This is a genomic window from Arthrobacter sp. NPDC080086 (genome assembly GCF_040702285.1).
Genome location: NZ_JBFBKP010000033.1, coordinates 1 through 44,873, shown reverse-complemented (window position 1 = coordinate 44,873; position 44,873 = coordinate 1). Strand labels below are relative to the sequence as shown.

Genomic DNA, 44,873 nt, shown 5'->3' with positions numbered 1-44,873 from the left:
CCGCACGGGCGGACAGGTCGGCGGCGGCGGCGTCGGCGTCCCGGGCGGCGGCGCGGCGGGCAGCGCCGGCCGCTTCCGCCTCGCGGCCGTACCAGTCCAGCAGCGCGGCGGGGTCGTCCTGCGAAACGTCTTCCGAACCGCCGTCGGGGTCGATCCCCAGCCCGGCGGCTTCGGTGCCGGCCCGGGCGACGAGCAGCGCCAGCTCGCCGTTGAGGGTCTCTACCTCGGCCCGGGCGGCTGCCGCCTTCCGGCCGAGCTCCTGTTCGACGGCCTCAAACCGCTGGGTCCCGAACAGGCTCTGCAGGAGGGCCAGGCGGTCCGCGGCCTTGGACCGCAGGAACGCGGCGAAGTCCCCCTGCGGAAGCATGACCACCCGGGTGAACTGGTCCCGGTCCATGCCCAAGAGGGCCGTGATCTCGGCCCCGGCCTCGTCGTTGCGGCCCGACTTTTCCACCCAGGTGCCGTCCACCCGCTCCCGGAGCAGGGTGTTCGCCTTTTGCTCGGTGAAGCCGTTCTTGCCCCGGGCGCTGGGCTTGTTCCAGGCCGGGGTGCGGGAGACCTCGAAGTGCCGCCCCTTGGCCGAGAATTCGCAGGTGACCCGCGGTTCGGCTCCCGCCTCGGCGTGGTCGCTTCGGAGCCGCTTGCCCTCCTGCCGGGCCCCGGGAACGGAGCCGTAGAGGGCGAAGCAGATGGCGTCGAGGACGCTGGTTTTACCGGCACCGGTGGCACCGTTGAGCAGGAACAGACCATGGGCGCTGAGCCGGTCGAAGTCGATTTCTTCCGTGCCGGCGAAGGGGCCGAACGCGGAGATTTCCAGGCGGTGGATCCTCATCGGGATACCCCTTCCAGCCGGACCGCTTCGAGTGCCTCGGCAAGGACGGCCGCCTCGGCCTCGGCCGCGCTCCGGCCGCGGACGTGTTCCAGGAAGCCGCAGCAGACGGAGAGGTCGTCGACGGCGGAGGCGAGCCGGCTGCTGTAGCTGGTCTTGGGCGCGTCCTTGGCACCCTCGGGGTCGAAGCCGAGCACGAGGGTATCCGGGAAGCGGGCGCGCAGCCGTTCCATGGCCTGGGCGGGGCGTTGGGCGTCCGTCAGCGTCACCTGGCAGTACGCCGCCTCGGCCCACACCAGCCCGTCGTCGGCGAGCAGCTCCTCGAGCGTCCCGCGGAGCACCGCCAGTTCTCGCGGGGCTTCCCAGTGCACCTCCGTGACGCTGTCCACACCATCGGCCGTGATGTCCACCAGCCAGCCGCCCTTGCGGTGACGGGCCTCGGAGAAGGAGTAGGCCAGGGGCGATCCGGAGTAGCGGACCGCCGGGGACAGTTCCTGCCGGCCGTGCAGGTGGCCGAGTGCCACGTAGGAGAACCCGTCGAACAGATCCAGCGGCACCGCACCGACGCCGCCGATGCTCAGGTCGCGCTCACTGTCGGAGCTGATCCCGCCGCTGGCGAAGGTGTGGGCCAGCACAACGGAGTGGACCGTGCGCCCGGCGGACCGGGCGGCGAGGTCGGCGCGGACCAGGGTCGTGGCGGCACGGGTGACCTCGAAGTGGCTGGCCGTGTCCACGCCGAGGGCGCCGGCGACCAGCCGGGGTTCCAGCCAGGGGATGCCGTAGATCGCAAGCTGCGGGCCGGCGTCGTCGCCGTTGAGGGGCAGCAGCAGGGGCGTGGCGAGGTCGTCGAGCCTGGTCCGCAGGTGCACGCCGCCGCGTTCCAGCAGCCGGGAAGCGAAGCCGAGCCGGATGGCGGAGTCGTGGTTGCCGCTGGTCAGCACCACCGCGGCGCCGGCGTCGGTCAGCCGCACCAGGGCGTCGTCCAGGAGACCGACGACGTCGACGCCGGGCAGCGCACGGTCGTATACGTCGCCCGCGATGAGGACGACGTCGACCTTTTCGTCGCGGACGAAGGCGACCAGCTGGTCGACAAAGGACCGCTGCGCTTCAAGCATTCCGACGCCGTGGAACGACCGGCCCAGATGCCAGTCCGAGGTGTGCAATAACCGCATATAACTACGCTAACGGCTGGCACTGACACTCAAGCGCAGGCCCGGCGTCGAGGCCATGTATCGGTGTGTGAGAACGCTTACGGGGTGCGCTTGTCGAAGAAGTCGCGGGCCTCGTCGGCGAGGGCAGGGGCAGCCTTCGCCGGGGCTGTGGGTGCGGTCTCCACGACGTCGACGTCGCTACCCTCGGCTTCCGGATCGGCGGCATCCACGCCCGCTACCTGCCGATCCTCAACCTCCGGGTCCACGATGTTTGGGTCCCCGGCCACGGCAGTGGAATCGGCGGCCACGGCGTCGGGGGCGACGACGGCAGCCTGGGAGAATCCGCGGAAGACCAGGCCGGCAACGGCCGCGCCCACCAGCGGGGCCACCCAGAAGAGCCAGAGCTGGCCCAGGGCATCCGGGCTGCTAAAGATCGCGGAGGCGGTGGCACGGGCCGGGTTGAAGGGGGTGTTGCCGATGCTTTGTCCCAGCTGCAGCAGGCCGGCGTAGCTCAAGCCCACGGCGTAGGGCGCAGCGGTGCGGGCGGGGTTGCGGCCGGCGCTGGTGCCGAGGAAGACCGCCACCAGCAGGGCCGCGCCGAGCACCTCCACCAGGAGGACGCCGGGCATCGGGGCCTGGATGATCGAGCGTGAGTCGAAGCCGGCGGCAACCGTGTCGAAGGCGCTTTGGGTGCCGTTGAGCTTGGGCAACGTGCGCAGCACGCCGAAGAGGGCCAGGGCACCGAGCAGGGCACCCACCAACTGCGCCGCCACGTACGCGGCACCCTCAACCAGCCGGGTCCGGCCGGCAATTATGTGGCCCACCGTGACGGCGGGGTTGAAGTGGCCGCCACTGAGGTACCCGAAGGCAAGCATGGCGGCGGTAAGGCCCAGGCCGGCGGCCAGCGGGGCCGGAAGCGGGTTGTACTGCGGCACCGCGAACATCGGGACGCCGAGTCCGATCACGACCGCCAGCAGCGTCCCCAGGCCCTCGGCGGACAACCGGGCCAGCAGCCCGGGCCGTCCGACGGCGGGCTGAACAGCAGCCGGTGCCTGGTCGGAGGGCGGAACGGCGGCGGGCCGGGCATCGGGCGCGGGGTGTGTCATCTCGTGGGGTTTCCTTCGCTTCGGGTCGGGTGCCGCCAGCAGTCTTCCAGCGAAGTCTGGACGTTCGCTGGATCCGGGCCGCACGACCGGCCTCGTTCGACGGCCACGGCAAACGCGGCAACCGCGTCAGGCCCGTGGGTCCGGGACGGTAAATTTGAAACCATGAACGAGCAGCCCCCGGTCCCGTCGCACGAATCCCGCATCCACGGCTGCCTGCTGGGCGGTGCCCTCGGTGACGCGCTGGGCGCCTCCGGCGGCAGCGCCGCCGGAACGGACGGAACCGGCGTCCTCTCCGGCCGCACCCGGATGACCCTCTATACGGTGGACGGCCTGCTGGAGGCACTGGAGTGGGCCAATTCGGGGATGGCAGCGGACGCGAACGCCTGCCTCTGGTTGGCCTACCTGCGCTGGCTGGGCACCCAGGGGGTGTCGCTGCCGGAGGCGGCCCCGTTCCAGCCGCCGCGTTGGATTGACGGTCACGGCCTGCCGCGGGAGTCCCGCTCCCCCGACCCGGATTCCGTCGCCGCCCTGGTCACCGGCGAGATGGGGACGGTGCAGCGGCCGCTGAACCCGGACTCACGCGGCGGCGGCGCCCTGCTCCGCTCGGCGCCTTTCGGCCTAGTGCCCCACCTGGACGCCGCTGCCGTCTACAAGCTCAGCGCTGACGCGGCGGCACTCACGCACGGGCACCCCTCCGCCCGGCAGAGCGCCGGGGTCCTGAGCCTCACCATCCGGGCCCTGGCCCTGGGCGCGGGCCTGGCGGAGGCCGCCGGCGAGGCGGTCACCCATCTGGCAGGGGCCCCGCTCCCCCGCGGCGAGGACGCCGACACCGGCGTGCTGGAAACGCTCACCGCGGTACTCCGGGCACCGGAAATCTATGCCGCCTCCGCCGGCGGCGCGGACGCCGCGGGCCTCCTCGCCGTCGCACTGTCGGCGGTTTTGAAGACGGAGCCGGACGCCACGCACGACGGCAACGACCCGGAGACGGGCCGGACCCACTTCCGGGCGGCCGTCACCGCGGCGGCTGAGCGGGCGGACGATGCCGCCGGCGCGGCCGCCCTCGCCGGTTACCTCCTGGGCGCCCACTACGGAGCGGCGGCCCTCCCGGCGGACTGGCTGGCGGAACTGGAAGCCCCGGAACCGGAGGCCGTGGCACTGGTGAAGGGCATGGCCGAGCGGCTGGCGGCGGTTACCGGCGCCTGAACGAGACGTTGTTGCAGGCCTCGCAGACGTCGGCCGGGATGAGTCCCCGGCGCTGTAGCAGGCCGAAGATGGCGCAGCCCAGGCAGAAGCCGGCCAACGCCTCGAGCGAGGCCGCCACGATCAGCAGGCCCAGGAGGACCCAGGCGGCGGGCGCCACGCCCGTGGCGAAGAGAATGGCCGCCGTCGTCGAGAGGGCGGCGCCGATGCCCTGGGCGAAGCGCTTGGGCGGCCCAGGGACCAGCCGCTTCCGGCCAAGCGCCGGCGTGAGCACCTTGACCGAGAGGATGCCGAAGGGCGAGATCCGCGGCCCGAAGAGCACCCGCAGCCAGAAGCCGACGGCGATGACGGCCAGGCCCCAGCCGGAGCCCGTGAGCAGGGTCGCCACGGACAGCAGCACCACGAGCGCCGCCGTGATGCGGGCGGAGTATTCGTTCACCGGATTGGGGAAGGCGAAGACCCTGCCCCAATCCACTCCGCCGCGGGCGGGCGGCACGGTGACGAGGTTGGCCTGAGCAGTGTCGAAGCTGACCGGGCCCCGGGAGGCCGGGCGGGCAGGTGAAGAGATCAGTTTGCTCATCATTTAAAGCTAAAAGCCCCGGGCGCGGGGCCGAAATGAATGTTGCGTCATGTGAAGCCGGCCGAAACCGTCGGCCTCAGACCGCCCGGGCCGCGGGGGCGGAGTGGCCGCCCACCATCTGCAGGAATTCACCCTCTGACAGGACCTCGATGCGCTGCCCGCGCTGATGCAGCTCCAGCACGCGCCGGGCCTTGCCCGTCAGCCGGCCGGAACGCAGGTCCGCCGCGACGAAGCCGTCGCCCACCACCAGGACCGTGGTCCGCCCGGTCACCCGGCTCTCCGGCGCTGCGCCCAGCTCGGCCGAGCGCACCTTGGCCTCCTGCCTAGGGATGGCCAGTTCGCCGGTGAAGACCACCGTCTGGCCGAAGAGCGGGTGCCCCGGTTCGGCCAGCGGGTTGGGCGGCGGGTTTTCACCCTCCTCCGGCCAACCGGCGCGGTACGGGCGGATCACCGCCGGGCCCTGTCCGGCGGCGAGCGCCTCCAGCGCCGACTGGCTGGCCTTGGACAGCGGGTCGCGCCGCGGGTCGAAGGCCGGCTGACGGGACACGGTGATCCCCAGTGACAGGTAGAGTTCGGCGATGCTGGCGGCGCCGTTGCGGGCCGCGATATCGATCAGGATCCCGGCGCAGGCACGGGCATCCTCGGCTGCGTCGTGGTGGTTGACCAGCGGCACGCCCGCCTCTTCCGCCGCGTAGGGCAGGGAGTTGGAGACCAGCGAATAGCAGCGGCGGGAGAGCATCACGGTGCAGACGTAGTCGTAGGCCGGCCCCGGCAGGCCGGAGACCTCGAGGCCGGACCGGATGACGCCCAGGTCGAAGGCCGCGTTGTGGGCGGCCAGGATGTCCTCGCCGATGAATGCGCCGATCTCCGGGAAGAGCTCACCGAAGCGGGGCCGGCCGGCGACGTGCTCGGGCCGGATGCCGTGGATGCGCACGTTGTGGTGGTCGAAGATGTCGTGGCCGGCGGGAGGACGCATCAGCCAGGACGCCTCCTCCACCACGACGCCGTTGCGGACCTTGCTCAGGCCGACCGAGCATGCGGAGCCCCGGAACCCGTTCGCCGTCTCGAAGTCGATCGCCGTAAAGTCCAAAGCCACGCCCCATACTTTACCGCCGGAACCGGCAGGCCCTTCTCCAGTACGCTTGGAGGGTGAACCCAAATACCCTGCACGACCTCGCCGTGTCCACCCTCGGCGGCGCCGGCCCGGTCCAGCCGCACATGGCCTCGTTCCTGCCCGATTGGCTCAACCCCCAAGTCTTCCTGGCCGATCCCGCCCTGGCCCCCTGGGTCGTCCTGCTGGTCTGCGGCATCATCTTCGCCGAGACCGGCCTGCTGGTCGGTTTCTTCCTGCCGGGTGATTCCATGCTGTTCACCGCGGGCCTGCTGGTCGCCACGGGCACCATCCAGTTCAACATCTGGGCGTTCGCCGCCCTGATCGTGGTCTCCGCGATCATCGGCAACCAGGCCGGCTACCTGATCGGCTCCAAGGCCGGCCCCGCGATCTTCAACAAGCCCGACTCCAAGCTCTTCAAGCGCGAGAACGTCGAGAGCGCCCACGCGTTCTTCGAGAAGCACGGCGGCAAAGCCCTGATCCTGGCCCGCTTCGTCCCGATTATCCGCACCTTCGTGCCGGTGATCGTAGGCGTCGCGCAGATGAGCAAGCGCAAGTTCTTCCTCTACAACGTCATCGGCGCGGCGCTGTGGGGCGGCGGCGTGACGCTGCTGGGCTACCTGCTGGGCGACACCGTGCCGTGGGTCCGCGACAACCTGGACATCATCTTCATCGTGATCGTCCTGGTCTCCGTGGTGCCGATCGCCATTGAGGTCATCCGCGGCATGATCGCCAAGCGCCAGGCCGCGAAGTACGGCACCGACGTCGTCGATGAATTCATCGAGGAACACGAGCCCGAAGAAGAGCGCAAGACGCCCTGACCCCCGCCGCGGCCTGAACCGTCACAACGCACAAAGGATGGCGTCCCACCGAGGTGGGGCGCCATCCTTTTTTGCAGTGCTAAACGCGGTTACCGTCCGGCCAGTGCCTCCACGATCGCCGGCAGCAGCGCGCGGAAGGCGTGCCCGCGGTGGCTGATGGCGTTCTTCTCCTCCGGGCTGAGCTCGGCGCAGCTGCGGTCCAGCCCGCTCGGCTGCAGCACCGGATCGTAGCCGAAGCCGCCGGCGCCGCGCGGCTCGCGCAGCAGGGTGCCCTCCAGCTGGCCGTACTCCACTACCTCACGTCCCTCCCCCGCCGCCGACGCGGGAACGGCCAGCGCGGCGGCGCAGACGAACGCGGCGCCGCGGAAGCCGTCCGGGACGTCGGAGAGCTGGTTCAGCAGCAGTTCGAGGTTCGCGGCGTCGTCGCCGTGCCGGCCGGCCCAGCGGGCGGAGAAGATCCCCGGCGCCCCGCCGAGCACGTCCACGGCCAGGCCGGAGTCGTCCGCAATCGACACCAGCCCGGTGGCCTCCGCCACGGCGCGGGCCTTCAGCAGCGAGTTCTCGGCGAAAGTCACGCCGGATTCGACGACGTCGGGAGCCCCCACGGCGCCGGCGTCCACCACCTGCGTGTCCACGTCCAGGCCCGGGATCTGCCCCCGGAGCAGCTCCCGGAGCTCCCGGAGCTTACCCTGGTTGTGGGTGGCGAGAACGAGGACAGGTGCGGCTGCCTCGCCGCTCACGGGGCCTCGGCCAGGGTCTCGCGCTGGATCGCGGCGAGCTGTTCGGTGCCCAGCAGGGCCAGGTCCAGCAGCTTGTTCAGCTCGTCCCGGTCGAACGGGGCGCCCTCGGCGGTGCCCTGGACCTCGACGAACTTGCCGGAGCCGGTCACCACCACGTTCATGTCGGTCTCGGCGCGGACGTCCTCGACGTAGGGCAGATCCAGCATCGGAATGCCGTCGATGATGCCCACCGAGACGGCGGCGATGGTGTCAGTCAGCGGCTCGGCGTTGCGGGCGATCAGCTTGTTCTCCCGGGCGTAGCGGATCGCCTCGGCGAGGGCGACGTAGGCGCCGGTGATCGCCGCGGTGCGGGTACCGCCGTCGGCCTGGAGCACGTCGCAGTCCAGCACGATGGTGTTCTCGCCCAGGGCCTTGGTGTCGATGATGGAGCGGAGGGAGCGGCCGATCAGGCGGGAGATCTCGTGGGTGCGGCCGCCGATCTTGCCCTTGACGGATTCGCGGGCGGAGCGGGTGTTCGTGGCCCGGGGCAGCATGGCGTACTCGGCGGTGACCCAGCCGCGGCCCTCGCCTTTGAGCCAGCGGGGCACGCCCTCGGTCAGCGAGGCGGTGCACAGCACCCGGGTGTTGCCGAATTCGATCAGCGCGGAGCCTTCGGCCTGGTTGGACCAGCCGCGGGTGATGCTGATGGGGCGGAGCTGGTCCGGGGTCCGGCCGTCGGCGCGGAGAACGGGGGCAGTGGGAGCTTCGGAAGTCATGCCCCCTAGCTTATCGACAGCCGGGCGGCCCGGTCAGACGGTGTAGTGCACCCCGGCGACGGCGACGGCGACGTGCGGTCCGAAGACCTCCTTCGCCTCCGCCATCACGGTCGTGTGCGAGGTCCAGACCGGGATGTGCGTGAGCAGCAGCCGGCGGGCGCCGGCGGCGACGGCGGCCTCGCCGGCGCGCCTGCCGGTCAGGTGCACGTCCTTGATGCCGTCGTCGCGGCCCTCCTCGAAGGCCGCCTCGCAGAGGAACAGGTCCGCGTCCCGTGCGGCATCCTCAAGCCCGGTGCAGGAGTCGGTGTCACCGGAGTAGCTGAGCACCCGGGTCACCGGGTTGCCGTCCTTGTCCGGCTCGGTGACCTCCACACGCAGGGCGTAGGCCTCCTCGACGGGGTGGTTAACCGCGTACGGGGTGATGGTAAAGGGCCCCATCGTCACCGGGCTCCGTTCGGCCCAGTTGCTGAAGTCGAATTCCTCGTGCATCCCCGGGTCGAGGTCCAGCCCGTAGGCCGTGGCCATCCGGTCCGCCGTCGCGGCCGGCCCCCAGACGGGGATCCGCCCGCGGCCCCAACCGCCCGGCTTCCAGCGCACCGCCACGTGCAGGCCGCAGAGGTCCATGCAGTGGTCCGGGTGGAGGTGGGTGAGGAAGATGCCGTCGATGTCCTCGAGGTCGGTGTAACGCTGGATCGCTCCGAGCGCCCCGCTGCCGAGGTCCAGCACCACCTTCCAGCGCCGCTCGCCGTCGTCGGCGGTCAGCAGGTAGCACGACGCCGGCGAGCCGGGGCCGGGGAACGAGCCGGTGCACCCGACGATGGTGAGCTTCACAGGCCGCTGGTCCGCGGCGGGGAGATCTGCGCGGCGGAGGAGACGAAGTTGGAGATCCGGGGCCGGCCGACGGCGGCCTGGGCGGCGGCGATCATCTCCGGGGTGATGCGGGCCAGGCTGCCGGTGGGGTACTGCGCCGCGACGTGGTCCACGTGCCGGACGCTGAGCACCTCCGGGCCCAGGAAGCGGCGCGCCAGGTGTTCGAACTGCGCGGCGTCCCCGGTGGCGATGAAGTTGTGTTCCGGGGCGGTGCTGCCGGCGCGTTCCAGCCCGCGGGAGGCCAGGGCCCGGTAGACGTCCTTGGCGGTTTCCTCGGCGCTGGAGACGAGCGTGACGTCCTCGCCCATGACGAAGGAGATCACGCCGGTCAGCAGCGGGTAGTGCGTACAGCCGAGCACCACGGTGTCCACCTTGGCGGCGATCAGCGGGGCGAGGTATTCGCGGGCCACGGCCAGCAGCTCGGGGCCGGTGGTGATGCCGGCCTCGACGTAGGGCACGAAGGCCGGGCACGCCGCGGAGGTGATCTGCAGGTCCGGCGCCGCGGCGAAGGTGTCCTCGTAGGCGCGGGAGCCGACCGTAGCGGAGGTGCCGATGACGCCGACGCGGCCGGTGCGGGTGGCGGAGACGGCCCGGCGGACCGCGGGCTGGATGACCTCGATGACGGGGATGCCGTAGCGGGCGGTGTAGCGTTCGCGGGCGTCGCGGAGCACGGCGGCGGAGGCGGAGTTGCAGGCGATGGTCAGGAGCTTGACCCCGGAGTCGACCAGTTCGTCCATGACGCCAAGGGCGTTGGCGCGGACCTCGGCGATCGGCAACGGGCCGTAGGGGCCGTGCGCGGTGTCGCCGACGTACAGGATGGACTCGTTGGGCAGCTGGTCGATGATGGAGCGTGCCACCGTGAGGCCGCCGACGCCGGAGTCGAAAACGCCGATGGGGCGTTCGGCCAGTGCCGAGGTCTCGGGGTCCGTGCTCGATGCTGAAGTCATGGTTCTACGAGAATAGGGCTTCGCCCCGGGCGGGACCATGACATTGTGTCGAGCAACTCGTGTGCAATGGATCACACGGCGGCGGCGGAACGGCGGGCGGTGCCGCGGTTCAACGCCAGGTGGCCGCCGAGGAATCCCGCGGCCGCGGCCACCGCATTACCGGCCAGGCCCAGCCGGACCCCGGCCGCGTGCCGGCCGCGCAGCCGGGCGATCAGCGAGCCCAGGAAGAGAAAGGTTGCGGCGTCGGTGCCGAGGGCGTGGACGGCGCCGATCCGGTGCTCCTCCCCCTCCGTCTCGGACCAGTCCGCGGCACCGGCAAACGCCGTCGGAACCGCCGCCGCGAGGCCCGCAGCGGTCAGCACCGTGGCCGCAGGCCGGGAGGCAGGACCGCCGGTTATATCCAGGATCGCGGCGCTGAGCCAGCAACCCAGGGTGACGTCGGTGAGCATCGGGTGGACCGAGTGGCCGAGGGTTCCGCTGTGCAGCGGGGTGCGCCGCGCCCAGTCGATGACCGGCCCGTAGATCGCCTCCTGCGCGGCGCCGATCCGGCCGGCAGCGGCACTGCGGCCCAGGGCCCCGGTGAGGCGCTCCGGGAGGGAAAACTCGTCGCGGGAAAGTCCGTCCACGGCGGATCACGCTACGCCGCTGGCTGGGGGGTGTACAGGGCCGGGCGGCCTAGGCCTCGAGGGACGCCAGCATCGCCTGGATGAGGGATTCCTGCAGCCAGGTGGTGAAGTTGTAGACCAGGGCCAGATAGCTTTCGACGTCTTCGGCCTGGGACCAGTCCTGCATCCGGTGCACGTGTTCGGCGTCGGCGTCGTCGCGGATGTCGAGGCGCTCGGCGAGGACCAGGCGGACGTCGTTGAGCGCGGTGGACCAGTGCCGGGCGTCGGCGGGGGTCAGCACCAGTTCCTCCTTGTCGAGGCCCAGCGAGGCGGCCTTCAGGGCGCCGATCTTGCTCTCCCGCAGCGAGCGCTCCGTGTACCGGCGGAACTCCAGGGAGGCCTCGGCGTCGTTCTTGGAGACGTTGGGCAGCAGCCGGCGCAGGGCGCGGTCGGAGGGTTCACGCGCCTCCGTGTCCAACCCCACGAGGGCCGCGAGTGGATCCTCATTGGCGCGTTCGTGCGGCTCCAGCATGGAGATGACGTCGTCGAAGAGGCTGCGCAGCAGGTCGCGCTCGGCCGGTTCGAGGTAGCCGGTGATGCCCTTGAGGCCGTATTTGAATGCCTTAGCCACGTTTTCCCTTGCCCTTGCCCGATCCGTTGCCGGGGCCGCCGCTGGCCTTCTCCACGGTGGCCCAGAGGCCGTAGCCGTGCATGGCCACCGCGTGCTGTTCGACCTGTTCCTTGCTGCCGTGCGCCACGATGGAGCGGCCCTTCTTGTGGACCTCCAGCATGAGCTTGGTCGCCTTGGCCTCGGAGTAGCCGAAGTAGCTGCGGAAAACGTAGCTGACGTAGCTCATCAGGTTCACGGGATCGTTCCAGATCACGAGGTTCCAGGGGATGTCCGGGGCCGTCAGGACGTCGGTGGACGTCGCCGTTCCGGTGTGGGTGCCGGCCTCGGTATCGGGGCCAAGCGCAACGCTGAGGGTCATTGGTCCATTCTATGGCGATGAAGATGGCCTCCGCCCCGGGTCGAGTCCGCGGAGCGCGACGAGGGAGCCGGTGGGTGGGCCCCCGACGGCGAGGGCCCCGCGTCGAAGCGGAGCAAGACGAGGGAGCCGGTGGGTGGGCCCCCGACGGCGAGGGCCCCGCGTCGAAGCGGAGCAAGACGAGGGAGCCGTCGGGGACTAGAGTAAATTTCGTGAGCACCTCCGCCGGCTGGGACCACCCCCGCACGTCCTTGTACACCGACCATTACGAGCTGACCATGCTGCAGGCCGCCCTGCACTCGGGCGCGGCCCACCGCAAGTCGGTGTTCGAGGCCTTCGCCCGCCGGCTGCCCGAGGGCCGCCGCTATGGCATCGTCGCCGGTACCGGCCGCCTGCTTGAGGGCATCGCGAACTTCCGCTTCGGCCCCGGGGAAATCGACTTCCTGCGCAGCACCGGCGTGGTCAACGAACAAACCCTGGAGTACCTCGCGGACTTCTCCTTCTCCGGCGACATCTGGGGCTATGCCGAGGGCGACGCGTACTTTCCCAACTCCCCCATCCTGATCGTCGAGTCGACCTTCGCCGAGGCCTGCGTCCTGGAGACCTACATCCTCTCGATCCTCAACCACGACTCTGCCATCGCCTCCGCCGCGTCCCGGATGATCACCGCTGCCGGCACCCGGCCGTGCGTGGAGATGGGCTCCCGCCGTACCCAGGAGGAATCCGCCGTCGCCGCCGCCCGCGCCGCCGTGATCGCCGGCTTCGCCAGCACCTCCAACCTGGAGGCCGGCCGCCGCTACGGCATCAAGACCGTCGGCACCGCGGCCCACTCCTTCACCCTGCTGCACGACACCGAACGGGACGCCTTCGAGGCCCAGCTGGCCTCCATGGGCGCGGGGACGGCGCTGCTGGTGGACACCTACGACGTCGAGGCAGCCGTGCGCACCGCCGTCGACCTCGCCGGGGACAAGCTCGGCGCGGTCCGCCTGGACTCCGGCGACCTGGTGGCCCAGGCCCAGTGGGTACGCCAGCTCCTCGATGACCTCGGCAATGTCAACACCCGCATCATCGTCACCTCCGACCTCGACGAGTTCGCCATCGCGGCCCTGCAGTCCGCCCCGGTGGATTCCTACGGCGTCGGCACCTCCCTGGTCACCGGGTCCGGCGCGCCGACGGCAAGCCTGGTCTACAAGCTCGTCAGCCGCACCAACGACGACGGCGAGTTCGTCGCGGTCGCGAAGGCGGCGAAGAACAAGGCGAGCAAGGGCGGCCGCAAATACGCGCTGCGCCGGCTCAACGACCGCGGCATCGCGACCCAGGAGATCGTCGGCATCGGCCACCGGCCCGAGGACGACGGCAACGACCGCCAGCTGCTGCAGCAGTTCATCAAGAACGGCGAGCTGCTTCCCGGCTGGACCGGCCCCGAGGGGGTGGTGCGCGCCCGCGACCGGCACGCCGCCTCCATGGCCGAACTGCCGCCCGTGGTCAACCGGCTGCAGCGCGGCGAACCGGCCATCCCCACCGTCTACGAGGAGGACTGAATGTCCCGCGCCCTGATCATTGTCGACGTACAAAACGACTTCTGCGAGGGCGGTTCCCTGGCCGTTGAAGGCGGGGCGGCACTGGCCGCGGAGATCAGCGAATACGTCGACGCCCACCACGGGCAGTTCGACCACGTCGTGGCCACCCAGGACTGGCATGTCGATCCGGGCGCGCACTTCTCGGACACGCCCGACTTTGTTGAGAGCTGGCCGCGGCACTGCGTCGCCGGCACCCGCGGGGCGGAGCTGCACCCGGACCTGGACACCGAATACATCCAGGCGTATTTCCGCAAGGGCCAGTACACGGCCGCCTACTCCGGCTTCGAGGGCCTGCTGGCCCCGGACGACGCCGTACCCACCGGAGACCGGACGCCCGGCGCGCTGCCGGTGGCCGGCCCAGCCGGCGGCCAGGAGGCGGACGAGGACGCGATCGGGCTGGACGACTGGCTGCAAAGCCACGACGTCGAAGAAGTTGTGGTCGTGGGGATCGCCGCCGACTACTGCGTCAAGGCCACGGCCCTGGACGCGGTCCAGGCCGGCTACACCGTCACCGTCCCGCGCAGCCTGACCGTGGGCATCGCCGACGACCTCGAGGACGCCTTCGCCGAGATGGAACTCGGCGGCGTCGAGCTGGACTGAGATCGCGGCCCCGGCGCCGCGCACAGTAGACTCGGAATCCTTGCCAGTAACGTCGGAACAGTAAATCCCGGAGTACATCATCATGAAGAAGACCCTGACCGTCCTGCTCGCTGCCGGGACCATCCTCGGAGCGGCCGCTTGCTCGGCCCCGAAGATGACCACCGCCGAGACCTGCGACCGGATCAAGACGATCACCAGCTCCCCGTCCTCCAGCTCGGACAAGTTCGGCATGACCCGCCTGGCAAACCAGATCCGCCCGATCCAGGCCACCGCCTCCGAGGAACTGCAGGCACCGCTGCAGTCGATCGTTGATTACCTGGACGAGGCCGCCGAGAAGGACCCGGACCAGGGCAAGCTCGACGAGCTCAAGGGCAAATACACCTCGGCCGGCCAGACCTTCTCCCAGGCCTGCGGCGGCGGCGCCCAGTCCGGCCAGCCGAACCAGTAGCAGCTCCCCCGAACGACACGAAAAGGGACCGGATCACTCCGGTCCCTTTTTCGTGCCGTGACTCCGGGGCGCCCGGGCGCTCGGGCGCACCGGGCGTACCGGGCCCCGCGGGGCGTCCGGCTACTTCCGGCCGATGAACCAGTCCTGCAGCTTCCGCAGCCGGCTCTGCAGCTGTTCCTCGTTGGCCTGGGCGACGGGCGGGCCGCCGCAGACCGTGCGCAGCTTGGTGTGGATGACCCCGTGCGGGGTGCCGGTCCGGGCGGACCAGGCGGCGACGTTCTTGGCCAGTTCGGTGCGCAGGTCCATCAGCATCCGGTGGTCCGGGACCGCCGGCGCCGGCTCGGAGGCCGCCGCCTGGGGGGCGCGCTTGTTCTTGCGGCTGAGCTGTTCGTGCTGGCGCTGGCGCAGCAGCGTGCCCACCTGTTCGGCGTCGAGCAGGCCGGGAATGCCGAGGAAGTCCAGCTCGTCCTCGGAGCCGACCTCGCCGCCGGTGCCGAATTCGCCGCCGTCGAACAGCACCCGGTCGAAGGACGCCTGGGAATCCAGCGCCTCGAACTTGCCCTTCATCAGCGTGTCCGAGGCCTTCTCCTCGCGGTTCGCCTCGTCCATCAGCGAATCCTCGGGGTTGAACAGCCCGTCCGCGTCTTCCTTCTCCGGCCGGTCCAGGGCGTGGTCCCGCTCGGCCTCCATCGAGTTAGCCAGCGCCATCAGCTGCGGCACCGAGGGCAGGAACACCGACGCCGTTTCGCCGCGCTTGCGGGCACGCACGAAGCGGCCCACGGCCTGGGCGAAGAACAGCGGGGTGGAGGTCGACGTCGCGTACACGCCCACCGAGAGGCGCGGCACGTCGACGCCTTCGGAGACCATCCGCACCGCGACCATCCAGCGCTTCTCCCCGGCGGAGAACTCCTCGATCTTGGAGGAGGCCTTGGCGTCGTCGGAGAGGATCACGGTGGGTGACTCCCCCGTGATCCGCTTCAGCTGCCCGGCGTAGGCCCGGGCGTCCTCGTGGTCGGTGGCGATGACCAGGCCGCCGGCGTCGGGCACCGTGCGCCGGACCTCGCTCAGGCGCTTGTCCGCCCCGGCCAGCACGGCCGGGATCCATTCGCCCGCCGGGTTCAGCGCGGTGCGCCAGGCCTGCGAGGTGATTTCCTTGGTAACGGCGGCCTCGCCCAGGGAGGCGGCCATCTCGTCGCCCGCGCTGGTGCGCCAGCGCATCTGGCCGGAGTAGGCCATGAACATCACCGGACGGACCACGTGGTCGCGCAGCGCCTTGCCGTAGCCGTAGGTGTAGTCGGCCTTGGAGCGCCGGATGCCGTCGCGGTCCTCCGCGTACTCGACGAACGGGATCGGGGAGGTGTCCGAGCGGAATGGGGTACCGGTCAGGGACAGCCGGCGCGCGGCCGGGTCGAAGGCCTCGCGGAGCCCGTCGCCCCAGGAGAGCGCCTCGCCGCCGTGGTGGATCTCATCCAGGATCACCAGGGTGCGGGCGGCCTCGGTCTTGGCCCGGTGCAGCATGGGCTTGCTGGCCACCTGCGCGTACGTGACGGCGACGCCGATGAAGCCGCGGCCGTGCTGGCCGTCGGCGTTCTTGAAGTTCGGGTCGATGGCGATGCCCACCTTCGCCGCGGCGTCGGCCCACTGGCGTTTGAGGTGGTCCGTGGGCGCCACGATGGTCACGCGGTTGACCACGCCCAAATCGATCAGCATGGAGGCCACGCGGAGGGCGAAGGTGGTCTTACCGGCCCCGGGGGTTGCGACGGCAAGGAAGTCCCGGGGGTTGGTGGCGAAGTAGTTATCCAGCGCCTCCTGCTGCCAGGCACGCAGTTTCGGCGCGGTTCCCCACGCGGCCCGCTCGGGATAGGCGGGCGGCAGCACGGGACCGCCGAACAGTGTTTCCGTCACTTAGCGGGCCTCCCGTCCATACGTGTCTGTTGGTTCGGGAAAAGCCCCACTAAGCACAAAAACACCAATCTTTTTCGGTTGAACCGGATGCCACGCCCTACTTGCCGGAGCCGCCGTCGTCACCGCCGGGGCGCAGCCCCTCGTAAACCTCTTTGCATTCGGGGCACACGGGGAACTTCTTCGGATCCCGTCCGGGGGTCCAGACCTTGCCGCAGAGGGCAATGACGGGTTCCCCGGAGAGGGCCGATTCCATGATCTTTTCCTTGCGGACGTAATGCGCGAAGCGCTCCCGGTCTCCCGGTTCCACTTCCTGGCGCAGTTCCTCACGCTCGATCGTCGCCGTCGACGTCCCGGCGCCGGAAAGCTCACGCATCGGGTCGTTGTCGAGGTCGTTGTCCAGGGCGTTCTGGGGGGCCGTCGTCAGGGGTTCCGTCATGCTGGTCATGGCTTCCATCTTAGCCGCTGGCTAGAACGTCCGCCGGGGCATGGCCCGTTCGTACTGCGGCGGCCAGGCCAGCTCGTGGCCCAGTTCGAAGGCCGCGCGCAGCCACCAGTGCGGGTCGCGCAGCGCCGCGCGGGCGATCAGCACGCCGTCGGCCTGGCCGGTCGCCACGGCGTGTTCCGCCTGGCCAGCGGAGGTGAGCAATCCCACCGTGCCGGTTTTGACGCCGGCCTCGCGTCGGATCTTGGCACTGAAGCCGGTCTGGTAGCCGGGACCCACCGGAATCGTCTGGTGCGCTACGGCGCCGCCGCTGGAGACGTCCACCAGGTCCACGCCGCGCTCGGAGGCGGCGCGGGCGAGCCGGACGGAGGCCTCGGCGTCTACGCCGCCCTCGGCCCAGTCCGAGGCGGAGATCCTCAGCAACAGCGGCATCGAGTCCGGAATGACCTCGCGCACCGCGTCCACCACGGCAAGCATGAGCCGGTTACGGCCCGCCTCGTCGCCGCCCCATTCGTCGGTGCGGTCGTTGATCAGCGGGCTCTGGAACTGGTGCAGCAGGTAGCCGTGCGCACCGTGGATTTCGATGGTATCGAAGCCCACCTCCACGGCCCGCCGGGCGGAGGCAACGAAGTCGGCGATCACGCCCTCGATCTCGGCCCCGGTCATGGCCGACGGCGGCGCGTAGCCGTCGAAGGCACCGGCGCCCGGGCCCACCGGGTCCCAGCCGCCCTCGGAGGCAGGGACGGTGCCGGTCTTGCCGGAGAACGGCCAGTAGCTGGAGGCCTTGCGGCCGGCGTGCGAGAGCTGGGTGCCGATCTTGGTCTCCGCGGTGCCGTGCCGGTGCACGAAGTCCACGATCCTGGTCCAGGATTCGGCCTGGGCGTCGTTGTAGAGGCCGGCGTCCCGCGGGCTGATCCGCCCGGCGGGGTTGACGGCGGCCGCCTCGGTGAGGATCAGGGCCGCTCCCCCGGTGGCGAACGATCCGAGGTGCATCAGGTGCCAGTCGGTGGGGACGCCCTCGGCGGTCTCGGGTTCGCAGCTGTACTGACACATCGGCGAGACCCAGCCGCGGTGCTCGAGCCGCAGGGAGCGCAGGGTCAGCGGGCTGAAGAGTGCGGACGCCATTAGAACAGCACCCGGGCCAGGTTCTGGCGGGCCTTGGCCACGCGCTCGTCGGTGGCGCCGACGACGTCGAAGAGTTCCAGCAGGCGCACCCGGGCGGTCTCCCGCTCCGGTCCGAAGTTCCGGCCGATGAAGGCCACCACCCGGCCCAGGCCGTCCTCCACGTGCCCGCCGGCGACGTCGAGATCGGCGACGGCCAGCTGTGCGTCCAGGTTGTCCGGTTCCTCCGCGGCCTTGGCACGGACGGCGTCGGCGTCCTCGGTGGACAGGGCCTGCAGGCGTCCCATCAGCTCCACCTGGGCCAGGCCCACCTTGGCGTCGGCGTCGGCGGGCATCTCGGTGAGGGCCTGGCGGTACGCGGCGGCCGCACCGTCGAAGTCACCTGCCTCGATCGCGTCGAAGGCCTTCTGGTGCAACGGGGGCAGCGGCGGGGCCTCGGCCTCCGCGGCGGCCGGACCGCCGCCGATCCGGCCGGTGACGCCGTTGGCGGCGGCCACCTTGAGGAGTTCATCGAAGAGGCTGCGGACCTGCTGCTCGTCGGCGCCGCCCTGGAAGAGCGGCACGGGCTGGCCCTTCACCACGGCGACGGCCGTGGGAACGGCCTGCACCTGGAACGCCTGGGCCAGTTGCGGGAAGGCCTCGATATCGGCGGCGCCGAGAACCAGGCGGCCCTCGTAACTGGTGACAATCTGCTCCAGGGCGTCCACCAGATCCCCGGACCCGGGTGAGTAGGAGGCCCACATGGCGATGACGACGGGCACCCGGGCGGAGAGGTCCACCAGGTCCTGGAAGTTGGCCTCGGTGACGTTGACGCGCAACGGGGCGGCGCCGCCGTCCGTTGGCTGCTGGGCGGATCCGGGCTGGGCGGCTCCGGCATGCGTGGACCCCGGTCCGGCGGGCGGTGCGGGGCGTTGCTTCAGCGAGGAAAGATCGACGGCGCCCCGCAGGTTGATCGGGTTTGCGGCTGCGGGCGGGACCGGGCGGGATGCGGGCGAAGTCATGGAACCACTCTATCGACTCCGCCCGCGGCCGGGACTACTTGAAGCTCGCCCCGACCAGGCCGCGGGTGGCGGCCACCAGCTTCATCGGATCCTTGGACCCCGCCGGCGGCACGTAGACCGCCACGGACTCGGCAAAGTTCAGGACCATGCCGGTGCTGGTCTCCTTGCCGCCGGCCAGGGCCGCGGCGTCGTCCCCGATGGTCAGCTTGTCGCCGGAGTTCTTCGGCGTGCCGTCGAAACCGAAGTTGAGCCGGCCCAGGACCAGGGCCCCGCCGTCGGCGGTGCGGAACACCACGGTGTCCTCGGGAACAGCCTTGTGGGTGAAGGCAAAGTTTCCGTTGGCACCGGACTTCACCACGTCGGCCTGGTAGGCCAGGGTGTCGGCGATGTACGGCGAGGACTGGCCCTCGGCGAGCTTGTCCTTGAAGGCCGAGTCGGCGTTGGTCAGGCGGTCGCCCAGGCCAGCGAGGGCCTCCTGGCCGCTGTAGAGCAGGCCGGACTTGTCGCCGGCGCCCAGCGTCTCCGTGCCGCCGCGGTTGATCGCGGGGAAGGTGGTTCCCGGCTGCAGCGGCGTCGCGCCGACCAGCTTGTAGTTCTCGCGCGGGGACGCCTGGACCAGCGTCAGCAGCTGCGGGACCACGTTGCCGTCGCCCTGGGTGACTGCCATGACGGAGCGGGGCCAGTCTCGCTTGGAGCTCACCACGGTGGTCAGCAGCTTGGTGGCGCGCACGGGCATCCGGGATTCGTAGCTGCCCACCTGCGAGCGGATTTTGTAGTTCTGCGTGCGGACCTCGAGTTCGGTCCCGCCGACGCGCGGGGCGAGCTTGGCCGCGTCCTTGGCGGCGTCACCGGCGTCCGTGGCCGCGGAGACCTGTTCCAGGATCCGGCGGAACTGGGCATCCAGCAGGATCGGGGTCCCGCCGGCGGAGGGGGCGGCCGTGCCGGTGCTTCCGCTCGGGGCGGGCGACGGCGACTGGCTGGCCTGGGCGGCAACGCCCGTGCCGGCGACTGCGGTGGCGGTCAGCAGGGCCACGGCCGCACCCGCGGCGCGGCGGCGCGTGGACAGGGTTGCGGCCCGGGGGGCCTGTCCGGTGTCCCCGTCGGCCGGGGTGGAGCCGGCCTCACGGGCCTTGGCCCGGTCGGCGGCGCGGGCCCGGGCCCGGCGTGCGAAGGCGCTGCCGGCGGTGGCCTCCTTGGCCTCGACATCGCCGGAGCCGGAGTTATCGGAGCCGCCACCGCCGGAACCGCCGTCGCCCGGGGTGCCGGAGCGCGGCGCGCCCTGCCTGGGCTTCAGCACCAGCAGCGCGACGCCGCCGACTACCAGCAGCCCGCCGATAACCATCAGCGGGATGGCCCACGGCGTGGAGGTGTCATTGGGGAAGGTCATCGAAATGTCCGAGGGGGCGGCCTTGGTGCCGTCGGTGGCCAGCAGCAGCGACCAGTCGCCGTCGGCCGGCGGAGTCCACGAGTAGTCCAGCTCGCCGTTGGCGTTCTCGGTGGAGACCCAGAGGTCCGAACCGGCGGGCGACGGCGCGGTGGCCTCGCCGTCGGCGTGCTCGACGGTCAGGGACTTGCGGTCCTCGGAGAGCCCGGAAATGGTGTTGTGGGCCGTCTTGCCCACCCAGGCGTTGACGTCGTCGGGGCGGCCGGAGGCCAGCAGGAAGTTGCCTTCACCCTTGACGTGGATCTTGACCGTGCCGCCGTGCAGGGTGCGCAGCTTCTGGTCGACCACCGTCAGCGGCGCGGCGGTGCCGTTGGCCGGGACGCCGGCCGTCACCGTCGCCGGCGGAGCCCAGATTGTCTTCTGCCCGATCCCCGCCAGCAGTGTCAGGAGGCCGAGCAGCACAAGTGCAACTGCAGTCTTGAAACGCAAAATATTACCTATCATCAGCGGACACGTAGTTTTAAGAGTAACCGTTTTGTTACCTCCGAGTCAGATCGGGCGGCTTGTCAAGCCCCTTTTCCGAACCGTCCCGGCCCGTCGATCCGCCCGGTAGCAAGGCTGCTGATAGTGTTTGCGGTGATCGTCACACCGGCCCCGCAGCCGCGGAATTCCGGGGAAAATTGAGAGAAAAAGGCTTGCAGCGCAGTGACTGACCCCACGGATTCGTCCCCCTCAGGACAGGCAGCTCCCCCGGAATCCGTCGCGCGGCCTGCCCAGGCTCCGGCCGGGTTCCTGGCCGCGATGGCCCGCCGCCTGCGGCAACCCCTGCCCGGCGCACAGCCCCGGCTGCGCTTCGATTTGCCGCCCGAGCAGCTGGACGACGCCGACGCCGCTCTTGAGGACACCGAGGAGACCCGCTTCGGCCGTCCCGGGCCGCGGATTTCCGCGCAGCATCCGCTCTACGTCGGGTTCATGGGGACCGTGGGCGTCGGCGTGGCCTTGCTGGTCTACTGGATCGGCTCCAACATCACCCAACTGCTGCTCTGGATCCTGACCGCGCTCTTCATCGCTCTCGGGCTCGATCCCGTGGTGCGCTGGCTGGAGAAACGCAAGGTGCCCCGGCCGGCCGGCATCCTGGTCTCGGTGGCCGTCCTGGCCCTTGCCGTCGCCGGGTTCTTCGCCACCCTGATCCCGACCATCGTGGCCCAGGTGACCCAGATCGTCCAGGAGGCCCCCAAGTGGATCCAGGACTTCATCGACTCGGACTTCTTCCGCAGCCTGGACAGCCAGTTCGGCGTCCGGGACCGGATCACGCAGGAACTCGAGAAGTTCGTCAACAACCCGGACGCGATGGGCGGCATCTTCGGCGGCGTGGTGGGCGTCGGCTCCACCATCGCCAACGGCCTCTTCGGCGCCCTGATCGTCCTGGTGCTGAGCCTGTACTTCCTCTCCGCGATGCCCTCGATGAAGCTGTGGGGCTACCGCCTGGCCCCGCGCTCCCGCCGGCCGCGCGTGGAGGCCCTGTCGGAGGAGATCACCGGCTCGGTCGGCAACTACGTCATCGGCCAAGTCTGCGTGGCACTGCTCAACGCGCTCTTCGCCTTCATCGTGATGACCATCGTGGGCGTGCCGTTCGCGGTGCTGCTCGCCTTCGTCGTGGCGCTGCTGGCCTTCATTCCCCTGGTCGGCGGCATGATCGCCGGCATCCTGGTCACCCTGATCGCCCTGACCGCCGGCTGGCAGACCGCCGTCGTCTTCGCGATCTGCTACTTCGCCTACCTGCAGTTCGAGGCCTACTTCGTCTCGCCGCGCATCATGCAGAAGGCCGTGGCGGTGCCCGGCGCGGTGGCGGTCATCTCGGTGATCGCCGGCGGCAGCCTGCTGGGTGTGCTCGGCGCGCTGATCGCGATCCCGACGGCCGCGGCCATCATGCTCCTGGTCAAGGAAATCTTCATCGTCCGCCAGGACAAGCACTAACCCGGACAAGCACTAAACCGGCAGGCACTCACCCCGGCAGGCGCTCACCTCTCAGGCGTGCGCCGTGGCCACCGGGCCGTCCCACTCCTCGGGAAGCGGCTGCGCCGTCCCCGGCAGAACCTCGGCGACGATCTCGTTCAGCACCCGTCCGGCGTACTTCTCCCCCACCCAGAGGTGCTTGGCGCCGTCGACGCCGACGACGTCGGCCTGGGGCACCAGGGCGAAGCGTTCGGCCGCGGCGGCAGGCTGCAGGTAGTCGTCGTGTTCCGGGACCAGCACCTTGAGCGGCTTGCCCGCGGCAGCCCATTCCTTGAGGTGCACGTCCGTGGCGCGGTGCAGCGGGGGCGAGAGCAGGATGGCGCCCTCTATCTCTCCGGCTACGGGTTCCACCGCGCCGTACATGAGGGCCAGTTCGGTGCCAAAGGACCAGCCCACCAGCCAGCGGTTCGGCAGGCCGCGGTCCACCGCGAACCGCACCGCCGCCTCGACGTCCATCCGTTCGCCGACGCCCTCCTCGAAGCTGCCGCCGCTGGTTCCCCGGGGCGACGATGTCCCGCGGGTGTTGAAGCGCAGCACGGCGACGCCGGCCAGGGCCGGCAGCCGGTAGGAGGCCTTGCGGTAGACGTGCGAATCCATGAAGCCGCCGTGCGTGGGCAGCGGATGCAGGGTGATCAGGGTGGCCCGGACCTCGCCGGACTCCGGCAGCGCGAGTTCGCCCACCAGCAGGTGACCGTCCGCGGTGCGCAGCTCGATGTTCTCCCGCCGTGCCGGCAGCACCGTGGCGGCCCGGATGGGGGTCGGGGCGGCGGGCTGGGTGAAGTCGTACGAGGCCGGGTCGAAAGTCATGCCCTCCAGCTTAGCGAAGCTACGGGCGGCACCCGCGGGAGCCGTGAGCGCCTAGCGGTACCGGTATGTGCGCGAGGTCCAGCAGTTGGTGTGCCAGTGGCGCCGTTCGGCCAGCCCGGCGGCGGCACCGAAGAGATGGTCCTCGGACCAGACCACCAGGTGCGCGGTTCCGGGCGGGACGGCATGCAGACATCCAGGGCAGACATAGGTCTTGCCGGCGCGGCTGGCCGAGATGGACCGGACCATCCATTCACCGTCCGGGGCGCTTTCCCGGCGGGCAATCCCGGTCCGGGCGCGTTCCAGGTCCAGCTCGGGCACCGGCCCGCTGTGCTTGCCGGGCTGCCGGGCGCCCCCGTTGCCCGGGGCGGGGCGGCGGGGGCGGTTGGAACGGGGCATGGTCCCATTCTGCCCCAGCGGGTCCCCGGACGGTGTCCAAGCCGCGGCGCCTCCCCGCTGCCGGTAGTGTTGACCGGGTGCGTTTAGTGATAGCCCGTTGCTCCGTTAATTATGTCGGCCGGCTCAAGGCCCACCTCCCCCTCGCCACCCGCCTGCTGGTGGTCAAGGCGGACGGCTCCGTGCTGGTCCATTCCGACGGCGGTTCCTACAAGCCGCTGAACTGGATGAGCCCGCCCGCCCGGCTCCGGGTGTCCACCCCGGACGAGGTCGACGTCGAGGTCGGCGTGATCGAGCAGTGGACCGTGCAGTCCACCAAGACCGACGACCGGCTGATCATCAACATCCACGAACAGCTCCATGACACCTCGCACGACCTTGGCCAGGACCCTGGACTGATCAAGGACGGCGTGGAGGCGGACCTGCAGCGCCTGCTGGCTGACCAGATCGAGACCCTGGGCGAGGGATTTTCGCTGATCCGCCGCGAGTACTTCACCGCGATCGGGCCGGTGGACATCCTGGCCCGCGACGCGAACGGCGGCACCGTCGCCATCGAGTTGAAGCGCCGGGGCGACATCGACGGCGTCGAACAGCTGACCCGCTACCTCGAACTGCTCAACCGCGACCCGCTCCTGGCTCCCGTTCGCGGTATCTTTGCCGCCCAGCAGATCAAGCCGCAGGCAAGGGTCCTCGCCACCGACCGCGGCATTGATTGCGTAACGCTGGACTATGACGCGATGCGCGGTGTGGACGACAGCGAATCCCGCCTCTTCTAAGCGCGGCAATTGCACCGCAATCACGCACCAATTGGTTCACCAGCTTGTTACATAAAATTTGTGGATTTATCAGCCGCGCCCGTTGACCTGACTGTGGGGGCATGAAATTCTTAGAACAGTCTTTGTGTAGGTGTTTTTCATGCTCGCAAGACATGTTGCGAGCGTGAAGCTCCTGACGCCGAAACCCGGAGTACCGGGCGGATGCCAAGGTTCTTCCCGCGGAGTGACTAAGCCCGGCGTAAGGTGCGCCGGACTTTCTCAAGTTCGACAATGAGGAGAATTAAATGGCTCAGGGAACCGTCAAGTGGTTTAACGCTGAAAAGGGCTTCGGCTTCATTACCCCGGATGACTCCGACGGCGACGTCTTCGTCCACTACTCCGAAATCCAGACCGGCGGGTTCAAGACCCTCGATGAGAACCAGCGCGTTCAGTTCGAAATCGGCCAGGGTGCCAAGGGCCCGCAGGCCACCGGCGTCACGGTCGTCTAATGAGGTCTTCAGGAATGCGCTAGAAGCATTCCCGGCTTAAGAAAATGATCCCCGGCTTTTGCCGGGGATCATTTTTTTGCGTTCCGCCGTCCCCGCTAGCGCACGAGCGTCCGCAGCAGCCGGGCGCTCTGGCGCACGGACAGGTCGGGCAGGTAGGCCCGGCTGAGCGCCCGGCCTATGGCCGGAAGCTGCAGCGGGTCCTGGTAGTACAGGTAGAGCGTGCGGTACTCCGGCTTGAAGCGGGACTTGAACGTCGCCAGCGAGCGGAAGCCGTAGACCGGTTCAAGCGCCCGGCCCACCACGTCCAGGATCCCGGCCAGGCCCTCGCCGCCGGCACCGTCGGAGTCGTCGTCGCGGGCCTCGTCGCGGGATTCGTCGCGCGCCAGCGGCGATCCGGAGAGGGAAATGACGTCCACCGAGTCGCGCAGTTCCGTCACCGCCGAGGCGATCAGGAACTCCATCACCCCCGGGAAGGCGTCGCCGCGGCGCCGCATGAAGTCCAGGGTCCAGCTGACCAGCGCACCGCCGTCGTACACGGGGAGCCAGCTGGTGACGCCCTGCACCCGGCCCTCGGCGTCCACGGCCAGGCAGCACAGCACCTCGTCGTCCATCAGCTCGTCCAGGCCGCCCAGGGTGAAGCCCATCTCGGGAACGGACTTCCGGGCCGCCCATTCCTCCGAGACCTCGCTGAGCTGCGCGCGCAGCGCCGGCGAGAAGTCGCGGTAACGGCCCCAGACGGCGTGCACTCCGGTCTTGGCCGCGCGGTTCATCGCCGTGCGGACGTTCTGCCACTCCTTGCCCTTGAAGGTCAGCTCCTGCAGGCCCAGGCGCGTCTCCTGGGCAACGGCCAGCCGCCGGAAGCCGCGGGCCTGCAGCAGCGGCCAGATTTCATCCGTGCAGGAGTAGAAGCACGGAATCAGGGCATTGTCCGCGCAGAAGTCCAGGAACCCTTCGGCGGTATCCAGCCGGTTCGCCGCGGGTCCAAGCGGTCCGCCGAGGGTCAGCGCCACGTTGTTGTGCTGCTGATACGCCACCGCACCGCGGGCGGCCTGGTTGAACCAGAACTTGTTCGGCTCCCAGAGTGCCATCCAGGAGAGCGAGTCGCCGCCCTGGTGCACCAGCCGGCGTGCCACCTCCCGGTCGCCGTGGCCGGCGTCGGTGCCGTGCGCCCGGCGGAGCAGCACCAGCCACACCCCGGCCAGCGCCACCACCCAGAAGGCGATGCCGGAGTAGGCGAAGAGGAAGGCCTCCACGGGATTCCGGTCCTGGAAGACCCGGTTGTAGGTCCCCGGGATGGGCAACGGCAGGTACTGCCGCGCCAGCTCGGCCGCCAGGCCCAGCCAACCGCCGTCGCGCTCCAGTCCCCCGGCGGCGAACCAGGCGCCGGTGTACGCGCCGGCCAGAACCAGGAAGGTCCCGCCCACGGTCAGCGCCAGGGTCCGCCGGGCCCGCCGGGTGGTTTCGACCCGGAAGAGCCGGCGGTTGGCGAACAGCAGCAGCACCAGCGCCAGCGGCACCGCCGCGAGCGGCAGGATATGCACGAAGCCCGAGCCCATGATGGCCGTGTGTGGCCGGTTGGGGTAATGCGGGATGCGGGCGAACAGGGCCAGGTAGACCGCGGCCAGCGCCGTCACGCCCAGCTGGACCAGGATAGCGATCCGCAGCGCCAGCTGCCGTCCGTGCCGCATGCCGTCGGCGCAGATGAGCAGGAGGACCACCGGCACCACGGCCAGGGCCAGGCCCAGCGGCCCGGCGAAGCCCAGCCGGCCCGCCTCCAGGCACGAGGCATCCACGGCGCCGCCGCAGTTCTGCTCCAGCTGGTTCAGCGTGGGCAGCGGGTTGAGCACGACGTCGCGCAGCAAGGCAAGCGGACCGTTCGCGGTCCGCACCACCGCGGTGAGGATCGGCCCGACGGCGAAGATCGCCACGGTGAGCGAGAGCAGGTTCCGGGTCTCGCGCCCGGTGGATCGGTGCCGCTGCAGGGTGCCCTTGTCCCCCTGCAGCCACCACCCGGCCAGCAGGCCGACCACGGCACCGGAGAGGCCCACCACCGTCTCGGGGTGGCCCACGTACAGCACCAGCAGCAGTGCCACCGAGAGTACCGCGGTCCGCAGCCGGCGCTGCCACAGGGTGGGCAGCAGCCCGCAGGCGGCCAGGGCCACGGCGAGGATTGCCGCGTAGGGTCCTATCAGCGGGGCATCGACCATCAGGCCCAGCCAGCCATCCCCGGCGTAGCGCGCCAGCTGGGTGACCAGCAGGAACAGGGACACCGCGGCGAACTGGCCGGCGAGGAAGAACACGGCCGTGCGGAGCGAGCCCACCCGCCGCTCGGCGACGCCCATCAGGCCAAGGATCATCAGCGACGCCGCGAGGTACGCCAGCGGGTTGGTGGCGAAGAACAGCGAGGTGAACATGGTCCACCAGTGCCCGGCCTGCAGCCCCTGGACGCTGACGGAGGCAAAGTCCAGCAGCGGTTCCGGCGGCCCGGCGAGGAAGCTGCCGGTGGCCGCACCGGCAAAGAGGAAGAGGGCCAGGACCGACAGGGTGACGGGGAGCTGACGGGCCTGCCGGAGGATGCCGTGCAGCCCGCTCACCGTTTGATCCCCCACCGCTGGGCGAGGAAGTCCAGGCCGCCGGGCATGCCGCGCGACGCCGCTTCCCAGGAGTGCCCGGCGTTGGCGATCCGGTGGTCCTCCACGGTGAAGCCGGCCTTCCGTGCGGCCCCTGCGAGCAGGGCCATGTACTCGATGAACTCGGGGTCACGTTCGCCGGCGCCGAAATACACGGCGTTGCCCTCGTACCGGCGTTCCTGCATCAGGCGCAGCGGGGTCTGTGCCTCAAAGGCCGCGGTGTCGCCGCCGAAGGAGGCGTCGATGGTCTTGCGGCGCTCCTTGGCCAGGGACGGCTCCTTTTCGCTGGAGAACGCCAGGGCGGCGCTGTACACCTCGGGGTGGCGGGTCACCATCTCCATGGCACAGGTGGCGCCGAAGGAGAATCCGCCGGCGGCCCACTGGTGCGGGTCGGCGTCGACGTCGAGGGTGGCCCGGATCCAGTCAGGCACGTCGCGGGAGAGGAAGGTGTCGGCCTTGGCGATGCGGCTGTCCATGCAGAGCGTGTTGCCGGAGGCGGACCCGTTGGGGTCCACCACCACCGCGATCGGGGCCACCCCGCCGTGGTCCGCGGCGAAGCGGTCCATTCGGCTGCGCAGGGCGCCGCCGGTCAGCCAGTCGGCCGGGGCCCCGGGCTGGCCGGAGAAGAGGACCAGGACGGGCAGCGCGGGCCGGGGTGTGGCACTGTACGCCGGCGGGAAGTAGATGTAGGCGTCGCGGCTCTGGAAGCCGGACGCCGTGCCGGGAATGGTGGCCTTGCGGACCGTGCCGTCCGGCGGCAGGCCGTTCGGGGCCGTCCAGTCGGCCAACGGAACCGCGGCGGCTCCCCCGGGCTGCCTGCGCAACGCGTCCTCCAGCACCGGAATGCGCGCGACGGCGGTGCCGGTCAGGTCGCTCACGGTGTGGTTGAGGCCGAAGTAGGAGTTGATCTGGACGGCGGAGAGGAGCAGCACGCCCAGCAGGGCTGCCGTGGCCACTGCGGTGGCGCGGATCCGGTGCACCACCGGCAGGACGGGTCCGGGAATGGCGGCGAGGAAGGGCCGGCGGCCCCAGATGCCGTGCAGCCTGAGCAGCCAGAACAGCAGGGCCGCGACGCCGGGAACGCTCCAGGCCAGTGTCTCCCAGGGCAGTTCCTCGGGGAAGACGGACAAGACGTAGATCAGGAGGAGATGGACTCCGGCGACCAGCCCGGCGCCCAGCAGCAGGGCGGAGCCGACGACCACCGCCGTCGCCCCCGGGGTATGCCGGCGGCCGCTCTTCCAGAGCAGGTAGGCGGCACCGGCGGCCGCGGCAGCCCAGGCAACCCAGAGCACCGGCCCGTCCACCAGCCGGATGTCTTCGATGAAGTCCAAGGCGGTTAGCGCCAGGTGCCGACGCCGATGACGGGGCCTGCCTCAAGCCAGGAAGAGAGCCCGGTGTACGCGTCGAAGCGCATGGCCAGCAGGACGTCCCGGCCCTCGTAGCGCAGTTCGACGATGACGGACTCCGGCTGCACCTTCACCAGTTCGGTTTCGGTGGGCGGACGCCGGCCGATCAGCTCCAGCGAGCTGCGGCGGAAGGTGTATTTCGGACGGACGCTCAGGGAGGCAAGACGGAACCACTCGAGGTCGTTGTCCTGATAACGACAAACCCCCATCTGCCAGCTGTTTCCAGCTACGCAAATGGAGGCGTCCACCGTGCCCAGGGCGCGCCGCAGATTAATGCGGCGCACCCCGGAGAGGCACAGTGCGAAGACCAGCAACGCAAACGCCGTTGCCAGAATGATGAACGGAAGACCAGTATCGTCCATCAAGGTAGGGCTAGCGGATCCCCGCAGTAGCCGAATCACCCATCTGGGCGTTGTCGGCCACGATCACCACGCGGTTGTTGTCGACGGAGAAGAATCCGCCGTCAACGTCCACTGCGATGCGGTCACCGGAAACAGGCTCGATGGCCAGTTCACCTTCGGCCAGAATCGCCAGCAGGGGCGAGTGGCCGGGCAGGATTCCGATTTCACCATCGCTGGTGCGGGCCTTGACCATCTTGGCCGCTCCGGACCACACGAAGTGGTCCGCTGCGACAATCTCAACCTCAAGCTCAGCCATATTACTTCGTCTGTTCCTGGATCTTGGCCCACTGGCGCTCGACGTCATCCAGGCCGCCGACGTTGAAGAACGCCTGCTCTGCGATGTGGTCCAGCTCGCCGTCGCAGATCGCCGCGAAGCCTTCCACGGTGTCCTTGATGGACACGGTGGAGCCCTCGACGCCGGTGAACTGCTTGGCGGTGTAGGTGTTCTGCGAGAGGAACTGCTGGATACGGCGTGCACGCGACACGACGATCTTGTCCTCTTCGGAGAGTTCATCGACACCGAGGATGGCGATGATGTCCTGAAGTTCCTTGTTCTTCTGCAGGATCTGCTTCACGCGGACGGCCGTGTTGTAGTGGTCGTTGCCGATGTACTGCGGATCCAGGATGCGCGAGGTCGACGTCAGCGGGTCAACGGCCGGGTACAGACCACGGGAAGCGATTTCACGGGAGAGTTCCGTGGTCGCGTCGAGGTGTGCGAAGGTCGTTGCCGGAGCCGGGTCGGTGTAGTCATCCGCGGGAACGTAGATGGCCTGCATCGAGGTGATGGAGTGGCCCTTGGTCGAGGTGATGCGCTCCTGCAGGAGGCCCATCTCATCGGCCAGGTTGGGCTGGTAGCCCACGGCGGACGGCATGCGGCCGAGGAGGGTGGAAACCTCGGAGCCTGCCTGGGTGAAACGGAAGATGTTGTCGATGAAGAGCAGCACGTCCTGGTTCTGCACATCGCGGAAGTACTCCGCCATGGTCAGGGCGGACAGGGCCACGCGCAGACGCGTTCCCGGCGGCTCATCCATCTGGCCGAACACAAGGGCGGTGTCCTTGAGGACGCCTGCCTCTTCCATTTCGACCCAGAGGTCGTTGCCTTCACGGGTGCGCTCACCCACGCCGGCGAACACCGAGGTACCGCCGAAGTTGCGGGCAACACGGGTGATCATTTCCTGGATCAGCACGGTCTTGCCGACGCCGGCGCCGCCGAACAGGCCGATCTTGCCACCCTTGATGTACGGGGTGAGGAGGTCGATAACCTTGATGCCGGTCTCGAGCATCTCGGTGGAGCCCTCAAGGGTCGCGAAGGCGGGGGCCTTGCGGTGGATCGGCCAGCGCTCGGAGACCTGCAGTTCGGACTCCGCGACGTCCAGGGGCTGGCCCAGGACGTTGAAGATGTGGCCCTTGACGCCGTCGCCAACGGGCACGGAGATCGGGGCACCGGTGTCGACCACGGTGGTGCCGCGGACCAGGCCGTCGGTCGCCTGCAGCGAGATGGCGCGGATGAGGTTGTCGCCGAGGTGCAGCGCAACTTCGAAGGTGATGGTCTTGGTCTCACCGTTGAGAGAAATCTCGGTGGTGAGAGCGTTGTAAATCGAGGGGATTGCGTCAGCCGGGAATTCGACGTCGACAACCGGGCCAATAACACGTGCAATACGGCCGGTGGCACCGGACGTCGCGGCTACGTGTTCGGTAGCAGTGGCAGTCATCTCTCTCACTTCACTCAGTAGATGGCGTGGGCGGTTAAGTTCGTTCTGTGGTGCAGGTACAGCTGGGCCCGTGACGGGCAGGCTAGGACGCGTTCAGTGCGTCGGCGCCGGCCACGATCTCGGAAAGCTCCTGCGTAATTTCAGCCTGGCGGGCAGTGTTGCGCAGACGCGTGTACTTCTTGATGAGCTCCGTGGCGTTGTCGCCGGCGGACTTCATCGCGCGCTGGCGGGCTGCGAGCTCGGAAGCTGCGGCCTGCAACATGGCGGCGAAGATGCGTGACTCGATGTAGCGCGGCAGCAGGGCATCGAGGACCTGCTCCGTCTCCGGTTCGAATTCGTAGAGCGGCAGCAGCTCCGACTCGGAGGCAGCCTGTTCCTCGACGACCTCCAGCGGGAGCAGACGGATGACCGTCGGTTCCTGCGTCACCATGGACTTGAACCGCGTGTAGACGACGTGGATCTCGTCCACACCGCCCTCTTCGTAGACCTCGGCGAAGTCGGCCAGGAGGGCCTCGCCCACCTCGCGTGCGGTCTCGAACTGCGGAGCGTCCGTGTTGCCGGTCCAGACCCGCTCGTACGGACGGTTCCGGAAGTCGAAGTACGCCTGCGCCTTGCGGCCCATGAGGTACATCTTGACTTCCTTGCCCTCCTCGTGGAGCAGCTCGACGAGGCCTTCGGCCTGCTTGAGCACGGTCGCGGAGTAGGACCCGGCGAGGCCGCGGTCGGAGGTGACGACCAGCACGGCGGCCCGGCGGATCTGCTCCGGCTCGGTCACCAGCGGGTGGTCGATTTCGCTCTGGCTTGCGACAGCAGAAACGGCACGCGTAATCGCGTTTGCGTAAGGCAGTGAAGCCGCTACGCGTGCGCGGGCCTTGCCGATGCGCGAGGTAGCGATCAGTTCCATCGCCTTGAAGATCTTGCGCATCGACGTCGTCGAGCTGATCTTCTGGCGGTAGACCCGAATCTGGGCTCCCATACTTATCCTTTCCTAAGCTTCCGTTGGGCCGGGACTGCCGGACCCTCGAGGGATCCGGCAGTCCCGGCCTACGGAACTAGCGCTTCTGCTTGACGATTTTTTCCTGGTCGACCTGGTCTTCATCGATCGGGGCGTACTCCTCGTGCCCCGCACCGACCAGCAGGCTGTCGCCCTCGCCGAAGAAGCCCTTCTTGAAGTCCACAATCGCGGTCTTCAGTGCTTCTGCGGTGTCGTCGCTCATCACGTTGGTCTGCGCCAGCGTGGTCAGGATGGAGGACTTGTGCTTGAGGTGCTCCAGGAACTCGGTCTCGAAGCGGTTGATGTCCTCAACCGGAACGTCGTCGAGGTAGCCGTTGGTGCCGGCCCAGATGGAAACGACCTGGTCCTCAACAGGGAACGGCGAGTACTGGCCCTGCTTCAGCAGTTCCATCAGGCGTGCGCCACGGGTCAGCTGCTGGCGGGAGGCCGCATCCAGGTCCGAGGCGAACATGGCGAAGGCCTGCATGTCGCGGTACTGGGCCAGTTCCAGCTTCAAGGTACCGGAGACCTTCTTCATGGACTTCACCTGGGCGGCGCCACCGACGCGGGACACGGAGACACCGACGTCGACAGCGGGACGCTGGTTGGCGTTGAAGAGGTCCGACTGCAGGAAGATCTGGCCGTCGGTGATCGAGATGACGTTGGTCGGGATGTAGGCGGACACGTCGTTCGCCTTGGTCTCGATCAGCGGCAGACCGGTCATGGAACCTGCACCGAGCTCGTCGGAGAGCTTTGCACAACGCTCCAGCAGACGGGAGTGCAAGTAGAAGACGTCGCCCGGGTAGGCTTCGCGTCCCGGCGGGCGGCGCAGCAGCAGCGACACGGCGCGGTAGGCTTCGGCCTGCTTCGACAGGTCATCGAACACGATGAGGACGTGCTTGCCGCCGTACATCCAGTGCTGGCCGATGGCCGAACCGGCGTACGGTGCCAGATACTTGAAGCCGGCCGGGTCGGATGCCGGGGACGCCACGATGGTGGTGTACTCCAGCGCGCCGTTATCCTCAAGGGTCTGGCGGACCGCCGCGATGGTGGACGCCTTCTGGCCGATGGCGACGTAGATGCAGCGGACCTGCTTGTTCACATCGCCGGAAGCCCAGTTGGCCTTCTGGTTGATGATGGTGTCGATCGCGATGGCGGACTTGCCGGTCTGGCGGTCACCAATGATCAGCTGACGCTGGCCGCGGCCGATCGGGATCATCGCGTCGATGGCCTTCAGGCCGGTCTGCATCGGCTCGTGGACCGACTTGCGCTGGGTCACGCCCGGGGCCTGGAGTTCCAGGGCACGGGTGGTCTCGGCCTTGATCTCGCCGAGGTCGTCAATCGGCTGGCCCAGCGGGTCAACCACGCGGCCGAGGAAGGCGTCGCCCACGGGTACGGACAGAACCTGTCCGGTGCGGTGCACTTCCTGGCCTTCTTCGATGCCCTTGAAGTCACCGAGGACGATGACGCCGATCTCGCGGACGTCGAGGTTCTGGGCGAGGCCCAGCGTGCCGTCTTCGAAGCGAAGCAGCTCGTTCGCCATGACCGAGGGGAGGCCCTCAACACGGGCGATGCCGTCACCTGCGGTCGTTACACGGCCAACCTCTACGCGCTCTGCGTTACCGGGTTCGTAGGACGCCGCGAACTCGTTCAACGCATTACGGACGTCGTCGGCGTTGATGGTCAAATCGGCCATCTGCAGTCCCTGCTCTCCTGTTTTCGTGATCATCGTTGCTCACGATGACCGGGGTTTCTTGTCGGTAAGTTGTGCTTGTCCGGCTGACTAGGCAAGCTGTCGCTGGAGCTGGCCCAGGCGGGCGAGGACCGAAGCGTCAACCACTTCGTCGCCTACCTGGATCCGGATTCCACCGATCAGTGCCGGGTCAATGTTCATGTTGAGCTTCAGCTCGCGGCCGTAGAGGGCGTTGAGCGCCGTCTGCAGCCGGCCGGTCTGGGCCTCCGTCAGCGGACGGGTGACGCTGACCGTGGCAATCCAGCGCTGCTGGCGCTTGGCTGCAAGCTCCGCAAAACGGCTGACGAGCCGGGTGACCTTGAGTCCTCGGGGCTGCGCGACGGCCTGGCCGATGAGGACCTTGGCCTCCTCGCTGGCACCGGGGACGAGCTTGGCGGCAAGGGCAGCCTTGGCTGCCTGGCTCGCCTGCGGCTCGGACAAGGCACGCTGAACCTCGTGGCTGGCGTCGACGGCCTGGTTGAAGCTGAAGAGGTCGTTCTCCAGCTCCTCCAGTCCGCTGAGGCCCGAGGCAGAGACTGCCGACTTGTTTTCAGCAACGGCAATGACCACCGTGGCGGCCAGGGTCTCGAGTGCATCGCCGATGTCGCGGGCCGATGCCCAGCGTGAGCCGGCCAGTCCGCTCGCGATCTGCACGGCGTCAGCGGAGACTTTTCCGCTGAACAGCTGCGTGACCAGCGCCGACTTCTCGCTGCCGGTGCGGGACGGGTCGGTCAGGGCGCGGCGCAGGCCAGCGGAGCTGTCCACCGTTCCCAGGATTCCGAAGAGTTCCTTAGCCAACTGCAGCGACGCGTTGGGAAGCGTGGGCTCCAACGCGGCGAGTGCCGCGGTCAGCGATTCGCTCGATACACCTGCCATTACTTAGCTGCACCTGCGCTCTGGTTCTCCAGATCTGCCAGGAAACGATCGACCACGCGGGCCGAACGTGCATCGTCGGTGAGGGCCTCGCCGACGATCCGGCTTGCCAGCGTGGTGGCCAGCGTGCCGACCTCCGCGCGCAGCGACACAACGGCCGCCTGGCGCTCGGATTCGATCTGGGCGTGTGCCTGGGCGGTGATGCGGGCAGACTCGGCAGCTGCCTTCTCCTTCAGATCCGCCAGGATCTGGGCGCCTTCGGCACGGGCTTCCTCGCGGATGCGGTTGGCCTCGGTGCGGGCATCCGTCAGCTGCTGCTTGTACTCTTCGAGTGCCGCAGTGGCCTCAGCCTGGGCCTTTTCGGCCTTGGCAATGCCGCCCTCAATCGCCTCGGCACGCTCTGCGAAGTTCTTCTCGAACATCGGGACAACGTACTTCGTCACGATGTAAAGGAGGACAGCAAAGCCTACGAGGACGACAAACATTTCCCAGATGTTGGGAACGAGGGGGTTTGACCCGGCCTCGCTGGCGGCTGAGATGATCAGCTGCTTCATATTTCACCCGTCCTTATCTACTCGGTTCTGGATGTTCGCTGGTGTTCTGAAGGTTTACTTGAGAACGAATGCGAAGACCAGGCCGAGGATGGCGAGGGCTTCAGTCAGCGCGAGGCCGAGGAATGCGATCGGCTGCAGGACGCGCTGGGCTTCCGGCTGACGTGCAACGCCGTTGATGTAAGCAGCGAACACGAGACCCACACCGATACCACCGCCGATGGCGGAGAGGCCGTAGCCGATGAGGTTGAGGGAGCCGTTGATGGAGCCTTCCATTTTTCTTCCTTTCAAGATGCCACCCGTGTGGCAGGTTGTTTGGGTTGCTTCATCCCCCGGAGGGGAAGTCTTTTGGAGCCTTAGTGGCTGTCGGCGTGCAGTGCGCCTTCGATGTAGATCGCGGTCAGCAGCGTGAAGACGTACGCCTGCAGCGCCATGATCAGCGCCTCCAGCATGTACATCGCCAGCGAGCCGGCGAGGACCAGAACCGAGGCGCCCTTGAGCAGGACGTTCTCCTGCATGACCAGGAACTCGATGCCGGAACCGGCGATCATCACGATCAGGTGGCCGGCCAGCATGGTGGCGAACAGACGGAGGCTGTGCGTCACCGGGCGGACCAGGAAGTTGGAGATGATCTCGATCGGGATAACGATCGGAAGAATGTAGACCGGCACGCCGCTGGGGACCGTGGCCAGCTTGAAGTACTTCAGGCCGTTCTTCTTGATGCCGATGGCAATCCAGGTCACGTAGACGATGGCCGCCAGCACGTAGGCGCCGCCGACGTGGGAGAAGCTCGGGAGCTGGATCACCGGGATGGCGCCGTAGATGTTGTTCACCAGGATGAAGAAGAACAGGCTGAACAGCAGCGGGACGTACTTGATGAAGTCCTTGCCGCCGATGATGTCCTTGGCGATGCCGTTCCGGACGAAACCGTAGGCGGCCTCGCCGGCGAACTGCAGCTTGCCCGGAACGAGCTGCTGCTTCCGCGCGGCCAGCACGAAGAAGGTGGCGATAATGACGACCGAGAGGATCACCAGCAGCATCTGCTTGGAGAATCCTTCGGCAGCACCCCAGGGCAGGATTGCCGGCAGGTGCATTTGTTCAATTCCGGGAGGAGTAAACTCTCCTGAATCTTGGGCCGGGAGCGCAAGCGCGATCAACGCGTTTCCTCTCTGCAGTGTCCATCATTGGGCGTTGGGCGGGGAGCGACGGCATTGCTGCCAACCAGTCCCCCTCTGAAATTTTTTGGCATTACTGTTCCGCGTCCTTGGACGGGCCACCTGCAGCGCCGTCTTCGCCAGCCGTAGACCGGTGGCTGGTGAGGCCGTGCATATGAGAAAGATAGAACCCTCCCGCAGCTCCAAGCAGGGCGCCTGCGAGCACAATCCAGCGGGTTCCCCACAGATTATCCAGACCCCACCCTATCAAACTCCAGACGATGATTCCGCCAACGATGTAGCTGAACACTGCGATCCCGGCGTTGTATCCGCCGTCGTCGCCGTCCTTTGATACGCCGGGCGCACCGGTGGTGCCTCGCGGCTTCCGGGGGGTGTTCTCGTCTCGCTCTTTACGGTCCGGCATGGGGTCCGCCTTCCGTGGAGTCGGGGTCGTTGTAGATCTGCAGCCGGGCCTTGCTGAAGCCGATGATCTCGGCGGCCTGCCAGGCAACGACGGTGACGACGGCGCCGATCAGGAACCAGCGGGCGTGCAGCCAATCCGGGGCACCCAGGACAAACAGGACGACGGCGAAGCCGACGACCTTGATGAAGTAAGTGGCGACGAACATGCCGATCGCCCCGGAGGGATTGTTCCGGCCGACGAAGTGTCCGACCAGCAGGCTGATGGCGAAGAACGCCATCACCAGGACACCGCCGAAGGCGCTGGAGAGGGCACCGAAGCCGCCGTTGAAGATCCAGGCCGGAACGGCCGTCACCACCAGTGCTGCGGCGGCCGTCACCGAACTGAGCGCCAGCAGGCGCAGCCAGAGTGACGTGGTGGGTCCAGAAACGCCGACGCGTCCGCGGCCGGGCGTGCGTCCGGGCTCGGCGTTGGAGGTCATGGGATCCCAATCGTCGCTGGCGGTAAGGGCGGGGGTGCGGAGAAGTCCGCCCCTGAATTCTACACGAGATAGAACATGGCTAGGCCACGGGGAGGCGGGTGACCTTGGATTTGCGGCGGTAGCGGCGGATGAGGTCCGGGCTGGCGACGTACAGTACCAGCACCGCCAGGCTGGCCGCGACGCAGAGCGCCACGACGGGCAGCGGCGCCGTCGCAGCGGTGAAGCCGAGGACGATCACGGCAGCGGTGCAGACGGTGACAGCGGCGGAGGACTGCAGGTGCGAGAAGCCGACGTCGGTCAGCCGCTGGTAGACATGCTCGCGGTGAGAGGCGTACCACCGCTCCCCCGCCTTGATCCGGCGCAGCAACGTGTAGCCGGTATCCGCCACATACACCAGGATGGGCGAGAGCACGTACTCGACGTACACGCCGGTGAAGAAGCCAGCAATGGCGAGGGCGGCCACGGAGGCGCCGAGAAGGTAGCTGCCGACGTCGCCGAGGAACACCGAGCCCCGGCCCAGGTTCCAGGGCAGGAAGCCGAGGAAGGCCATGGCCAGGATGGCGCCGCCGGCGGTGAGCCAGGGCTGGTCCGAGAGGGACCCGGCGGCCGCGTAGGCGGCGCCCACGGTGACGCCGTGCAACCCGGAGATGCCGTTGATGCCGTCCATGAAGTTGGCGATGTTGACGTAGGCGGCGACCGCGACGGCGGCGAGCGGCAGCCACCAGAAGGACTGGCCCGTCATGACGATCAGCACCGCCGAGCCCGCGGCCCCGATGCCCAGCTGGGCTCCGGCACGGCCGCGGATGGAGAGCCCGCGCAGGTCTTCGGTCCAGCCGACGGCGGCACACGCGCCGATGATCAGCAGCACGACGGCGAACACCGCACGGTTGACGGTGACGGCGCCGGTAAGGACGGCCACCCCGTAGCCGGCCGCGGTGGCCAGCGCCGCGGCCAGGCCCATCCCACGGATGGTGGTCTTCACGTGCGAGGACCGCGCGGACGGCACGTCCACCACGCCGAGCCGGATCAGCCAGGGCTTCACCGCATAGGGCAGCAGCAAGCTGGCCAGGAGCGTGACGGCGGCGGTGACCAGCAGGGCGGTCACGAGGCGACCCGGACGATTCTGATCGGTCCCGTCTCGTCCGACTCGTCGTCGGGGATCTCCGCGATGCTGGCGCCCTGTTCGGCCTCGCAGCGTTTCAGCCAGACTCCGAGGTCCAGCGTGGCCGGGTCCTGTTCGGTGGCGCGGGTGTGCGAGATCTTCGGGTGCAGCGGCCGCTGGTCCAGCTCGCCGGTGCCCACGAGCTCCTCGTGCAGCTTCTCCCCCGGCCGCAGCCCGGTGTAGATGATCTCCACCTTCTTGCCGGACATGGCGATCATGCGTTGTGCCACGTCAAGGATCTTGACCGGTTCGCCCATGTCCAGGATCAGCACGTCGCCGCCAGCGCCGATGGCTCCGGCCTGGATGACCAGCTGGCAGGCCTCGGGGATGGTCATGAAGAAGCGGGTGACCTCGGGATCGGTCACGGTCACCGGACCGCCGACGCGGATCTGCTCGGTGAAGAGCGGAAGCATGGATCCGCGGCTGCCCATGACGTTGCCGAAGCGGACGGAGACGAACCTGCCGCCGGTCTGGCCCGCCATCCAGGCGGTCAGCTTCTCCGCGACGCGCTTGGAGTGGCCCAGGGCGGTGGTGGGGTTCGCGGCCTTGTCCGTGGAGATGTTCACGAAGTGGGAGACCCCGGCACTCCGGGCGGCCTGCAGGACGTTCAGCGTGCCGCAGACGTTGGTCTTCCAGGCCTCGACCGGATACTGCTGCAGCAGCGGCGCGTGCTTGAGTGCGGCCGCGTGGAAGACCACCTCCGGACGGCGGTCGGTGAAGATCTCCTTCAGGGCCTCACCGTCGCGGATGTTCGCCAGCACGGTGTCCCGGCCGGCCAGCAGGCCGCGGCCGGTGATGGAGATCTGGGTCTGCTGGAGTCCGGTCTCGTCGTGGTCGAGCATGATCAGCTCGGCGGGGCCGAACGGCATGATCTGGCGGCAGAGCTCGGAGCCGATCGAACCGCCGGCGCCGGTGACCAGCACACGCTTGCCCTTGATGTACCCGGCGATCTCGTCGACCTTGATGTCCACCGGGCGGCGGCCGATGAGGTCCTCCACGGCGACGTCGCGGAAGTCGGAGAACCCGGCGGGGGCGGAGCCGCCGAGCATGTCCCGCAGCGGCGGCAGCACCAGCACCCGGATGTTCAGGCCGGCGACGGCGTCGGAAATGCGCCGCACCACGGACGCCTCGACGTTGGCGAAGGCCAGCACCAGGACCGTGGCGCGGGTGCGCCGGATGATGGCGGGAAGGTCTTCGCCGCGGCCCTGGACCTGGACGCCGGAGAGCCGGAGGTGCTTCTTGGCAGGATCGTCATCGATCAGGCCCACCGGGAAGTACGGGGACTCCGGATCTTGGATCATCCGGGTGAGGAGGGAGTTGCCGAGGAAGCCGGCGCCGTAGATGAGGGTGTTCTGCGCGCCGTCGCCGGGCCGGGTGCGGCTCTCGACGTACAGCCGCTTGGCGTAGCGGGCGGCACCCATGAAGAGGCAGGCGAACGGGAACGCGATCAGGCCGACGCTGCGGCCAATGTTGATGGCTTCGTAGAGCACCAGCAGGCTGGCGGTGATGGAGGCGGCGACGATCACGGTGACGAAGACCAGGGCCCGCGCCTCCTGGAAGCTTCCGAACGGGTAGCGGCCGCGGTAGAGGGCCAGGGCGTAGCCGGTCAGCACCTGGACGACGACGGCGATCGCCGCGATCACGGCGGCACCGGCGAACTGCTCGACGCGGATCCCCATCTCGTAGCGCAGCAGCAGGGCCAGGATCACGGCCACCACCCAGGACATGGAGTCCAGGATGAGCTGGATCCAGATCCAGAGGGCCGGCTTTTCGTCCCGGATCTGCTCGGATTCTCGAGGTTCAGATTTCGTAGTCAACAGAGTGTGCAACCGACTTCCAGTACTGCGGCGGCAAGGCGCCTGGGTCAAAAAAGTACCCGCGCGGGACTGTCGGACAGCGCGGAACCTAGAACGATACTAAGCCGTTTCGTTCCCGCGGCCCGCATCTGCGGGCAGCGGCGGCATGGGTTTCCAGGCCCGGTCGCGAAGGATTTCGCGCGATTCGCGCCATCCCTGCCAGAGCGCAGCGACCCCCGTGAGGGTGCGTTCGACGAGGACCAGGCGGGCGATTTCCTTGCCGAAGGTCAGCGCCGTTCCGGCCGCGAATCCTGCACGGTTGTACCGGCCGTGGGCCCGGAGGTACTGGGCGACGTGGCCGCGGTTGCGCATCACGTAGCGCCGGCTCAGGTCGGAGGAATCGTTGAGGTGGCGCAGGCCGAGGTCCACCTGGCGCTGCGCCCGCACCTTCCGGATCACGAACGCATTGACGTACACCACCGGCGTGCGCTGCGCGGCGAGCCAGCCGTAGACGGCGTCGTCCCAGGTGATGAAGAAGCGCGGATCGGGAAGGCCGATCTCGCGCGCCACGGACGCCCTGATCAGCATGCCCTCGAAGTTGCCCACGTTGGTGCGGAAGACGTCGGAGTGCTTGAACACGTCGCGGGATACCGGGAGGAAGACGCCGAGGGCGTCGACGAAGTGGTGCTGCCAGAAAAAGGGTTGGCCGTTGGCGTCGTAGCGGCGTCCCACGATGCATGAGTAGTCCGGCGTGAACCTCGCCAGCGCGTCGACAGCCCCGGGGAGGACCTCGACGTCGTCGTCCATCAGCCAGAGCCATTCGGCGCCGGCCGCCAGCGCGAGTTCGACGCCACGGGAGAAACCGCCGGCTCCCCCGGCGTTGGTCTCCAGCCGCTCGTACTGCAGGGGAAGGTCGCCCGCGGTCCTGGCCCGGTCGACCACCGCGGCGGTGCCGTCCGTGCTGGCGTTGTCGACGACGATGATTCCCTCGGGTTTCGTGTCGAGCCTGGCGAAGGAGTCCAGCAGGTTCGCCAGGAACTCCGCCCGGTTGTAGGTGACGACGACGGCGTAGAGCTTCTCCACGCCGCCTAGCCGTTCCGGGCCATCAGGTCCGCGGGTGCGCCGAAGCCCTTGCCCATGAACCCGGTGGAGTAGGCGCGGAACCAGTGTGCCAGCCCCTTCAGGTCACCGGCCTTCAGGAAGTAGTACGGGAAGCCGACCACGTCCGCGCCGAACCAGCGCAGGTTGCGGTATTTCCGGGTCAGGTAGCCACGGTTGCGGAAGTAGCAGTACCGCTTGAAGTTGCCTTCCGGAATGACCGGGGTGATGAAGCCGCCGAAGACCGGCTTCATCTCGGTCCAGGTGGCGGGGTGCTGGACGGCGACGGTGGCCAGGGTGCCGTACTTGAGCCCGGCCTTCTTGACCCGGGACAGGAAGTCGACCTCGTCGCCGCGGATGAAGAACTTCACGTCCGGAATGCCGATCGTGTAAAAGACCTCGGCGCGGATCAGGGCGCCGTTGAAGAAGTGGACCATGTCCGGCAGGTAGCCCATCGGGGCCAGGCGGGACCGGTCGTTGGTGAGCAGGCCGTTGATCCGGAAGTTGAAGGAGAGCCGGTTGGGATCGGCCGTGGCCGCGACCAGGGGGCTGATGATGTCCAGCCCGTGTTCGTCGGCGGCCTTGAGGAGCTCCTCGAGGCAGCTGGCGTCCTCCGGGTGCCCGTCGTCGTCCATCATCCAGATCCACTCCGCGCCGGAGGCCATGGCGGCCAGGATCGCGTAGGCGAAGCCGCCGGCTCCGCCGAGGTTCGCCTCGGAGCGCAGGTAGTTGATGTTGTCCATGCCCTGCTCGGCCACCAGCCGGTCGGCCGGGTCCGTGCCGGAGTCCACCAGGGCGATCGAGTGGATCGGGGCCGTCTGTGCGGCGAGGCCCTTCAGCAGCAGGGCGAGTTCCTCGTGGCGGTTGAAGGTGACGGCCGCGACGGCAACTTTGGGCTGCACTCTAGGCCTCCGGGGTTTCTGCGGGCGACTCGGCAGCCGGCTTGGCGGCGTCTTCCGCGGCCGCCGGTTGCTCGCCGGCCCCGAGCACGCCGGGCACCACCTCGCGGATCCGTTCCAGGCTGATGGCGCCCTGCCGGACCACGCGCAGCGGCAGCGACGTCGCGTCGATGATGGTCGACGGGGCGGACTCGGCCTCGCCGTCCACGGGACGGCGGCCGCCCTCAAGGTAGACCTCCACGGACTCGGCGAGCATCGCCTCGGCCTCGGCGGCGGTCTGCGCGGCAGGCCGGCCGGTGCGGTTGGCGGAGGAGACCGCCAGCGGCCCGGTCAGCGTGAGCAGGTCCTGGGCGACGTCGTCGGCCGGCAGGCGCAGCGCGACGGTGCCCTTGGTCTCCCCGAGATCCCAGTCGAGGGAGGGCTGGGCGTGCAGGATAAGGGTCAGGCCACCGGGCCAGAAGGCCTCGGCCAGTTTGCGGGCCTCCGCGGGAACCTCGGTGGCCAGGCCGTCGAGGGCATTCAGCCGCGGAATCAGGACCGGCGGCGGCATCTGCCGGCTGCGGCCCTTGGCGGCCAGCAGCAGGGTCACGGCCATCGGCGAGAAGGCGTCCGCGCCGATGCCGTACACCGTGTCGGTGGGCAGGACGACGCATTTGTTCTCGCGGATCGCCTTCTGGGCGTGTTCCAGTCCGGCCGCGCGTTGGGCCGCATCGTTGCAATCGTAGCTAGTGGTCACTGGCCTATCCTTTCATTCCGGGCTGGGCTTCGCGGTCCGCGCCGCCGGTGGGGCTTGCCAGGCGCCGGGCGCTGGTGGCCCGCTCCCGGCCATTGAGGTCAAGATGGGTGGTGATGCCGGTCCAGTGGCCGGTGGATTCCATCATCCGGGCGATCCAGCCGGCCTGCACCTCGGCGTGCTCCATCACGAAGTAGCCGCCGGGGACCAGCAGCCGCGCGGCGGACGCCGCGGCCGCCGCCGGGAGCTCCATGCCGTCCGCTCCCCCGCCGTACAGCGCCTCGGGCGGATCGTGCAGGGCCACCTCGGGTTCGTTGGGCACCGCCTCGGCCGGGATGTACGGCGGGTTGGACACGACGACGTCGAACGTTCCATCGTGCTCCGGCAGCGCGTCGCGCAGGTCGCCGCGGACCAGCCGGACCCCCAGTGGGAGCAGGTTCTTCGCCGCCCAGGCGTGCGCGAATTCGCTGTATTCGACCGCGTGCACCTCCGCGCCGGGGACCTCGTGCGCAATCGACCCGGCGATCGCCCCCGAGCCGGTGCCGAGGTCCGCCACCTTGGGCCTGGCGGGCCGGCCTGGCGCCGCCAGCCAATCGATGACCAACTGGACCACGGACTCGGTCTCCGGACGCGGGATGAAGACTCCGGGGCCGACGGCGAGTTCGAGGTAGCGGAAATGCGCCACCCCGGTGATGTGCTGCAGCGGGATCCGGCGCGCGCGTTCGGCCACAAGATCCGCGTACCCCTCCGGGGCCGGACTGTCGCCGAGCAGGAGGGCGCGGAGCCGCCCCGGCCCGACGCCCAGGAGGTGGCCCGCGAGGAGCTCCGCGTCGACCTTGGGGCTCGGCACGCCGGCGGCGGCCAGCACCGCCGTCGCCCCGCGGACGGCGTCGGCGAGGCTCTGTGCGGGATCAGGCGTCATCGTGGTCGGTCATCAGTCTCGTCGGATGGTCGCGCCGGGGCGCTAGTCGCCGATGGCGTCGAGGCGGGACTGTTCGTCCATCTCGATGGCGGACTGGATCACCGGTTCCAGGTCGCCGTTCATCACCTGGTCGAGGTTGTACGCCTTGTAGCCGGTGCGGTGGTCCGCGATCCGGTTTTCCGGGTAGTTGTAGGTGCGGATGCGCTCCGAGCGGTCCATGGTGCGGATCTGCGACTTGCGCTGCGCCGAGTTCTCGGCGTCGATCTGCTCCTGCTGGTGGGCCAGGATGCGGGCGCGGAGTACGCGCATGCCGGCCTCGCGGTTCTGCAGCTGGGATTTCTCGTTCTGCATCGCGACGACGATGCCGGTGGGAAGGTGGGTGATGCGCACCGCGGAGTCGGTGGTGTTCACAGACTGGCCACCCGGGCCGGAGGAACGGTAGACGTCGATCTTGAGGTCGTTCTGGTTGATTTCCAGTTCCTCGGGCTCGTCCACCTCGGGCAGCACCAGGACGCCGGCGGCGGAGGTGTGGATCCGGCCCTGGGATTCGGTGACGGGCACACGCTGGACGCGGTGGACGCCGCCTTCGAACTTAAGCCGGGCGAAGACGCCTTCGGCGGGGTCGTTGGAGTTGCCCTTGACGGCCATCTGGACGTCCTTGTAACCGCCCAGGTCCGACTCGGTGGCCGAGATGATCTCGGTCTTCCAGCCGCGGGATTCCGCGTAGCGGCTGTACATCCGCAGCAGGTCGGCGGCGAACAGGGCGGCCTCGTCGCCGCCTTCGCCGCCCTTGACCTCGAGGATCACGTTGCGGGCGTCGTCCGGGTCGCGCGGGATCAGCAGGCGGCGCAGCTTGGCGGCGGCCGTCTCAAGGGACTCCTCCAGCTCGGGCACCTCGGCCGCGAACTCGGGATCCTCGGCAGCCATCTCCTTCGCCGCGGCCAGGTCATCGTTGAGTGCCTCCCAGCGGTGGTAGGCCTCCACGATGCCGTTCAGCTGCGCGGACCGCCGCCCCAGCTTCCGGGCCAGCTTCTGGTCGGCATACACAGCAGGATCCCCGAGCTGCGCCTGGATAGCAGCGTGCTCATCCAACAGCCCCTGTACGGACTCAAACATTTCAAAACCTCTTTCGACTTCTACAAGTCTAGTAACGCGACGACAAAGGTGGGAAAACAGCGAAGCCGTTCGGTTTCTGCCGCCCCGGGAGTGGCATCGGGCCTGTCGGAGCCGGGTGGCTTGCGATCG

At 68.9% G+C, this 44,873-nt stretch carries 47 protein-coding genes; 8 read left to right on the top strand and 39 right to left on the bottom strand.

Features of this window, described 5'->3' with window-relative positions; genetic code table 11:
* The 3 genes from AB0305_RS12840 to AB0305_RS12830 all read right to left on the bottom strand — a co-directional run.
* Window positions 1-832: SMC family ATPase (locus AB0305_RS12840; RefSeq protein WP_366173102.1), on the bottom strand; the 832-nt coding region annotated here is incomplete at its 3' end.
* Window positions 829-2,001 carry an exonuclease SbcCD subunit D gene (locus AB0305_RS12835; protein ID WP_364134805.1) on the bottom strand — a complete coding sequence of 391 codons (1,173 nt, stop codon included), beginning with the start codon at window positions 1,999-2,001 and terminating at the stop codon, window positions 829-831. The genes AB0305_RS12835 and AB0305_RS12840, both read right to left, overlap by 4 nt.
* Before the next feature lie 77 nt (window positions 2,002-2,078).
* Window positions 2,079-3,086, bottom strand: a complete 1,008-nt coding sequence (locus tag AB0305_RS12830) for an aquaporin (RefSeq protein ID WP_364134802.1) — start codon at window positions 3,084-3,086, stop codon at window positions 2,079-2,081.
* 162 nt (window positions 3,087-3,248) lie between these two features.
* Here AB0305_RS12830 and AB0305_RS12825 point away from each other — a divergent pair, with 162 nt between their 5' ends.
* Window positions 3,249-4,289 (top strand): ADP-ribosylglycohydrolase family protein, encoded by a 1,041-nt coding sequence (locus AB0305_RS12825; protein WP_364134799.1) that lies wholly within the window; start codon window positions 3,249-3,251, stop codon window positions 4,287-4,289.
* Here the strand turns inward: AB0305_RS12825 and AB0305_RS12820 are convergent.
* Window positions 4,276-4,869 carry a DUF4395 domain-containing protein gene (locus tag AB0305_RS12820; protein WP_366173099.1) on the bottom strand — a complete coding sequence of 198 codons (594 nt, stop codon included), beginning with the start codon at window positions 4,867-4,869 and terminating at the stop codon, window positions 4,276-4,278. The two genes, AB0305_RS12825 and AB0305_RS12820, sit on opposite strands and share 14 nt — an antisense overlap.
* A gap of 73 nt (window positions 4,870-4,942) precedes the next feature.
* Window positions 4,943-5,962 carry an exonuclease domain-containing protein gene (locus AB0305_RS12815; protein WP_364134793.1) on the bottom strand — a complete coding sequence of 340 codons (1,020 nt, stop codon included), beginning with the start codon at window positions 5,960-5,962 and terminating at the stop codon, window positions 4,943-4,945.
* 68 nt (window positions 5,963-6,030) lie between these two features.
* On the opposite strand from AB0305_RS12815, the gene AB0305_RS12810 reads away from it, so the two are divergent.
* Window positions 6,031-6,798: a VTT domain-containing protein gene (locus AB0305_RS12810; RefSeq protein ID WP_290257868.1), complete on the top strand. Its 768-nt coding sequence runs from the start codon at window positions 6,031-6,033 to the stop codon at window positions 6,796-6,798.
* 89 nt (window positions 6,799-6,887) lie between these two features.
* Here the strand turns inward: AB0305_RS12810 and rdgB are convergent, their stop codons facing one another.
* The 7 genes from rdgB to clpS all read right to left on the bottom strand — a co-directional run bounded on the left by rdgB (window position 6,888) and on the right by clpS (window position 11,704).
* Window positions 6,888-7,538 (bottom strand): RdgB/HAM1 family non-canonical purine NTP pyrophosphatase, encoded by a 651-nt coding sequence (gene rdgB, locus AB0305_RS12805; RefSeq protein ID WP_364134790.1) that lies wholly within the window; start codon window positions 7,536-7,538, stop codon window positions 6,888-6,890.
* Window positions 7,535-8,293 carry a ribonuclease PH gene (gene rph, locus AB0305_RS12800; protein WP_290257430.1) on the bottom strand — a complete coding sequence of 253 codons (759 nt, stop codon included), beginning with the start codon at window positions 8,291-8,293 and terminating at the stop codon, window positions 7,535-7,537. The genes rdgB and rph overlap by 4 nt, the downstream gene beginning before the upstream one ends.
* A 33-nt stretch (window positions 8,294-8,326) precedes the next feature.
* Window positions 8,327-9,124, bottom strand: coding sequence for an MBL fold metallo-hydrolase (locus AB0305_RS12795; RefSeq protein WP_364134788.1), 798 nt, complete (start codon window positions 9,122-9,124; stop codon window positions 8,327-8,329).
* Window positions 9,121-10,110: a glutamate racemase gene (gene murI, locus AB0305_RS12790; protein WP_364134785.1), complete on the bottom strand. Its 990-nt coding sequence runs from the start codon at window positions 10,108-10,110 to the stop codon at window positions 9,121-9,123. The genes AB0305_RS12795 and murI overlap by 4 nt, the downstream gene beginning before the upstream one ends.
* 71 nt (window positions 10,111-10,181) lie before the next feature.
* Complete coding sequence (locus AB0305_RS12785; RefSeq protein ID WP_364134782.1) at window positions 10,182-10,736, bottom strand: DUF2231 domain-containing protein; 555 nt, start codon at window positions 10,734-10,736, stop codon at window positions 10,182-10,184.
* Window positions 10,737-10,785: 49 nt separating this feature from the next.
* Complete coding sequence (locus AB0305_RS12780) at window positions 10,786-11,346, bottom strand: DUF2017 domain-containing protein (RefSeq protein WP_364134780.1); 561 nt, start codon at window positions 11,344-11,346, stop codon at window positions 10,786-10,788.
* Window positions 11,339-11,704, bottom strand: a complete 366-nt coding sequence (clpS, locus tag AB0305_RS12775; protein WP_290257425.1) for an ATP-dependent Clp protease adapter ClpS — start codon at window positions 11,702-11,704, stop codon at window positions 11,339-11,341. The genes AB0305_RS12780 and clpS overlap by 8 nt, the downstream gene beginning before the upstream one ends.
* A gap of 209 nt (window positions 11,705-11,913) precedes the next feature.
* Here clpS and AB0305_RS12770 point away from each other — a divergent pair, with 209 nt between their 5' ends.
* The 3 genes from AB0305_RS12770 to AB0305_RS12760 all read left to right on the top strand — a co-directional run bounded on the left by AB0305_RS12770 (window position 11,914) and on the right by AB0305_RS12760 (window position 14,329).
* Window positions 11,914-13,242, top strand: coding sequence for a nicotinate phosphoribosyltransferase (locus tag AB0305_RS12770; protein ID WP_290257424.1), 1,329 nt, complete (start codon window positions 11,914-11,916; stop codon window positions 13,240-13,242).
* Window positions 13,243-13,881, top strand: coding sequence for an isochorismatase family protein (locus AB0305_RS12765; protein WP_364134775.1), 639 nt, complete (start codon window positions 13,243-13,245; stop codon window positions 13,879-13,881).
* 82 nt (window positions 13,882-13,963) lie between these two features.
* Window positions 13,964-14,329 carry a hypothetical protein gene (locus tag AB0305_RS12760; RefSeq protein ID WP_290257422.1) on the top strand — a complete coding sequence of 122 codons (366 nt, stop codon included), beginning with the start codon at window positions 13,964-13,966 and terminating at the stop codon, window positions 14,327-14,329.
* 120 nt (window positions 14,330-14,449) lie between these two features.
* Here AB0305_RS12760 and AB0305_RS12755 read toward each other — a convergent pair whose 3' ends face one another.
* The 5 genes from AB0305_RS12755 to AB0305_RS12735 form a co-directional block, all read right to left on the bottom strand.
* A complete protein-coding gene (locus AB0305_RS12755; RefSeq protein WP_364134772.1) occupies window positions 14,450-16,234 on the bottom strand; it encodes a DEAD/DEAH box helicase in 1,785 nt (594 codons plus the stop codon).
* Between the two features lie 97 nt (window positions 16,235-16,331).
* Entirely contained in the window at window positions 16,332-16,679 is a 348-nt protein-coding gene (locus tag AB0305_RS12750; protein WP_290257420.1) for a DUF3039 domain-containing protein, read from the bottom strand.
* Window positions 16,680-16,700: 21 nt separating this feature from the next.
* Entirely contained in the window at window positions 16,701-17,801 is a 1,101-nt protein-coding gene (locus AB0305_RS12745) for an NADH:flavin oxidoreductase/NADH oxidase (RefSeq protein ID WP_364134769.1), read from the bottom strand.
* The gene (locus tag AB0305_RS12740; protein ID WP_364134766.1) at window positions 17,801-18,799 is read right to left on the bottom strand and encodes a tetratricopeptide repeat protein; all 999 of its coding nucleotides are present in this window, start codon (window positions 18,797-18,799) and stop codon (window positions 17,801-17,803) included. Before AB0305_RS12740 ends, AB0305_RS12745 begins: the two co-directional genes overlap by 1 nt.
* Window positions 18,800-18,833: 34 nt before the next feature.
* The gene (locus AB0305_RS12735; protein WP_364134763.1) at window positions 18,834-20,687 is read right to left on the bottom strand and encodes a hypothetical protein; all 1,854 of its coding nucleotides are present in this window, start codon (window positions 20,685-20,687) and stop codon (window positions 18,834-18,836) included.
* Between the two features lie 297 nt (window positions 20,688-20,984).
* Between AB0305_RS12735 and AB0305_RS12730 the strand changes: the two genes are divergently transcribed.
* Window positions 20,985-22,160: an AI-2E family transporter gene (locus tag AB0305_RS12730; RefSeq protein ID WP_290257867.1), complete on the top strand. Its 1,176-nt coding sequence runs from the start codon at window positions 20,985-20,987 to the stop codon at window positions 22,158-22,160.
* 51 nt (window positions 22,161-22,211) lie between these two features.
* Here the strand turns inward: AB0305_RS12730 and AB0305_RS12725 are convergent, their stop codons facing one another.
* Window positions 22,212-23,006, bottom strand: coding sequence for an alpha/beta hydrolase (locus AB0305_RS12725; protein WP_364134760.1), 795 nt, complete (start codon window positions 23,004-23,006; stop codon window positions 22,212-22,214).
* Window positions 23,007-23,057: 51 nt separating this feature from the next.
* A complete protein-coding gene (locus AB0305_RS12720; RefSeq protein ID WP_364134757.1) occupies window positions 23,058-23,402 on the bottom strand; it encodes an ATP/GTP-binding protein in 345 nt (114 codons plus the stop codon).
* A gap of 77 nt (window positions 23,403-23,479) precedes the next feature.
* Between AB0305_RS12720 and nucS the strand changes: the two genes are divergently transcribed.
* Together nucS and AB0305_RS12710 are read left to right on the top strand one after the other, a co-directional pair.
* A complete protein-coding gene (nucS, locus tag AB0305_RS12715) occupies window positions 23,480-24,175 on the top strand; it encodes an endonuclease NucS (protein ID WP_364134754.1) in 696 nt (231 codons plus the stop codon).
* 284 nt (window positions 24,176-24,459) lie between these two features.
* Window positions 24,460-24,663 (top strand): cold-shock protein, encoded by a 204-nt coding sequence (locus AB0305_RS12710; RefSeq protein WP_003804766.1) that lies wholly within the window; start codon window positions 24,460-24,462, stop codon window positions 24,661-24,663.
* Window positions 24,664-24,758: 95 nt separating this feature from the next.
* On the opposite strand, the gene AB0305_RS12705 is transcribed toward AB0305_RS12710, so the two are convergent.
* The 20 genes from AB0305_RS12705 to prfA all read right to left on the bottom strand — a co-directional run bounded on the left by AB0305_RS12705 (window position 24,759) and on the right by prfA (window position 44,744).
* A complete protein-coding gene (locus AB0305_RS12705) occupies window positions 24,759-27,257 on the bottom strand; it encodes a DUF2156 domain-containing protein (protein ID WP_364134752.1) in 2,499 nt (832 codons plus the stop codon).
* Entirely contained in the window at window positions 27,254-28,624 is a 1,371-nt protein-coding gene (locus tag AB0305_RS12700; RefSeq protein ID WP_364134749.1) for an alpha/beta hydrolase-fold protein, read from the bottom strand. Before AB0305_RS12700 ends, AB0305_RS12705 begins: the two co-directional genes overlap by 4 nt.
* A gap of 5 nt (window positions 28,625-28,629) precedes the next feature.
* On the bottom strand, window positions 28,630-29,061 hold the full coding sequence (locus tag AB0305_RS12695; RefSeq protein ID WP_290257409.1) for a DUF2550 domain-containing protein: 432 nt from the start codon (window positions 29,059-29,061) through the stop codon (window positions 28,630-28,632).
* Window positions 29,062-29,071: 10 nt separating this feature from the next.
* Window positions 29,072-29,356, bottom strand: a complete 285-nt coding sequence (locus AB0305_RS12690) for a F0F1 ATP synthase subunit epsilon (protein ID WP_290257408.1) — start codon at window positions 29,354-29,356, stop codon at window positions 29,072-29,074.
* Window position 29,357: 1 nt separating this feature from the next.
* Window positions 29,358-30,812, bottom strand: a complete 1,455-nt coding sequence (atpD, locus tag AB0305_RS12685) for a F0F1 ATP synthase subunit beta (RefSeq protein ID WP_290257407.1) — start codon at window positions 30,810-30,812, stop codon at window positions 29,358-29,360.
* A gap of 82 nt (window positions 30,813-30,894) precedes the next feature.
* Window positions 30,895-31,788: a F0F1 ATP synthase subunit gamma gene (locus AB0305_RS12680; RefSeq protein WP_364134744.1), complete on the bottom strand. Its 894-nt coding sequence runs from the start codon at window positions 31,786-31,788 to the stop codon at window positions 30,895-30,897.
* Between the two features lie 76 nt (window positions 31,789-31,864).
* Window positions 31,865-33,502, bottom strand: coding sequence for a F0F1 ATP synthase subunit alpha (gene atpA / locus AB0305_RS12675; protein ID WP_290257405.1), 1,638 nt, complete (start codon window positions 33,500-33,502; stop codon window positions 31,865-31,867).
* Between the two features lie 87 nt (window positions 33,503-33,589).
* Entirely contained in the window at window positions 33,590-34,414 is an 825-nt protein-coding gene (locus tag AB0305_RS12670; protein ID WP_364134742.1) for a F0F1 ATP synthase subunit delta, read from the bottom strand.
* The gene (locus AB0305_RS12665; protein WP_364134739.1) at window positions 34,414-34,965 is read right to left on the bottom strand and encodes a F0F1 ATP synthase subunit B; all 552 of its coding nucleotides are present in this window, start codon (window positions 34,963-34,965) and stop codon (window positions 34,414-34,416) included. The genes AB0305_RS12670 and AB0305_RS12665 overlap by 1 nt, the downstream gene beginning before the upstream one ends.
* A 54-nt stretch (window positions 34,966-35,019) precedes the next feature.
* A complete protein-coding gene (gene atpE / locus AB0305_RS12660) occupies window positions 35,020-35,238 on the bottom strand; it encodes an ATP synthase F0 subunit C (protein WP_003804776.1) in 219 nt (72 codons plus the stop codon).
* A gap of 80 nt (window positions 35,239-35,318) precedes the next feature.
* Window positions 35,319-36,119 (bottom strand): F0F1 ATP synthase subunit A, encoded by an 801-nt coding sequence (gene atpB, locus AB0305_RS12655; protein ID WP_146337178.1) that lies wholly within the window; start codon window positions 36,117-36,119, stop codon window positions 35,319-35,321.
* Window positions 36,120-36,210: 91 nt separating this feature from the next.
* The gene (locus AB0305_RS12650; RefSeq protein WP_290257398.1) at window positions 36,211-36,540 is read right to left on the bottom strand and encodes a hypothetical protein; all 330 of its coding nucleotides are present in this window, start codon (window positions 36,538-36,540) and stop codon (window positions 36,211-36,213) included.
* On the bottom strand, window positions 36,527-37,018 hold the full coding sequence (locus AB0305_RS12645; protein WP_364134735.1) for a hypothetical protein: 492 nt from the start codon (window positions 37,016-37,018) through the stop codon (window positions 36,527-36,529). The genes AB0305_RS12650 and AB0305_RS12645 overlap by 14 nt, the downstream gene beginning before the upstream one ends.
* A gap of 79 nt (window positions 37,019-37,097) precedes the next feature.
* The gene (locus AB0305_RS12640; protein ID WP_364134732.1) at window positions 37,098-38,123 is read right to left on the bottom strand and encodes a glycosyltransferase family 4 protein; all 1,026 of its coding nucleotides are present in this window, start codon (window positions 38,121-38,123) and stop codon (window positions 37,098-37,100) included.
* Window positions 38,120-39,997: a nucleoside-diphosphate sugar epimerase/dehydratase gene (locus AB0305_RS12635; RefSeq protein ID WP_364134729.1), complete on the bottom strand. Its 1,878-nt coding sequence runs from the start codon at window positions 39,995-39,997 to the stop codon at window positions 38,120-38,122. Before AB0305_RS12635 ends, AB0305_RS12640 begins: the two co-directional genes overlap by 4 nt.
* A 99-nt stretch (window positions 39,998-40,096) precedes the next feature.
* The gene (locus tag AB0305_RS12630; protein WP_364134726.1) at window positions 40,097-41,059 is read right to left on the bottom strand and encodes a glycosyltransferase; all 963 of its coding nucleotides are present in this window, start codon (window positions 41,057-41,059) and stop codon (window positions 40,097-40,099) included.
* Between the two features lie 5 nt (window positions 41,060-41,064).
* Window positions 41,065-41,976, bottom strand: a complete 912-nt coding sequence (locus AB0305_RS12625; RefSeq protein WP_290257393.1) for a glycosyltransferase — start codon at window positions 41,974-41,976, stop codon at window positions 41,065-41,067.
* Window position 41,977: 1 nt separating this feature from the next.
* On the bottom strand, window positions 41,978-42,709 hold the full coding sequence (locus AB0305_RS12620) for an L-threonylcarbamoyladenylate synthase (RefSeq protein WP_364134723.1): 732 nt from the start codon (window positions 42,707-42,709) through the stop codon (window positions 41,978-41,980).
* A gap of 4 nt (window positions 42,710-42,713) precedes the next feature.
* Window positions 42,714-43,628 carry a peptide chain release factor N(5)-glutamine methyltransferase gene (prmC, locus tag AB0305_RS12615; RefSeq protein ID WP_364134720.1) on the bottom strand — a complete coding sequence of 305 codons (915 nt, stop codon included), beginning with the start codon at window positions 43,626-43,628 and terminating at the stop codon, window positions 42,714-42,716.
* 42 nt (window positions 43,629-43,670) lie between these two features.
* The gene (prfA, locus tag AB0305_RS12610) at window positions 43,671-44,744 is read right to left on the bottom strand and encodes a peptide chain release factor 1 (RefSeq protein ID WP_290257390.1); all 1,074 of its coding nucleotides are present in this window, start codon (window positions 44,742-44,744) and stop codon (window positions 43,671-43,673) included.
* Window positions 44,745-44,873 lie beyond the last annotated feature (129 nt).

What these genes read in the sequence shown, in the direction of transcription:
- AB0305_RS12835 (WP_364134805.1), bottom strand. Translation starts at nt 2,001, where the DNA reads ATGCGGTTATTGCACACCTCGGACTGGCATCTGGGCCGGTCGTTCCAC.
- AB0305_RS12830 (WP_364134802.1), bottom strand. Translation starts at nt 3,086, where the DNA reads ATGACACACCCCGCGCCCGATGCCCGGCCCGCCGCCGTTCCGCCCTCC.
- AB0305_RS12825 (WP_364134799.1), top strand. Translation starts at nt 3,249, where the DNA reads ATGAACGAGCAGCCCCCGGTCCCGTCGCACGAATCCCGCATCCACGGC.
- AB0305_RS12820 (WP_366173099.1), bottom strand. Translation starts at nt 4,869, where the DNA reads ATGATGAGCAAACTGATCTCTTCACCTGCCCGCCCGGCCTCCCGGGGC.
- rph (WP_290257430.1), bottom strand. Translation starts at nt 8,293, where the DNA reads ATGACTTCCGAAGCTCCCACTGCCCCCGTTCTCCGCGCCGACGGCCGG.
- murI (WP_364134785.1), bottom strand. Translation starts at nt 10,110, where the DNA reads ATGACTTCAGCATCGAGCACGGACCCCGAGACCTCGGCACTGGCCGAA.
- clpS (WP_290257425.1), bottom strand. Translation starts at nt 11,704, where the DNA reads ATGACCCTCAGCGTTGCGCTTGGCCCCGATACCGAGGCCGGCACCCAC.
- AB0305_RS12765 (WP_364134775.1), top strand. Translation starts at nt 13,243, where the DNA reads ATGTCCCGCGCCCTGATCATTGTCGACGTACAAAACGACTTCTGCGAG.
- AB0305_RS12760 (WP_290257422.1), top strand. Translation starts at nt 13,964, where the DNA reads ATGAAGAAGACCCTGACCGTCCTGCTCGCTGCCGGGACCATCCTCGGA.
- AB0305_RS12750 (WP_290257420.1), bottom strand. Translation starts at nt 16,679, where the DNA reads ATGACCAGCATGACGGAACCCCTGACGACGGCCCCCCAGAACGCCCTG.
- AB0305_RS12745 (WP_364134769.1), bottom strand. Translation starts at nt 17,801, where the DNA reads ATGGCGTCCGCACTCTTCAGCCCGCTGACCCTGCGCTCCCTGCGGCTC.
- AB0305_RS12740 (WP_364134766.1), bottom strand. Translation starts at nt 18,799, where the DNA reads ATGACTTCGCCCGCATCCCGCCCGGTCCCGCCCGCAGCCGCAAACCCG.
- AB0305_RS12735 (WP_364134763.1), bottom strand. Translation starts at nt 20,687, where the DNA reads ATGATAGGTAATATTTTGCGTTTCAAGACTGCAGTTGCACTTGTGCTG.
- AB0305_RS12730 (WP_290257867.1), top strand. Translation starts at nt 20,985, where the DNA reads ATGGCCCGCCGCCTGCGGCAACCCCTGCCCGGCGCACAGCCCCGGCTG.
- AB0305_RS12725 (WP_364134760.1), bottom strand. Translation starts at nt 23,006, where the DNA reads ATGACTTTCGACCCGGCCTCGTACGACTTCACCCAGCCCGCCGCCCCG.
- AB0305_RS12720 (WP_364134757.1), bottom strand. Translation starts at nt 23,402, where the DNA reads ATGCCCCGTTCCAACCGCCCCCGCCGCCCCGCCCCGGGCAACGGGGGC.
- AB0305_RS12710 (WP_003804766.1), top strand. Translation starts at nt 24,460, where the DNA reads ATGGCTCAGGGAACCGTCAAGTGGTTTAACGCTGAAAAGGGCTTCGGC.
- AB0305_RS12695 (WP_290257409.1), bottom strand. Translation starts at nt 29,061, where the DNA reads ATGGACGATACTGGTCTTCCGTTCATCATTCTGGCAACGGCGTTTGCG.
- AB0305_RS12690 (WP_290257408.1), bottom strand. Translation starts at nt 29,356, where the DNA reads ATGGCTGAGCTTGAGGTTGAGATTGTCGCAGCGGACCACTTCGTGTGG.
- atpD (WP_290257407.1), bottom strand. Translation starts at nt 30,812, where the DNA reads ATGACTGCCACTGCTACCGAACACGTAGCCGCGACGTCCGGTGCCACC.
- AB0305_RS12680 (WP_364134744.1), bottom strand. Translation starts at nt 31,788, where the DNA reads ATGGGAGCCCAGATTCGGGTCTACCGCCAGAAGATCAGCTCGACGACG.
- atpA (WP_290257405.1), bottom strand. Translation starts at nt 33,502, where the DNA reads ATGGCCGATTTGACCATCAACGCCGACGACGTCCGTAATGCGTTGAAC.
- AB0305_RS12670 (WP_364134742.1), bottom strand. Translation starts at nt 34,414, where the DNA reads ATGGCAGGTGTATCGAGCGAATCGCTGACCGCGGCACTCGCCGCGTTG.
- AB0305_RS12665 (WP_364134739.1), bottom strand. Translation starts at nt 34,965, where the DNA reads ATGAAGCAGCTGATCATCTCAGCCGCCAGCGAGGCCGGGTCAAACCCC.
- atpE (WP_003804776.1), bottom strand. Translation starts at nt 35,238, where the DNA reads ATGGAAGGCTCCATCAACGGCTCCCTCAACCTCATCGGCTACGGCCTC.
- AB0305_RS12650 (WP_290257398.1), bottom strand. Translation starts at nt 36,540, where the DNA reads ATGCCGGACCGTAAAGAGCGAGACGAGAACACCCCCCGGAAGCCGCGA.
- AB0305_RS12645 (WP_364134735.1), bottom strand. Translation starts at nt 37,018, where the DNA reads ATGACCTCCAACGCCGAGCCCGGACGCACGCCCGGCCGCGGACGCGTC.
- prmC (WP_364134720.1), bottom strand. Translation starts at nt 43,628, where the DNA reads ATGACGCCTGATCCCGCACAGAGCCTCGCCGACGCCGTCCGCGGGGCG.
- prfA (WP_290257390.1), bottom strand. Translation starts at nt 44,744, where the DNA reads ATGTTTGAGTCCGTACAGGGGCTGTTGGATGAGCACGCTGCTATCCAG.